This window comes from Klebsiella sp. HN106 (assembly GCF_051209435.1).
Lineage (GTDB): Bacteria > Pseudomonadota > Gammaproteobacteria > Enterobacterales > Enterobacteriaceae > Klebsiella > Klebsiella oxytoca.
This window is the reverse complement of sequence record NZ_JBLURD010000013.1, coordinates 110,561-162,553: the sequence shown is the minus strand read 5'-3', so window position 1 is coordinate 162,553 and position 51,993 is coordinate 110,561. Positions and strand designations below refer to the sequence as shown.

At 45.1% G+C, this 51,993-nt stretch carries 80 protein-coding genes (1 of these 80 running past the window's edge); 7 read left to right on the top strand and 73 right to left on the bottom strand.

What is annotated here, in order from left to right; genetic code table 11:
* The 10 genes from ACSIPU_RS24160 to ACSIPU_RS24115 form a co-directional block, all read right to left on the bottom strand.
* Positions 1-34 carry the beginning of a PH domain-containing protein gene (locus ACSIPU_RS24160; RefSeq protein WP_348851374.1) on the bottom strand. It extends 437 nt beyond the left edge of the window, so 34 of the gene's 471 nt are visible here — the first part of the coding sequence; its start codon is at positions 32-34; its stop codon lies off the left edge, out of view.
* On the bottom strand, positions 27-695 hold the full coding sequence (locus ACSIPU_RS24155; RefSeq protein ID WP_435322422.1) for a DUF2726 domain-containing protein: 669 nt from the start codon (positions 693-695) through the stop codon (positions 27-29). Before ACSIPU_RS24155 ends, ACSIPU_RS24160 begins: the two co-directional genes overlap by 8 nt.
* 137 nt (positions 696-832) lie before the next feature.
* Positions 833-1,189, bottom strand: a complete 357-nt coding sequence (locus ACSIPU_RS24150) for a hypothetical protein (protein ID WP_348851376.1) — start codon at positions 1,187-1,189, stop codon at positions 833-835.
* A gap of 23 nt (positions 1,190-1,212) precedes the next feature.
* Positions 1,213-1,545 carry a DUF1064 domain-containing protein gene (locus tag ACSIPU_RS24145; protein ID WP_348851519.1) on the bottom strand — a complete coding sequence of 111 codons (333 nt, stop codon included), beginning with the start codon at positions 1,543-1,545 and terminating at the stop codon, positions 1,213-1,215.
* Between the two features lie 466 nt (positions 1,546-2,011).
* The gene (gene rdgC / locus ACSIPU_RS24140; protein ID WP_348851377.1) at positions 2,012-2,974 is read right to left on the bottom strand and encodes a recombination-associated protein RdgC; all 963 of its coding nucleotides are present in this window, start codon (positions 2,972-2,974) and stop codon (positions 2,012-2,014) included.
* 15 nt (positions 2,975-2,989) lie between these two features.
* Positions 2,990-3,400: a hypothetical protein gene (locus ACSIPU_RS24135; RefSeq protein ID WP_435322421.1), complete on the bottom strand. Its 411-nt coding sequence runs from the start codon at positions 3,398-3,400 to the stop codon at positions 2,990-2,992.
* Between the two features lie 520 nt (positions 3,401-3,920).
* Positions 3,921-4,718 (bottom strand): DNA adenine methylase, encoded by a 798-nt coding sequence (locus tag ACSIPU_RS24130; protein WP_435322420.1) that lies wholly within the window; start codon positions 4,716-4,718, stop codon positions 3,921-3,923.
* A gap of 62 nt (positions 4,719-4,780) precedes the next feature.
* Positions 4,781-5,419 carry a hypothetical protein gene (locus ACSIPU_RS24125; RefSeq protein WP_435322419.1) on the bottom strand — a complete coding sequence of 213 codons (639 nt, stop codon included), beginning with the start codon at positions 5,417-5,419 and terminating at the stop codon, positions 4,781-4,783.
* 703 nt (positions 5,420-6,122) lie between these two features.
* Positions 6,123-8,189 carry an ATP-dependent DNA helicase DinG gene (gene dinG, locus ACSIPU_RS24120; protein WP_435322418.1) on the bottom strand — a complete coding sequence of 689 codons (2,067 nt, stop codon included), beginning with the start codon at positions 8,187-8,189 and terminating at the stop codon, positions 6,123-6,125.
* A 139-nt stretch (positions 8,190-8,328) separates the two neighbouring features.
* Positions 8,329-9,606, bottom strand: coding sequence for a DNA polymerase III subunit beta (locus ACSIPU_RS24115; protein ID WP_348851383.1), 1,278 nt, complete (start codon positions 9,604-9,606; stop codon positions 8,329-8,331).
* Between the two features lie 270 nt (positions 9,607-9,876).
* Between ACSIPU_RS24115 and ACSIPU_RS24110 the strand changes: the two genes are divergently transcribed.
* Both ACSIPU_RS24110 and ACSIPU_RS24105 read left to right on the top strand, forming a co-directional pair.
* Positions 9,877-10,329, top strand: coding sequence for a DUF1496 domain-containing protein (locus ACSIPU_RS24110; protein ID WP_348851384.1), 453 nt, complete (start codon positions 9,877-9,879; stop codon positions 10,327-10,329).
* A gap of 39 nt (positions 10,330-10,368) precedes the next feature.
* The gene (locus ACSIPU_RS24105; protein ID WP_348851385.1) at positions 10,369-10,677 is read left to right on the top strand and encodes a hypothetical protein; all 309 of its coding nucleotides are present in this window, start codon (positions 10,369-10,371) and stop codon (positions 10,675-10,677) included.
* Between the two features lie 159 nt (positions 10,678-10,836).
* On the opposite strand, the gene ACSIPU_RS24100 is transcribed toward ACSIPU_RS24105, so the two are convergent.
* The 8 genes from ACSIPU_RS24100 to ACSIPU_RS24065 all read right to left on the bottom strand — a co-directional run bounded on the left by ACSIPU_RS24100 (position 10,837) and on the right by ACSIPU_RS24065 (position 15,349).
* Positions 10,837-11,208 carry a hypothetical protein gene (locus tag ACSIPU_RS24100; RefSeq protein ID WP_435322417.1) on the bottom strand — a complete coding sequence of 124 codons (372 nt, stop codon included), beginning with the start codon at positions 11,206-11,208 and terminating at the stop codon, positions 10,837-10,839.
* The gene (locus ACSIPU_RS24095; protein ID WP_348851387.1) at positions 11,205-11,522 is read right to left on the bottom strand and encodes a hypothetical protein; all 318 of its coding nucleotides are present in this window, start codon (positions 11,520-11,522) and stop codon (positions 11,205-11,207) included. Before ACSIPU_RS24095 ends, ACSIPU_RS24100 begins: the two co-directional genes overlap by 4 nt.
* A gap of 41 nt (positions 11,523-11,563) precedes the next feature.
* The gene (locus ACSIPU_RS24090) at positions 11,564-12,580 is read right to left on the bottom strand and encodes a hypothetical protein (protein ID WP_435322416.1); all 1,017 of its coding nucleotides are present in this window, start codon (positions 12,578-12,580) and stop codon (positions 11,564-11,566) included.
* Between the two features lie 18 nt (positions 12,581-12,598).
* Positions 12,599-13,060, bottom strand: a complete 462-nt coding sequence (locus tag ACSIPU_RS24085) for a hypothetical protein (protein ID WP_435322415.1) — start codon at positions 13,058-13,060, stop codon at positions 12,599-12,601.
* Positions 13,061-13,095: 35 nt separating this feature from the next.
* A complete protein-coding gene (locus ACSIPU_RS24080; protein ID WP_435322413.1) occupies positions 13,096-13,587 on the bottom strand; it encodes a hypothetical protein in 492 nt (163 codons plus the stop codon).
* A 7-nt stretch (positions 13,588-13,594) separates the two neighbouring features.
* A complete protein-coding gene (locus tag ACSIPU_RS24075) occupies positions 13,595-14,251 on the bottom strand; it encodes a hypothetical protein (RefSeq protein WP_435322412.1) in 657 nt (218 codons plus the stop codon).
* Positions 14,236-14,748, bottom strand: coding sequence for a hypothetical protein (locus tag ACSIPU_RS24070; RefSeq protein WP_435322411.1), 513 nt, complete (start codon positions 14,746-14,748; stop codon positions 14,236-14,238). The genes ACSIPU_RS24075 and ACSIPU_RS24070 overlap by 16 nt, the downstream gene beginning before the upstream one ends.
* Positions 14,749-14,878: 130 nt before the next feature.
* Positions 14,879-15,349, bottom strand: coding sequence for a hypothetical protein (locus tag ACSIPU_RS24065; protein ID WP_435322410.1), 471 nt, complete (start codon positions 15,347-15,349; stop codon positions 14,879-14,881).
* 175 nt (positions 15,350-15,524) lie between these two features.
* On the opposite strand from ACSIPU_RS24065, the gene ACSIPU_RS24060 reads away from it, so the two are divergent.
* On the top strand, positions 15,525-15,845 hold the full coding sequence (locus ACSIPU_RS24060) for a hypothetical protein (protein ID WP_435322409.1): 321 nt from the start codon (positions 15,525-15,527) through the stop codon (positions 15,843-15,845).
* Positions 15,846-15,902: 57 nt separating this feature from the next.
* Here ACSIPU_RS24060 and ACSIPU_RS24055 read toward each other — a convergent pair whose 3' ends face one another.
* The 34 genes from ACSIPU_RS24055 to ACSIPU_RS23890 all read right to left on the bottom strand — a co-directional run bounded on the left by ACSIPU_RS24055 (position 15,903) and on the right by ACSIPU_RS23890 (position 35,252).
* Positions 15,903-16,403 carry a hypothetical protein gene (locus ACSIPU_RS24055; protein WP_435322408.1) on the bottom strand — a complete coding sequence of 167 codons (501 nt, stop codon included), beginning with the start codon at positions 16,401-16,403 and terminating at the stop codon, positions 15,903-15,905.
* Positions 16,403-16,972 (bottom strand): hypothetical protein, encoded by a 570-nt coding sequence (locus ACSIPU_RS24050; RefSeq protein ID WP_435322407.1) that lies wholly within the window; start codon positions 16,970-16,972, stop codon positions 16,403-16,405. Before ACSIPU_RS24050 ends, ACSIPU_RS24055 begins: the two co-directional genes overlap by 1 nt.
* 8 nt (positions 16,973-16,980) lie before the next feature.
* On the bottom strand, positions 16,981-17,613 hold the full coding sequence (locus ACSIPU_RS24045; protein ID WP_435322406.1) for a hypothetical protein: 633 nt from the start codon (positions 17,611-17,613) through the stop codon (positions 16,981-16,983).
* Between the two features lie 5 nt (positions 17,614-17,618).
* Positions 17,619-17,771 carry a hypothetical protein gene (locus ACSIPU_RS24040; protein ID WP_348851397.1) on the bottom strand — a complete coding sequence of 51 codons (153 nt, stop codon included), beginning with the start codon at positions 17,769-17,771 and terminating at the stop codon, positions 17,619-17,621.
* A gap of 117 nt (positions 17,772-17,888) precedes the next feature.
* Positions 17,889-18,236, bottom strand: coding sequence for a hypothetical protein (locus ACSIPU_RS24035; RefSeq protein WP_435322405.1), 348 nt, complete (start codon positions 18,234-18,236; stop codon positions 17,889-17,891).
* 98 nt (positions 18,237-18,334) lie between these two features.
* Positions 18,335-18,898 (bottom strand): single-stranded DNA-binding protein, encoded by a 564-nt coding sequence (locus ACSIPU_RS24030; protein WP_435322404.1) that lies wholly within the window; start codon positions 18,896-18,898, stop codon positions 18,335-18,337.
* A 163-nt stretch (positions 18,899-19,061) separates the two neighbouring features.
* Complete coding sequence (locus tag ACSIPU_RS24025; RefSeq protein WP_435322403.1) at positions 19,062-19,487, bottom strand: hypothetical protein; 426 nt, start codon at positions 19,485-19,487, stop codon at positions 19,062-19,064.
* 64 nt (positions 19,488-19,551) lie between these two features.
* Positions 19,552-20,106: a hypothetical protein gene (locus ACSIPU_RS24020; RefSeq protein ID WP_243211150.1), complete on the bottom strand. Its 555-nt coding sequence runs from the start codon at positions 20,104-20,106 to the stop codon at positions 19,552-19,554.
* Positions 20,103-20,402 (bottom strand): hypothetical protein, encoded by a 300-nt coding sequence (locus ACSIPU_RS24015; protein ID WP_435322402.1) that lies wholly within the window; start codon positions 20,400-20,402, stop codon positions 20,103-20,105. The genes ACSIPU_RS24020 and ACSIPU_RS24015 overlap by 4 nt, the downstream gene beginning before the upstream one ends.
* Before the next feature lie 121 nt (positions 20,403-20,523).
* On the bottom strand, positions 20,524-20,979 hold the full coding sequence (locus ACSIPU_RS24010) for a hypothetical protein (RefSeq protein ID WP_435322401.1): 456 nt from the start codon (positions 20,977-20,979) through the stop codon (positions 20,524-20,526).
* A 19-nt stretch (positions 20,980-20,998) separates the two neighbouring features.
* Entirely contained in the window at positions 20,999-21,277 is a 279-nt protein-coding gene (locus ACSIPU_RS24005; RefSeq protein ID WP_435322400.1) for a hypothetical protein, read from the bottom strand.
* Positions 21,278-21,550: 273 nt separating this feature from the next.
* A complete protein-coding gene (locus ACSIPU_RS24000; RefSeq protein ID WP_435322399.1) occupies positions 21,551-21,838 on the bottom strand; it encodes a hypothetical protein in 288 nt (95 codons plus the stop codon).
* 107 nt (positions 21,839-21,945) lie between these two features.
* Positions 21,946-22,869 (bottom strand): SPFH domain-containing protein, encoded by a 924-nt coding sequence (locus ACSIPU_RS23995; RefSeq protein ID WP_435322398.1) that lies wholly within the window; start codon positions 22,867-22,869, stop codon positions 21,946-21,948.
* A 17-nt stretch (positions 22,870-22,886) separates the two neighbouring features.
* Positions 22,887-23,345 (bottom strand): NfeD family protein, encoded by a 459-nt coding sequence (locus ACSIPU_RS23990; protein WP_348851406.1) that lies wholly within the window; start codon positions 23,343-23,345, stop codon positions 22,887-22,889.
* 327 nt (positions 23,346-23,672) lie between these two features.
* The gene (locus ACSIPU_RS23985) at positions 23,673-24,563 is read right to left on the bottom strand and encodes a hypothetical protein (protein WP_348851407.1); all 891 of its coding nucleotides are present in this window, start codon (positions 24,561-24,563) and stop codon (positions 23,673-23,675) included.
* A 20-nt stretch (positions 24,564-24,583) separates the two neighbouring features.
* Positions 24,584-25,990, bottom strand: a complete 1,407-nt coding sequence (locus tag ACSIPU_RS23980; RefSeq protein WP_435322396.1) for a hypothetical protein — start codon at positions 25,988-25,990, stop codon at positions 24,584-24,586.
* Between the two features lie 67 nt (positions 25,991-26,057).
* Positions 26,058-26,618, bottom strand: a complete 561-nt coding sequence (locus ACSIPU_RS23975) for a hypothetical protein (protein ID WP_348851409.1) — start codon at positions 26,616-26,618, stop codon at positions 26,058-26,060.
* 2 nt (positions 26,619-26,620) lie between these two features.
* On the bottom strand, positions 26,621-27,373 hold the full coding sequence (locus ACSIPU_RS23970; RefSeq protein ID WP_435322395.1) for a hypothetical protein: 753 nt from the start codon (positions 27,371-27,373) through the stop codon (positions 26,621-26,623).
* Positions 27,373-27,930 (bottom strand): hypothetical protein, encoded by a 558-nt coding sequence (locus ACSIPU_RS23965; protein WP_348851411.1) that lies wholly within the window; start codon positions 27,928-27,930, stop codon positions 27,373-27,375. Before ACSIPU_RS23965 ends, ACSIPU_RS23970 begins: the two co-directional genes overlap by 1 nt.
* 76 nt (positions 27,931-28,006) lie before the next feature.
* Complete coding sequence (locus tag ACSIPU_RS23960; RefSeq protein ID WP_348851412.1) at positions 28,007-28,978, bottom strand: hypothetical protein; 972 nt, start codon at positions 28,976-28,978, stop codon at positions 28,007-28,009.
* A 98-nt stretch (positions 28,979-29,076) separates the two neighbouring features.
* Complete coding sequence (locus ACSIPU_RS23955) at positions 29,077-29,271, bottom strand: hypothetical protein (protein WP_435322392.1); 195 nt, start codon at positions 29,269-29,271, stop codon at positions 29,077-29,079.
* Between the two features lie 16 nt (positions 29,272-29,287).
* A complete protein-coding gene (locus ACSIPU_RS23950) occupies positions 29,288-29,629 on the bottom strand; it encodes a hypothetical protein (RefSeq protein WP_348851414.1) in 342 nt (113 codons plus the stop codon).
* Between the two features lie 55 nt (positions 29,630-29,684).
* Positions 29,685-30,122, bottom strand: a complete 438-nt coding sequence (locus tag ACSIPU_RS23945) for a hypothetical protein (protein WP_348851415.1) — start codon at positions 30,120-30,122, stop codon at positions 29,685-29,687.
* A gap of 267 nt (positions 30,123-30,389) precedes the next feature.
* Complete coding sequence (locus ACSIPU_RS23940; RefSeq protein ID WP_348851416.1) at positions 30,390-30,779, bottom strand: hypothetical protein; 390 nt, start codon at positions 30,777-30,779, stop codon at positions 30,390-30,392.
* A 70-nt stretch (positions 30,780-30,849) separates the two neighbouring features.
* Positions 30,850-31,182 carry a PerC family transcriptional regulator gene (locus tag ACSIPU_RS23935; RefSeq protein ID WP_348851417.1) on the bottom strand — a complete coding sequence of 111 codons (333 nt, stop codon included), beginning with the start codon at positions 31,180-31,182 and terminating at the stop codon, positions 30,850-30,852.
* 45 nt (positions 31,183-31,227) lie between these two features.
* Positions 31,228-31,527, bottom strand: coding sequence for a hypothetical protein (locus ACSIPU_RS23930; protein WP_348851418.1), 300 nt, complete (start codon positions 31,525-31,527; stop codon positions 31,228-31,230).
* A 43-nt stretch (positions 31,528-31,570) separates the two neighbouring features.
* Positions 31,571-31,888 carry a hypothetical protein gene (locus ACSIPU_RS23925; protein WP_348851419.1) on the bottom strand — a complete coding sequence of 106 codons (318 nt, stop codon included), beginning with the start codon at positions 31,886-31,888 and terminating at the stop codon, positions 31,571-31,573.
* A 107-nt stretch (positions 31,889-31,995) separates the two neighbouring features.
* Complete coding sequence (locus ACSIPU_RS23920; RefSeq protein WP_348851420.1) at positions 31,996-32,184, bottom strand: hypothetical protein; 189 nt, start codon at positions 32,182-32,184, stop codon at positions 31,996-31,998.
* A 92-nt stretch (positions 32,185-32,276) separates the two neighbouring features.
* A complete protein-coding gene (locus ACSIPU_RS23915; RefSeq protein WP_435322389.1) occupies positions 32,277-32,537 on the bottom strand; it encodes a hypothetical protein in 261 nt (86 codons plus the stop codon).
* The gene (locus ACSIPU_RS23910; protein ID WP_435322387.1) at positions 32,534-32,860 is read right to left on the bottom strand and encodes a hypothetical protein; all 327 of its coding nucleotides are present in this window, start codon (positions 32,858-32,860) and stop codon (positions 32,534-32,536) included. Before ACSIPU_RS23910 ends, ACSIPU_RS23915 begins: the two co-directional genes overlap by 4 nt.
* A 158-nt stretch (positions 32,861-33,018) precedes the next feature.
* The gene (locus ACSIPU_RS23905; protein ID WP_348851422.1) at positions 33,019-33,255 is read right to left on the bottom strand and encodes a DinI-like family protein; all 237 of its coding nucleotides are present in this window, start codon (positions 33,253-33,255) and stop codon (positions 33,019-33,021) included.
* Between the two features lie 69 nt (positions 33,256-33,324).
* Complete coding sequence (locus tag ACSIPU_RS23900; RefSeq protein ID WP_435322385.1) at positions 33,325-34,212, bottom strand: DNA replication terminus site-binding protein; 888 nt, start codon at positions 34,210-34,212, stop codon at positions 33,325-33,327.
* A gap of 301 nt (positions 34,213-34,513) precedes the next feature.
* Positions 34,514-34,849 (bottom strand): hypothetical protein, encoded by a 336-nt coding sequence (locus tag ACSIPU_RS23895; protein ID WP_348851424.1) that lies wholly within the window; start codon positions 34,847-34,849, stop codon positions 34,514-34,516.
* A gap of 148 nt (positions 34,850-34,997) precedes the next feature.
* Entirely contained in the window at positions 34,998-35,252 is a 255-nt protein-coding gene (locus tag ACSIPU_RS23890; RefSeq protein ID WP_348851425.1) for a hypothetical protein, read from the bottom strand.
* 555 nt (positions 35,253-35,807) lie between these two features.
* On the opposite strand from ACSIPU_RS23890, the gene ACSIPU_RS23885 reads away from it, so the two are divergent.
* Together ACSIPU_RS23885 and ACSIPU_RS23880 are read left to right on the top strand one after the other, a co-directional pair.
* A complete protein-coding gene (locus tag ACSIPU_RS23885) occupies positions 35,808-36,368 on the top strand; it encodes a hypothetical protein (RefSeq protein ID WP_348851426.1) in 561 nt (186 codons plus the stop codon).
* A gap of 90 nt (positions 36,369-36,458) precedes the next feature.
* Positions 36,459-37,106 (top strand): hypothetical protein, encoded by a 648-nt coding sequence (locus ACSIPU_RS23880; protein WP_348851427.1) that lies wholly within the window; start codon positions 36,459-36,461, stop codon positions 37,104-37,106.
* 101 nt (positions 37,107-37,207) lie between these two features.
* Here ACSIPU_RS23880 and ACSIPU_RS23875 read toward each other — a convergent pair whose 3' ends face one another.
* From ACSIPU_RS23875 to ACSIPU_RS23830, 10 genes are all read right to left on the bottom strand, one after another.
* Positions 37,208-37,369 (bottom strand): hypothetical protein, encoded by a 162-nt coding sequence (locus ACSIPU_RS23875; protein WP_435322383.1) that lies wholly within the window; start codon positions 37,367-37,369, stop codon positions 37,208-37,210.
* A gap of 7 nt (positions 37,370-37,376) precedes the next feature.
* Positions 37,377-37,763: a hypothetical protein gene (locus tag ACSIPU_RS23870; protein ID WP_435322382.1), complete on the bottom strand. Its 387-nt coding sequence runs from the start codon at positions 37,761-37,763 to the stop codon at positions 37,377-37,379.
* Between the two features lie 122 nt (positions 37,764-37,885).
* Positions 37,886-38,605 (bottom strand): hypothetical protein, encoded by a 720-nt coding sequence (locus ACSIPU_RS23865; RefSeq protein WP_348851430.1) that lies wholly within the window; start codon positions 38,603-38,605, stop codon positions 37,886-37,888.
* Positions 38,606-38,619: 14 nt separating this feature from the next.
* Entirely contained in the window at positions 38,620-39,111 is a 492-nt protein-coding gene (locus tag ACSIPU_RS23860) for a hypothetical protein (protein ID WP_348851431.1), read from the bottom strand.
* Positions 39,112-40,014: 903 nt separating this feature from the next.
* On the bottom strand, positions 40,015-40,953 hold the full coding sequence (locus ACSIPU_RS23855) for a RepB family plasmid replication initiator protein (RefSeq protein WP_435322381.1): 939 nt from the start codon (positions 40,951-40,953) through the stop codon (positions 40,015-40,017).
* Between the two features lie 407 nt (positions 40,954-41,360).
* Positions 41,361-41,702, bottom strand: a complete 342-nt coding sequence (locus tag ACSIPU_RS23850) for a hypothetical protein (RefSeq protein WP_348851433.1) — start codon at positions 41,700-41,702, stop codon at positions 41,361-41,363.
* Between the two features lie 25 nt (positions 41,703-41,727).
* The gene (locus tag ACSIPU_RS23845; RefSeq protein WP_348851434.1) at positions 41,728-42,432 is read right to left on the bottom strand and encodes a hypothetical protein; all 705 of its coding nucleotides are present in this window, start codon (positions 42,430-42,432) and stop codon (positions 41,728-41,730) included.
* Positions 42,395-42,754: a hypothetical protein gene (locus ACSIPU_RS23840; RefSeq protein ID WP_348851435.1), complete on the bottom strand. Its 360-nt coding sequence runs from the start codon at positions 42,752-42,754 to the stop codon at positions 42,395-42,397. Before ACSIPU_RS23840 ends, ACSIPU_RS23845 begins: the two co-directional genes overlap by 38 nt.
* Positions 42,755-42,910: 156 nt before the next feature.
* The gene (locus ACSIPU_RS23835) at positions 42,911-43,174 is read right to left on the bottom strand and encodes a hypothetical protein (protein ID WP_348851436.1); all 264 of its coding nucleotides are present in this window, start codon (positions 43,172-43,174) and stop codon (positions 42,911-42,913) included.
* Positions 43,158-43,475, bottom strand: coding sequence for a hypothetical protein (locus ACSIPU_RS23830; RefSeq protein WP_435322380.1), 318 nt, complete (start codon positions 43,473-43,475; stop codon positions 43,158-43,160). Before ACSIPU_RS23830 ends, ACSIPU_RS23835 begins: the two co-directional genes overlap by 17 nt.
* Before the next feature lie 91 nt (positions 43,476-43,566).
* Here ACSIPU_RS23830 and ACSIPU_RS23825 point away from each other — a divergent pair, with 91 nt between their 5' ends.
* On the top strand, positions 43,567-44,304 hold the full coding sequence (locus ACSIPU_RS23825) for a DUF6710 family protein (RefSeq protein WP_348851438.1): 738 nt from the start codon (positions 43,567-43,569) through the stop codon (positions 44,302-44,304).
* A gap of 88 nt (positions 44,305-44,392) precedes the next feature.
* On the opposite strand, the gene ACSIPU_RS23820 is transcribed toward ACSIPU_RS23825, so the two are convergent.
* The 7 genes from ACSIPU_RS23820 to ACSIPU_RS23790 form a co-directional block, all read right to left on the bottom strand.
* Entirely contained in the window at positions 44,393-44,902 is a 510-nt protein-coding gene (locus ACSIPU_RS23820; protein WP_348851439.1) for a hypothetical protein, read from the bottom strand.
* 15 nt (positions 44,903-44,917) lie between these two features.
* Positions 44,918-45,568, bottom strand: a complete 651-nt coding sequence (locus ACSIPU_RS23815) for a hypothetical protein (protein ID WP_348851440.1) — start codon at positions 45,566-45,568, stop codon at positions 44,918-44,920.
* Positions 45,558-45,902, bottom strand: coding sequence for a hypothetical protein (locus ACSIPU_RS23810; protein WP_348851441.1), 345 nt, complete (start codon positions 45,900-45,902; stop codon positions 45,558-45,560). Before ACSIPU_RS23810 ends, ACSIPU_RS23815 begins: the two co-directional genes overlap by 11 nt.
* Before the next feature lie 269 nt (positions 45,903-46,171).
* Positions 46,172-47,155: a ParB family protein gene (locus ACSIPU_RS23805; RefSeq protein ID WP_348851442.1), complete on the bottom strand. Its 984-nt coding sequence runs from the start codon at positions 47,153-47,155 to the stop codon at positions 46,172-46,174.
* On the bottom strand, positions 47,152-48,357 hold the full coding sequence (locus tag ACSIPU_RS23800; RefSeq protein WP_435322378.1) for an AAA family ATPase: 1,206 nt from the start codon (positions 48,355-48,357) through the stop codon (positions 47,152-47,154). The genes ACSIPU_RS23805 and ACSIPU_RS23800 overlap by 4 nt, the downstream gene beginning before the upstream one ends.
* 240 nt (positions 48,358-48,597) lie before the next feature.
* Complete coding sequence (locus ACSIPU_RS23795) at positions 48,598-49,047, bottom strand: hypothetical protein (RefSeq protein ID WP_435322377.1); 450 nt, start codon at positions 49,045-49,047, stop codon at positions 48,598-48,600.
* Between the two features lie 9 nt (positions 49,048-49,056).
* Positions 49,057-49,377 carry a hypothetical protein gene (locus tag ACSIPU_RS23790; protein WP_348851445.1) on the bottom strand — a complete coding sequence of 107 codons (321 nt, stop codon included), beginning with the start codon at positions 49,375-49,377 and terminating at the stop codon, positions 49,057-49,059.
* 182 nt (positions 49,378-49,559) lie between these two features.
* Between ACSIPU_RS23790 and tolA the strand changes: the two genes are divergently transcribed.
* Complete coding sequence (gene tolA / locus ACSIPU_RS23785; RefSeq protein WP_348851446.1) at positions 49,560-49,919, top strand: cell envelope integrity protein TolA; 360 nt, start codon at positions 49,560-49,562, stop codon at positions 49,917-49,919.
* On the opposite strand, the gene ACSIPU_RS23780 is transcribed toward tolA, so the two are convergent.
* From ACSIPU_RS23780 to ACSIPU_RS23765, 4 genes are all read right to left on the bottom strand, one after another.
* The gene (locus ACSIPU_RS23780; RefSeq protein ID WP_435322376.1) at positions 49,909-50,646 is read right to left on the bottom strand and encodes a plasmid SOS inhibition protein A; all 738 of its coding nucleotides are present in this window, start codon (positions 50,644-50,646) and stop codon (positions 49,909-49,911) included. The genes tolA and ACSIPU_RS23780 overlap by 11 nt on opposite strands.
* The gene (locus ACSIPU_RS23775; protein ID WP_435322375.1) at positions 50,646-51,122 is read right to left on the bottom strand and encodes a hypothetical protein; all 477 of its coding nucleotides are present in this window, start codon (positions 51,120-51,122) and stop codon (positions 50,646-50,648) included. The genes ACSIPU_RS23780 and ACSIPU_RS23775 overlap by 1 nt, the downstream gene beginning before the upstream one ends.
* Positions 51,115-51,390, bottom strand: coding sequence for a hypothetical protein (locus ACSIPU_RS23770; protein ID WP_435322374.1), 276 nt, complete (start codon positions 51,388-51,390; stop codon positions 51,115-51,117). The genes ACSIPU_RS23775 and ACSIPU_RS23770 overlap by 8 nt, the downstream gene beginning before the upstream one ends.
* A gap of 83 nt (positions 51,391-51,473) precedes the next feature.
* Entirely contained in the window at positions 51,474-51,908 is a 435-nt protein-coding gene (locus ACSIPU_RS23765; protein ID WP_435322373.1) for a hypothetical protein, read from the bottom strand.
* Between the last annotated feature and the right edge of the window lie 85 nt (positions 51,909-51,993).

The following is a 51,993-nucleotide window of genomic DNA, read 5'->3' as shown; positions in this document are numbered from 1 at the left end:
AAGGTCGGATCACGGCAATAGTTTGCTCAGTCATTTCGGGCCTCTTCAAATTTTTCATACAGAAGGTTTGATAGTTCATCATCACTGATGTCGCTGGTCTCTGTGTATCGGAACAATGGGATGTTCATTTTATTCAGCAGTTCAGCTATGAATGGCCCAGAAGAGAGTGCATTCAAGGTGTTTTCTGCCATAACGACACCGCGAATTGCACCGGTATCCAGATCAGTAACGACGAAATCAAAACGTGCATTTTTAAAATTACCGTTCAGAACTTTCGCCCGCTCTGGCTCTGCTTCGATAATACTTTTTTTTGGCCGGATGATGTCTGTAATGCGGATTTTTGGTGAGATACGGAAGTCGCCTGACAGAAGGTGTTCAAGCCGTTCGTAAATCGCATTCTGCTTATGGTTAATCAGGAATTTGTCAGCCACATACCCATCATAAGGATTAGATGTCGGCTCTACGGTTGAGGTATCTCCAGCCTCCTCTTCATCTTCGCTGAAAAGGTCATGAACAGAACCTATTTTCGTTGGAGGGGCTGGCAGCTTGTTCGTTTTGCCCGGACTGGCTTGCGCTGCACCGGAGATACCGATAGCTTTCTCCTTTTCTCGTTTTTTACCCTCATAAACAAAGAAAGCCGACAGTAGAATCACCCCGATCACTAAAATGCTGAATGCTATGAGTTTTAATGACATACCTACCCCATTGGTATTGCTGTGAATTGTTCATAATGCTTATTTAGCCAGAAAGACAGGGAACACGTCGAACAACCTGTCTTCCCGGTATCACTAAGCTGTGCCCCGAGACACAACCCCTTAATGTACAAATCTCATTACTGCCCGGCAATATCGTGCCGTATCAGGTAGTCCCCCAGACAACGCACTGCATTTACCGTAAGATCTCGTTGAATAGCTGGTAGCCGAGTGTTATCAATTTCGCTTTGGCGTGCTTCACGAACCTTTGCCAGAAAAATATACATTTCTTCCGGTAACGAAATAGCCTTTTTAGTCATAAGCGGGTAATCTCCCCGAGCTACCCATCCAGCCCATGCACCTTGTTTTCTCAGCTCATAAGCTTCATAACCCGGATCACCCTCTTCTGGTGGAGTCCAGTCAGCATTACCCGACATTTTCTTTTCTTGTGAGTTAAACCATTTCAGGAAAAATGAGTTAATTACAGCATCAAGCATGTGCCACCTTTTTTTCATAAAATTCATTTTGAGTACCACGGGGAGAAGTCCTCATACTCCCAGTCTGGGCCATTTTTTTCTTTACCGGCTTTAACACCGAGAAACCTGAAAGGGTACATTGACGCGGCTGTTTTAGTTTTTATTCGGGCATCCTCTTCCCAGTACCCCTTAACTTCATGCATTTCTAATTGTCCACCCGCGAGCATCACTACAAAATCTGCTGTGTAGAATGTTTTATCCGCTAATCGAAGCTTAACTCCTTCAAACTTGTACCAGAGAACTTCCCCGGCGTGTTTTCGTAATTCAAGATGTTCAGCATAACGCGATTCAGTCTTGTTCATTTCGCCGTCTTTCATGCGCCCCAGTCCCTGAGTGCGCTGCTTTGGCGTCAGATCTTGCTGAACATCTGGCAGTTCAGGTTGAGAAAATGCTTTTTGTTCCGGCTTGGTCGTGGGAGTGACGTTCTTACCAGCAGCACCATTGCCCGGCACGTTTATACCGGTTCGCTTTGCATATTCCTCAGCTTCTTCTGGTGTCCATCTAAGCATCAAAGTGGCCCCCACCAATAACATCGCCACACACTTAATCATATGGCATATGGTTAAGATTCCAAAAGCAACCTTCGGGTGGCGGTCGCCCACCGTGTCCCGGACATAGGGAGTTCGGGCATCCCGATAATCTGAAAAAACAGAACAGGCAGAATAAAGGTTTTAATTTTATTCTTGCCCTGTGCGGCATCGGTGAAATGACATCAGTTCAGATGCCGCCTGTATTAAAAGGGTACGGCTTTGCCCCCGGCTCTTTCGCATCGAAATAGGCAAATTACCCCGTAACGCCCCGCTCTTCTCCATTGCTTTCTGCGTCATCGACTTTCCGCTCAGCTTCACCGCCGAGACCTGTAATCAGGGTGTTGATCACCGACATCAGTTCGCCGGTATAAAGCACGAAATCAGCATCGAATCGTTGAGCAAAATCTTCACGATCGATATCGTCATTCTGCTCTTTCAGTGTTTCAGAAAAGCGGACTCGGCCAATGGTGAAGTCATCTTTGAGCACAAAGCTGATACGCTCCTGCCAGTCCAGAGCAACCTTCACGACAACCTTACCGGCTTCGATATGGTTTGCGATCTCATCACAAATCAGATCCTGATTACGGGCTGTTACCGTACCGCCGTCTTCGAGAATTGCTTTCAGAGTGGCGTCAGTACCTAACGTCAACCCGGCAGGAAGGTTCCCGGAACGCACCCACTCTGTCACCGTCAGCTCAATAGGCTTTTCCATCGTCAACGGCACAAGTGGCAAAGATCCAATGGTTTTACGCAGCAGCGCAGTAACGTCTTCGGCACGGCGAGCGCTGGCCGCATCAACGATAATTAGCCCAGCTTGTGTATCGGCCCAGATAAAGGTTCGCGTAGTTTTAGGCAGGGTGACCGGCAGCAGGGTTTGAAGGATTTCGTCTTTCAAAGACGCCACTTCTGTACGCTTGAGTTTACGTTTCTGCTCTGTTTCCAGTTTTGTTACTTTCTCATCCAGCTTTTCTTTAATGAGTGATGAAGGGATATTTTTCTTTTCGCTTTTAACGCAAAGCAGAATAATGCCGGACGTCTGATGGGTAAGGCTTTCGAACTCATCACCCATAGGGGAGATCCAGCCGCTTTTTGCCATATCCTGCGAGCCACAGGGCGTAAATTTAAAATGCGCCGCTTGCTCTTCCAGTTTGGAGAAATCTATATCCCGAGACATACGAAAGACGATCAGGTTTTTAACGGAAAAAGGTGTTTGCATAATGAATCCCTATGGTTACGGTTGAGTTACTGCGCTTTGTTCGCGAACGAGGTACGAAATACGTTCCTTTATCGCTATTGTGGCCCAGTAAGGTAAATTTTTCTCATTGCAATAATCCGCGTACATTTTCATTGCGGTATCTTTTCTGACTAAGTATTCCGAAGCGACCTGCTGGCAGAACTCTTCTGTTTCTTCATTTTTTAAGGGAGGAACAGGAAAAAGTGTTTTATTCATAGCATCCCCTCGGGTAAGTTCTTCAACGGTAATTTGATAGCCCCTTGCCTTCAAGCGTCTTACCAATGTATTTTTCACCAATACCGAAACTTCCAGCTCAGACAAAACAATAGGGCTATTCTCGCTATACCGGGCATCTATACGCCACATGACAAAAGACATAGTTGCAAAGTCGTTACTGTCGAATACCATCGGCATTATTCCTGTCGCTGTACCGTATTTTATAAATTGGGATCATTTTACCGTACCCGGCAAGGAAGCCGAAGTTACACGACACACCCACACTGATTCGTGTATCTGATGAAATTTTCATGCTCCATTGCTAACCACTCAGACAGATTCTCCCACGCTGCATTTCTTTGTTTTTTGGTGATGGCATATTTCTCGTTGCTATATGCCAAAAGTAATTTTCGAATTAGAATACGTAAATTGGTTCTTAATGACTGTTCATTGCAGGTTTTATCAATTTTGATACATTCCAACTCTTTTTTTATTTCGTCTATACGTTGAGAAAGATATTTACGATAACGAAAGCGTGTAAATAAACTGAGTTGATTGAAGGAATGCAGTGCGCTCTCCAGCGATTCCTTCCGTATACTGAGATTATGCGTGACATTGCTGTGACTCACTATCAGAGAGTTAATGGCAGAGATAAGGATGGCGATATCCTCGCTTGTCGATTTCACTACCCGGTCGCCTGCAATAGAGTGCTTTACGCCGGGCGATGGATCAGTAACTCTTTTGCTTTCTTCTCATCACCTGCGGCGACACCTACGCTACGAAAAGCAATCAATGTTTTTTGCTGAAAAGCAGAATACATATCACGCATACAAGGCTCGTCATGAGACGAGGCCACGACGCTGACCCCTTTCTCGTACAGTTCCTCAAGCCGGGCCACCAGCACACGCTGATGCGCCATATCAAAGCCGCTACTATGGTACTGCGTGAACCGGCTTTTCTTAATATAGGGCGGATCGCAGTACACCACATCACCCGGTTCGGCCAGTGCGAGTGTTTCCTGAAAACTCGCGCAAAGCAAAGTTGCTTTTTGCAACTTCTCGCTTAAACGGTGGATCTCTTTCTCTGGGAAAAAAGGCTTTTTATAATGTCCATAGGGCACGTTGAACTCACCCTTCCCTTTGTTATAGCGGCACAATCCCCGATAGCCGTGTCGGTTAAGGAAGAGGAACAGTGCGGCCTGAGTGGGATGATCGCTGGTGCGTTGGTTGAACACGTCGCGTAGGCGGTAATATTCATCGTGAGAGTTGCAACAGGAGAATAAATCCCGACTCAGTGCAATAAGGCGATCAGGCTGCTCACGTACCATCCTGTAAAGGTCTATCAAATCCTGATTAATATCAGCGACTACATAACTGTCATATGACGTGTCCAATGTCACAGCGCATGAGCCTGCGAATGGCTCAATCAGGCGCTTACCTTCTGGCATCACTTTGCCTATTTCGACCATCAGCGTGCTCTTTCCACCAATCCATTTTAAAACCGTGCTCATTTATCCCCCCGGATAATTCTAGGGGATGCTGGCGCGTCTCCCCTGTTATAATTGGTTATTGACTACTTTGTGCCAGCCTCAAGCACTTTACGTTCTTCAACCAGATTGCGGTTTTTATCCAGCGCCAGCCACGAAGAAAACTTATCCGGGTAACGGATAGCCAATTTAACAATGTTCGTGCTTAAATACTTACTGTGCGGCACGCCGGATGCGTCCGGGAAAATTCCATTTGCATACCAATTCAGATCACCAATTTCTTCGGATAGATTAACCATATCAAGAGGATTTCCCTCAATCTGGTTAGTTATGGCTTCGACAATTTCGGAACCTTCGGTAGCGATACCGAGCACTACATGTAAAATACGTGGGTCAACCGCAGCCAGTTGCTGAGGGCCGACATCAGTGAAATAGCCCTTGCGATCTTGAAACATTTCAAGCTGTTCAATATTGGTTAAATTACCATTCTCTGCATCTGTACGTAGATCGTGCAGGCTATCAAGAGCACTTTCGATATCATCTTTAAGCGCATTGAGATCGATATCCTTTCCGTAGAAAATTCGCTTCTTCATCTTGTCCAAAACTTCACCAACAGCGATCATAACCTTCATCGCTGAGTACAAGGCTGGCGCACTGACTCCTTTAACGGATTCTACAACAGACTCAGTACGTAGTGCTTCTTTTGCATATTCATTTAGTTCCACAGTAATACCTCTGAGTAAAAATGTTATTCATGATCCACCATTGAACCGACAAACACCGGGAGATAATCCCCAAAGGGGAAGGTCTCACCATCCTCTGGGAAATCAATATGTACATCATGCTCTGCCCTTGTCCTGAGTAAACAGGTACGTTCAACGTAAGCATCAGGTTTGCGGTTTAAAACTGCATCAACAAAGTCAGTTAGGGCAAGTAATTCACCGTTCTCACCAATTCAATAAACGCTTCGGCTGCAATACTACTAGTCGCAGGTGTTGATATCTGACCGACCTTTCTAATTGCATCGCGCGCTTTTCTTACATTGGGTATCTTTTGCATTTTAGCTTTTCACCGTTATCAATTTACGCTCGCCATCAATAGCGCCTTAATTAATTAACTCTAATCTAGCTAAATCACTTTTTACGCTGGGGCTACTAATTGCTTACATCAAAAAAATTCATTACTTTCGAATCTTTTTTCATGTTCTTTCTCTGTTACTTTAAATAGAAAACATGCAGATATGTAAAAGGTTTATTATCAATTATAATCTACCATCATCCATCTCATGGTCGAATAGAAAAACAGATTTTTTTCGTCATGAATAACATATTCCTTATGAAGATTTTATTACGAAATAATCCATATAAAGTTTGTCACTTTCAATTTTCCCCCAGCTTATAGCGTAACCCTTCCGTTGAACCGCTCGTGTTATCGGATGACGCGGCGGAAAGGGGGCAGGGAATCGAGAATTCCCTTTCCATACCGTTTAGTCACAAGCCGGTTGTCGAGTATTGTTACCGCGCCAGTATCGCTTTCTGTGCGGATCAGACGGCCTACAGACTGAATCAGTTTAATGCAGGCATCCGGCACAGAGATTTCCTCAAACGTGTTGCGGCCTACAGAATCCATCCACTCAGCAAGAGTCAGGCTAACCGGGTCGGTAGGAACCATGAATGGCAGCTTAGTTATAATTACGTTGTCGCAGTAGTCCCCCGGCAAGTCTACCCCTTCTGAGAAACTTGCCATTCCAAAGATCACGCTCGGTTCCCCCCGATCAATTCGCAGTTTATGGCGAGCCACAATTTCACTTTTAGGTAGTGTCGTCTGCATCAGGATGAGGTCTTTTATTTCATCAGGCATCATCGCAAACACATCTGTCATCTGACGTTTAGAGGCAAACAGTACAAGACAACCTTTCAGACGTCCCACCAGCTTTGGCAGCATTGCACTGACCTCGTGAGTGTGGCCGTCAACATCCTTCGGTGAAAACCGCATTTTAGGAATGAACAACACACCATTCTCTTCATAGTTAAACGGTGATTGTGCCAGCAGCGTTGGTGTTTCAGGAGGAAGGCCAGCCTGATCGAGATACGCATCAAACTTACCCAGCGTTCGAATTGTTGCAGAGGTAATAATCGCAGAATGCACAACCTTCCAGACATCTTTCATCAGCATATCGCCCGCGTGTACTGGACTGCTGTTGATAATAATTTCGTTTTTCTTGTCACGATTAACATCAACCCAGCGGGCAAATGGAATGCCGTTTTTATCCCGATGGTTCACGTTCACAAAGTCGCTCCATGCAGTAACAAGGCTATCCAGTCGATTCTCTAACTCGCCCACTATCATTTTATGTTCACCCATCTCTGGCGCACTTTTAGACTGATCATCAATGATTTTTGTCATCTTGCTATTAGTGCTTTTCATATCGTTGAGGATCTTACCTACGCTCTTGGCATAGTTAATAACTTCCTTTGGCGTTTCACCAAATGGGAAAATGCAGGTTTCGCGGTTGTCGTATTCGGCCTTGAAAGGCAGCGTTCGCAGCAAAAAGTCTTTTGTTTCCACCAGTTCTTTTTTCAGCTTGCCAGACTGCGAATGAAGGCTTGTCGCGAGACGCTCCATTTCTTCGTCATAGTTGTCCACAAGAGGGATGACCATATCGAAAATCTCATCAACCCACTTCTGCGTAGCGTCGATTGAGCAGGTCGATGAAAAGTGACTGATAGCCTTGCTTGTCAGGTGGTGACCTTCATCAAAAACATAAATGCTCTGTTTCGGCTCTGGGAGAACAACTCCCCCTCCCAGAGAAAGGTCAGATAAAACGATATCGTGATTAGCGATAACAACATCGACATCCTCTAATTCTTTGCGAGCTATGAAGAACGGGCAGGATTTGTAGTAAGGGCAACGATGAGATGCACACTGCCCGCCTACGGCGTTTACCTTGTGCCAAACATCATCGCGGACTTCTACCGGATAAGTGTCACGATCCCCATTCCAAAGGTCGTTATCAAATTCGTCTCTCAGTGTTTTGATACTCTCGTTTTCTTGACCGAACAGATTCATTTCTTTGTCTGACTCACGGTTAGCGCGGAGTTTGCAGAAATAACGGCCTCGTCCTTTAGCCATAGAGAACGTAAAGTCTAATCCCGCGCTGGCACGAATATCGGGCAGGTCTTTATAAACAACCTGTTCCTGTAACGCGACGGTAGCAGTTGAGAGAATTAGCGTTTTGCCTTTAGCTTTAGCTAGCGGGATCAGCGGGATTGAATAACCCAACGTTTTACCCGTGCCGGTGCCAGCCTCTATCACGCAAACAGCAGGGGCGTCAGTTCGCTCCCCATTACTGTCTACCTGAATGCCATTCACAAGCCCATAGCAGAGATTCATCATGCGTTTCTGGCCTGCACGGGCGGTTACGCCCTTCTTATCGAGAAAGGACTGATAGGCTTGCGCGATGATGTCGCTGGTGGTCGGATTTGGCTTGCTCATTTCTCATCGCTCAGTAAGTTGATATGTTTTAATTTTATCACTGTTGGCATAAGGGCCGAAGTAATCGACCCAGTTGGAAAGAATGTATTTTTTCGAAACAGGACATGGAATGCCTTAATTCGAGGGCCGGGTTACGGCATTACAAACGAAGTGGCATGATCACATCAAGGGTGTCACCGTATTTGAAATAAATACCCGACGTCGAGTCTTTAATTTTTATTTCCACCTCGGCATTTTCGGCATCGTAGGTGAGCATCCCGTTAATAGCATCGAGTAAGTAGTGACCATTGATCCCTATCAGACACTCTTCCTGATCACCATCTACGAGAGTAGCAGAAACAATTTCCTCACAATCAACTGAGTTATTTTCTGGAGATGAGATAACAATTTCATTAGAGCGGAAAGATAAATTACATTTCCCCGGTGACTCTCTGGATACAGAACCTGACGTGAGCAGGTTTACGGCGCGAGACATGGACTCACGAAGTTCAAGTAAGTTCGCGGTAAAAGTTTTACTGACTTGCTTAACACCTCTGGTAATCTGCGCCCAGCGAGGGTACTTGCCCTGAACAAGATTGCAAACCATTCGGATTGTATCGAAATGAAAAATCACGTTGTGGCTACAGAATTCCATTCTGACATCGCCTTTTTGCCCTTTCAGTATCTTCTGCATAATAGGGCAAATCCCAATAGGGAGAATAACGCCAACATCTTGCCCTTTCATATCTACCGATGAAACTGGAGCATTCAGCCCTTCTTCCGGCTTGTCCTTTATGAGAATAGCGTTCTTCGTGGTCGCCATGCGATGACCGTCTGTAGCTACCATGAAGAGCGAGTTATCAAGGATGTTGAGGTAAATCCCGTTCATGTAATAACGAACGTCGTTACGTGCCGCACAGTGAAGAATGCGCTGTACATTTTGATACAGCATTTCCTGCGGGAATGACATGTTGAACTCAGGCTTTAACAGCTCCTCTTCAATCACGGGGATATCCCCGACGAAGACAGGTAGCTTGTAGGTGCTTTTACTGGCTTTGACGATCAGTTTGCTTTCTTCGCTGTCATAGCGGAAACGGATGTTATCGACACTTTTCATGCTGCGCATCAGATTAGATAGCTGTAATGCAGGTATGGAGGCTTTCATATCGCCACAGGCGAGAACTACCTTTCCACGAGAAAGAACCTGAGCCGTATCGATATCAACGGCCAGTACGGATAACTCATCACCTAATAATGTAAGGGTAATCATCTCAAGAGCCTGAAAGATGTTCCCCCCCTTCTTAACTATCATGCAAGCCGGGTCGATGATTGCAGACATATCGGCACTGGAGATATCAAAGCCTGGCATATCTTTGATGGTCAGTTTCTTCTTTTTCGCTGGAGAAACCGTTTCTTTATCTTCGGTAACAGTAGTCATGTAGCCCCCATGTAATTAAATTAACCACAATGTGATAATATCATTCGGAGATAGGGGGTCGAAGAGTAAACGGACAGTATGTTTTTAGATAACCGTGAAGGTGTCACAAACTTGTTTTGTGACGCGTGAGGGGTTGGCCGCAGGCAATCTGTTTTGGGATTTCTTTACCGAATGGCTTCGGGTCAAACTCTAAGTCGTTATACTGAGATTGCTATGAAGATGAGCGGCCACGACAGGTGCTCTTTACGATCAATCAATGGAAGGTGTTAAATGAAAAAAGCGCTTATAGGTTTGCTGGTGATATGTGCGATTCCTGCTTTTGCTTTTTCAGCAGAACAAAAAAGCAATACTGACTCGGCACAACAATCACTCACCTCCTCGGTGAACAAACAAAATGTGTCTGCTGATCCTGCCGTAAATGAGGAATCCACTACTGATAAACTTAATAAAATGGTTGGTGGGGATAGCATTGATTCTTCATCTAACCATAGTTCGCAAGTCAGCGCAGCGCAAAAAAAACAAATGAACCAAAATGCACGCCCACAAAATTTTTATCCTATCCCTCCGCGCCCGGATACAACAGAGTCGCCGACCTGCCTGTACGACAATTCTCGTTTTAGTGAAGGAGCAGTTGTGCCGGTTGATAAATCGCGTGCCATCCAGTGCGACAATAAAAAAGACAGCCAAGGCCGTGCTGTTGCGATCTGGAAACTAATTAAATAGAAAAGATGAGACAGGGATGTTTCCTACGAGGATATTGAAATGAACATAAAATACTGTATTGCAGGTGTAGCACTTTTAATCGTATGTGGATTATCACATGCATCAATTTCTACTGATAAGGGTTTGAGTGATAAGGAATTTCGCTATGCAATTGCGATATCTATCGCTCAAGGGTACTTAGCCATTATGTTAGATAGCCCCGATGCGGAAGTTCGTCAGAGGGCTGGCGATTATTCAAAATATATTGATTGCCTGAGCAAGCACCAAAAACCAGAGATTTCAGGTATTTCAATATTTAAAGCGGAAAACTGTTATCTTCCGCCTGATCCATCACGCTCAGAAAAATAATAACCTTTCCGAGTGTAAAACAGTATCTATTTACCTTTGACGAAACTGCATACATGAATATTTGGGTTTTCTTTCAAGAGTCATAGTACTCCCCCGGTAATAGCATTAAGCCAGTCGGCGAAGAATTCAGCCATATCGATATGCTCATGAACGCTCATATTACCTCAGTACATCAGTGAGTTTGTGCATACCCAGCCGCTTCATCAGAGTCATTGCCTTGCCAACACATGAATGATTCGGTGAGTGTCTGTTAAGAGCGTAAACCAGCATTTTCATCATCATACGCACATTCTCGGCTTCATATTCCGCATCCTTACCTTCAGGCCGAGGGACATCCTCAACACTGACAGAAGGGTATTCGCCATTGTTAAGATATGCAATAAGATCACCAGACAGCATATCCGGGTGCTCTTCCGCCAACTTACCCAGTTTAGCCCAGCGTTCCACCAGAATTGTTTCTGGTATGCCCTCACTTCTGGCCTTATCAGTGACTGTTGTAGCAAAATCTTTTTTCAGGGTCATAGTGATCATTGTTCTTCTCCATCTCCGTCAAGCATCACCGTACCGCACTGCTCGGAATATTTCATGAATTTGAAAACCTTATCTTTCTTTGCGTCAATGTTATTGCGATTGGGTATGTAGGTGCCGGGATTTTTTTCGTTCAGCAACTCTATCGCTCCGTAAAGATCGTCCAGCTCCAGCGCAAGTCTTTGGGCATTGGTTAACGTCTGTCCGGGCTGGATCTCATCAAGGCCGAAGCGTATAGCTTTACTCGCCCTGACTGCGATCTCGTTACATTCTTCACTTAGTATATCGAGCAAATATTGTGTTTCTGTCATCGCCATAATGTGTACCTCTCAAAACCGGGCTAGCCCGGCAGGCTGGGTTATGATTGTTGGTTAATGGGCCAACTGTGGTAGATCGCGAAGGCGATATAGTTCATCGCATCTATGGGATTATTTTTGCTGATATGCCTGTTCAGGCCAGAGATACAAGTGCTTTTCCAGTTATCGGCCAGCCAGTCATTCTCGTGACCAGCGCCGCGCTGGCTTTCAGCCTGACTCATATGAACCAACATCTGCCCGGCCACATGGACGACGAGATCGATACTTTCCTTAGACAACCTGCTTTTCGGTAGTGGCAAAATGCGTGCCGCATATAATGGTTCAGGAAGATGAGTACCGGCTTTTAGTTCCCGACTGAGTTGCTCAAAATTCCAAATCAGGCTGCTGGTATGACTTAGCACATCCTGAGCCACAAATGGGTCATCAATATTCTGGATTCCAAGTACACGGGCAGTGCTTTTTGTCAGATGCTCCACCAAGCCTAACCGTTCGACCTGTTTTTTAAGTGCCGCATTTTCCTTACGTTCCTGATCCAACCGAATTTCTGCATCATCAGCACGACGTACAGCTTCGTCATGCTGCGAAGGAAATGATTTTTTTGCATGGTTGTGGGCCATGTCATGCACTTCCAGTGCGGCGACACGTTCGTCTCGGGCTAACAACTTATTATTCAAATCGTTGACTTCTTCGGTCAGCCGTTCGTTTGTGGCACGTTCTGAATTAACCTGCTCGTGTAACTGGGCGACCTCTTCGACATTGGCTTTTTCATTTCCAATGTTTCGGCGATAAAATGATACCTGCTGGCGTAATGAGCGGTTGAGGTTGATCACTGCATTAAACTGTTTGAGAAGGCCCGCATAGTCTTCGGCAGGCTTGTACGACTCACCTGTTTCATGTTCATCAGAAAGAAAATGAGCAGCCTCCACCAGCAGGGCGAGTGCGTCAGGTCGAATTCTTCTCAACTTGTCGGAGCCGAGCGAAGACAGAATGTCTTTCAGCAGGAAATTACCGTTTAACTCACCAGCTAATTTTTTGACTTCATCAAAAATGTTTTTCATAAATCACCATTTAATAAGTTACGAAAGAAAGGGGTTTCTGAAAAAACGAATAAATATGAGCGCCGTCAAGTAAAAAACAACGGTACTTAAGTAGTAACCTGTTATCTTCCCGGTCAGTATAGATGCCTTTTTGTCTGCGCTGACAACACCGTATTTATGACAGATAACTTCAACTGATCTCTGTTCCATCGTGTCCAACGCAACGGATATTTCTGCTGGTGGATTATCAGCAATAGCTGGTAGTATTGGCTCATCGATACAGACACGATATGTGTCCTTACCCGCATTGTAATCTACAGTTTTAATATATCCAGTGATCAGGTTACCTGCCCCTCCAGCCGAGTAAGCTAAGAGAAAAAAGAAGAAAAAGAATGTAACGCACGGTACAAACACAAACGCCTTAAAGGCGAATGCCGTTAGTAAAGAAAAACGACTAATAAATTTTCTAAATATTGAGTCATCATAAATATTGAAATTCATTTTTATGCCTCTTTTATCATGAATAAATTGTACTCTCACGCATTGTCTTTTCCTTTTTCTATAAGCATCTCGCGCATCTCACCTTCTTTTGAACGACTGTAAATCATATCCTTTATCGCTTCCCTTTCCATTTTCACCCAAGCCCTTATACAAACATAATCATCATCATGTCTTTCTTTGAGCGATCTGGCGAGGTAAGTATTATGTTTTTTTGCAAGATATTCCGATAGCGGAGATGCATACGCATATACACTGGTATAAATTCTTTCATCGGTAGACTTTAGTTTCTTTCTTAATTTTGGTCGAACGATAATCCCAAAGACAAAAGCGGCAATAACCGCACCGTTGATATTTGAAGGAAATGGTGCAAACCAATAGTTTAGCCCGCCAACCACGACGAACAATATAAAACAGATGTTATTACTGTAAACTTGATCATACTGAATGCCAGCTTGTCTTGCATCACACAGACGCTTGATGTAGAGCAGTTTGTCTAATTTTGTTTCAAGAGTATTGGAATCAATCATTTTTACCTCATAAAAGATCGTCTGTAGCTTTATGCCAGAAACGGTTCCCAATCATGTTGTTTCTGATGAAAGTTACCGCATCCAAAAAACTATTAAAGCATGTGGGATTTTTCCTTCCATACGTGAAAAGGGTTACGCAAATAAGTCCATTTGATATCAACTGTCTTATCTGCAAATCAAAGCTCTCTGGTGCGCTGTGCGAGACTATCACTGCCCTTTCCCCATCAGTGACAGCATATAGATGAGGAAAGACAGTTTCGAGTGACGATGAGATTTTCTGGAGTTGATCGTCTGTCGTTTCGCCTCTAATTGCGACCCCCAGTGCTTTCTGTTGGTTTTTTTCAAAAAAACCAGCCGTAAACAGCCCAAGACTTTTAATCTCTTCCTCAGCGCGCTCAGCGAGTATCTGACTGTTTTTCTCGGGCCGCTCCAGTATGAAACTCCATTCAGGTTCGCCATCGCCCCAGCGTTGAAGAAGAAGCTTGTCGCGATTTGTTTTTATTTTGTAAATTGCTTCCTCAAGCTGTGCTTCCTTCTCCAGTAACTGATTTAGATCACTGCGTACACGCTGAAGTGCCGCTTGTTTTGCAGCGATTGCTCCATTGGCAATGAGGATTCTGGTTTCCCTAAACCCTTCTGGCTTCTCACCTACTTCTGAGTCCATTTTTTGCCGGTCTTTTCAATAGCCTCAATGACCTCAGAACGGTAAGAAGAGATATAGCCTGCAACCTGCGCGGTATAAACCTTGTTTGGCATCTCTACAGGGGTTTCATGCAGAATGATAAGATTGTCCAGAATACCCAGCAGGACTTGAATTTTCTCAGCGCCAAATATGGTGTCCGCACGGTCATACAAATGAATTATTTCCTCGCCACGCTGGTGGGGGGCATCCGCCTGCATTTCACAAATACTATCTGCTAGATCCCGCATATCACCGATGATTTTTTTATCTGCTTCATCAATAGCACTGACCATTAGTGACGCACGGGCGAGATTTTCATGACAGCGCTTCCATGCCTGCCATTCCCAGTGTAGATGAGAAAGAATAGAACCACTGTCGATGTTGTAGCTTTCGCCTTCACGACGCTCCTGTACGATCCACAAAGGAACCTTATAGCGTTCCATAGCATCCTTTTCAAAAATCTCGCGAATATCAATCATCGTGTTCCCCTGCCTTTTTTGATTATGGTATTAAAAATTCTCTCACATTTTTTTTGGGGCCGAATAGATGAAGTGGAATTACATGCAAAAAAAAACCGCGCATATAGCGCGGCTCTTAAAGCTTGGTTAATCAGCCCAAAGGCTGTCCGTTATTGAATGTTTGTGTCAGAACGTGCTGGCTTCGGTCGATCCAGTCCTGAGAGTTGGTACAGTCAACATTTGCCTCAACTACTTGCCGGGCAGACGTATAGAGGGGGCTGTTATACCCACCGCGTGTGGACAATACCATCCGCACACCGTTCAGATACGCGTAGACCGGATCACCTGCTATTGCCGTGTCAACGCTGGCATTCCTGTCGGAGCAATACTGCTGGCGCATTTTAGAAACATCTTCGGCCACCTTCACGCAATCAGGACAACCCTGCTTATAAGCTCGGAGGGTCTCAGGCGTCTCTCCTGCAATACGTGGATACTGTACTTTAGAGAGATTGTCAGTTTTGGTTGTAGGATTAAAAACAGTAGCCAGAGACCCGAAACTGACGCTCAGGGCAAGCAACCCTCCTGCAATCATCCCGGAGCGGAGAAACGTTGATTTATTCATGAACCCACCTTTTCATGTCGAGTGTATGTGCTTTGTTAGGTCTGCATTTGCTATCAGCATTCTACAATGTTTGGCTCTTGAGCCGAAACTTGCAAAATCCCCACCGTTACTTATGCGTGACACAGTATACATCTGAATGTATTCTATTCATATGCTATATGAATAAGAGGATGATATGACTGAACAAGAAATAAAGCATCGCATGTCAGCCATACAAAAGAGCATTCTTATTTCCCTGTATCTTTTGGAGAAAAAGCTTGGCAGCCCCATTGAGGTCAGAAAGCTGCGGCAAATATTGAATAAAGAACGTCGTGAACGAGGCGTGCCAGACTTGCAGGCGAGCAATTTCGCAGTTTCATGCAAAGTTTTAAACCAGCGTGGCTACCTGCATAAGTTCAGAGATAAAAAAACACTCTACGTCGCGTACAAACTGACAGAGAAAGGGAGCAGTGAAGGTGAAATGGAATACATTGAAATGTTAAAAAATATTGACTAAAGCTCCGTCGAAAAGAAGAACGTAACTCTATAAAAGCCGGGTATCCCCGGCTTATTTTTATCGCTTTTCTTTTTTCATCGTCATTTTGTTGAAGAAGAAAAGATTAACCGGCATTGGTCTCTTTAAAGTTCTGTAGAGCGCTATGATGTCCGTATCGTCATCAACATAGTGACCAGCTTTATGGTATAATCCCTGCATATATTCTTCATTCACACCTTCCTTGTGGCAGGACTCCATGTATGTTGCTAAGAGGAGTTTTGCATTGGCATATGAGCATGAAATTAAATCCACAACGTCCGGGTTTGCAGAGGCGAAACAAAGATCGCCCTGCATGTGTTTCAAAAGGTGCCGTTGCTCCTGAATGAGGCGGGCCTGATTTAGAACGGTGTTGGGGATCAAATCCTGATAGATAAAAGCAACAGCCTTCTGATGATCAATGAGAGAAACTTTCATTCGCCGGTACTCCCGCATCATACTGGTGCATTTACGTCGGTAATGAAGAAAACCAGACAACAGGACAACGACTACAGCAAGATAAACCCAAAACATTTTTTCCATTACACGCCCACCATGCGGCTTAATTTGATGTCGCTGGTCTTGTCGGATTCCAGCACGTTAAATCCTATGACCACCAGCTCAGGATTGCTTTTCCAGCTATCCAACCCATACAATGACACCCAGAGACTTTCCCATGCTTTAACGGCCATTTCTTTGGAAAAGAATATACCAATTCCCTCCCGGTTGATTTCATCAAGCGTCAGGTTCTGAACCCGCTTCCGGCAAATCTTGTTAACACCCAGTGTGTAGCGTGAAGCCCAACGTGGCATATGGATTGATGGACGACTGCGCCACCAATATTCTGGCGGTTTGCTGGCGGGTTTGTCTGAATTGACGGCATAGCGAACTTCTTTCAAACTACTCCAGTTGGCATCTTGGCAGTCAACCCCATTAGGGCCACTAAATGGATGCCAGTTGCCTTTCTCATAAAAGTTTTCCCGAACCCAGATGGTGTCACCTGTGTTTTGAATCCCTTTTATCGTTGGGCCGGGAATTCGGCAGGTTTGTGTCTTATCACCGGATATAATACCTATCATCATATTCGGCGTGAAAATAAGCGGAGTAGACATAATCCCCCTCAATTTCCCAAATCTTTCATCGTCTGTTCTTTAAGCTTTCTGATAGTGGTCAACACACCGACATACATTGCTGAGTCTTCATTGCGGCCATCCATCTTCGCTATCGTATAAAGCCTTTGAAACTCCATTGTAACGGTATCGATGCCACTAAGGAAAAGCTCATTACGAATACGGGCTGTCGATTGAGCACCACTGATCACTGATTCTAATGCCACAAGTACATCTTTTGCAGCACGTAGTGTATTTGGCTCTGCGCCCAATAGTTCTTTTTTATTAACATACTTAAGGAAGAGACGCAGGATCTGATTGGTGGCATTAAGTAGGCTCCAGAGATAAAGATTATCATTCTCTAGCGAGCTATTTTCTGATATAGAACGCGATACGCTGTTCTTAACTTTTTCGTGATAATCACTTTCCCAAGTGGTTGCGGCGATGCCCATCCACTCATCCTTTTTCTGGCGAGTAGTCGCAAAATCAGGAAATGCGTTTAGCAGAGGTAAGGCATGATCCCAAGGAATTACTTCCCCATTAACCATCACACCATCAGACTGAGTGCTAAGTTGTTTTAAGGACAAGAGTATTGTCCTCATTTGTTCCGATTCAATCAGTAAATCTAAATCTGGTTGAGCCATCTATCTTACTCCGTCAGATCGTCTGGATGAGTGAACACTGGCGCACGACCATGACGAAGAAAGTAAAGTGTATCGTTATGTTCCCGACGTAAAACGGTTTGTTTTTCTTTTTTCATGCCAATTAAATCCCGGAAGAAACGAATAACTTTTTTGCTCATGTAGTACCCCATTAACATTGTCTTTTTTTCCATTTTTGCATGTTCAATTCAAGGAGTCGTAGTATACAACTAACCCATAACATGGACAGGATAACACTTTTCCTCTACAGCCCGAAACTATGGCATTAAACCACAATTTCTTGCTATATCAAGAACATCGCCATTTCTGATGACTTTGCCGATATTATTAATTTCTCCCACGCTGGCAGCGGCACAGTCACTTCTCACGATCATCATCGTCACAATTTTCTCAGGAGCGATTGCCTGAAGGTCAACTTTTGAATTTGGTGTTTGCAGTGAGAACACATAGAACGCAGCTACCGCACCGAGCATGATAAAAAATGCGCTTCTGAACAACGCTGATATAACCATAAACCCGATAAAAGCCACCCCACCGTACAGAATTGCATCCTTCCAGCTCCCGTTATTAGCGAGAGTATCTAATGCTGTTTGTAGTTCAATCATGGTTGAAACCTGTCTTTCAGATGATGAGACATTTTATTAAACCCCAAAAAAACGGCCTTTGAAAGGCCGCTTTTGGTGTTTCCCGGATAAAATGAATTTTATGAAATTGCCATAATTGTATGTTTTGCATACGAATTTCCGATCCCACCAAAGGGAATATCATCATCAAAATCCATTGGTTCTCCAGCACCCGGATGGCCCTGATTTTGTGTTTGTTGCTGAGGTGGTTTATTACCACTTTGAGGCTGTTGTGGTTGCCCCCATCCATTGTTGTTGCTTGGAGCACCAGCATTGGATTGCGAACCTCCACCTTGACGGCCACCCAGCATTTGCATCGTGCCACCTACGTTCACGATCACTTCTGTCGTGTATTTTTCTACACCGGCCTGATCAGTCCATTTACGGGTTTGCAGGGCACCTTCTATATAAACCTGAGAGCCTTTATGCAGATATTCGCCCGCAACTTCTGCTAGTTTGCCAAACAGCACAACGCGATGCCATTCAGTTTTTTCTTTCGTTTCACCGGTTGTTTTATCGCGCCAGCTCTCAGATGTTGCCAGTGTGATGTTCGCCACAGCACCGCCGTTAGGCATATAACGCACTTCTGGGTCTTGTCCCAGATTACCGACTAAAATGACTTTGTTGACGCCTCTTGAAGCCATGATATGTACCTCTTCGCTTGTGAAAGTGTTGTTGCTTCGTTATGTGAATTTTACCATTACCATCTTAAAGCCGAAGTATTTTTCGCAAAACAAAATCATCGCATTCATGTAAAAAAAGGCCGCATTGACTGAATGCGGCCCCAACATAAACCCTGTTTTGAAATCATTCTGCATTGAGAAAACACTTACCTTCCTGCTCCATGCGTAACTTTTCTTTATTCGATATTACGACACTTTTTTCAGTAAGATTTTTATTAAGCGATAAACACTGATCGTTCGCATCTTTAGCATTCAGATAAGCTCCTAAAGTAACGGCTTCTTCTTCCCCGTCGATAATCAACCAGAATGGCAATGATTTTGGTAGGTACTGCGGAGTGTATTTAATCTTATTACATTTAATAGCGATAAAATTCCGCTCAATCCATTCTAACCGTCTTTGCATTTCTTTGTATTTTACAGATAACGTCTTATGATCCAAGTCATACGATTTACAACGCAATTTATTTTTTATGTCCTGAAGTCGCGCTCGGATGTTGATAATTTCTTTTTTTGCCAGTTCGTGATCCGCTAATAGAATTGAATGCAACATACATACCCCCGCTCTATGTTTGCATATGAGTGAGCATCCACCCCCGTGAATGCCCTATGTGAGTTTATTTTTTTCCTGCTGCCTTCCTGTTTCTTTCTTTTGTCAGATAACTTTTTGCCAGACGCAAAGACTTTTCTACATTCCCCTTCTCACGTACCAGCTCGGTAATGTGTTCTTCATTCAGGGTAAGTGATTTTTTATGCTCTGCTATTTCCACGTCATACCATTTAACATCATCCTGCAAATCACTAATTGCAGCTTTAATAGCAAGAAGCTTGGTCGTGCAAATTCCGGGTGGTAAATCAGAACCGAGCAAAAAAGTCGTCTGGCACATGGAGGGGATATACGATGCCCATCCTTCTGTCTTGGGTGGTTTTTTGCCATAGCGCGTCGCTGGTGGCTTAGTTGTATCGACCCATGTAATACCATCAATTTTCTTTGTGATATTGACAAACTTCGGGGAATTCGGGGTTGAATTCCTGCGTCGCTGAATAGAGCGAACAACCTCTTCATATATCCTGCCGGTTACTTTTCCCGTGTCTTCACAGGTATCAAACAAAGCACTGTAGAGGACGGTGCCCACGCTTAATGATGCCGGGCATTTCTGTCGGGCGCTCATTCTCCCTCCGGCATAGCTTTCTCAACCATTTCAGCCAGTGCCTGTTTAATGTGGAGTGGGCAGGAACTGTAGTTCTTGAAGTTAACGTTCTCATGCACCAGCTCATCGTATTCGCCGCTTGTATCGCGGTAGTACACTTTACGTTGACCCAGACCGCCATCGAGATTTTCATCCAGCCAGCGAATAACATTTTCAGCATCATTCGTAACCGAAGCTCCCTTGTCCCGATCGACAAGGATGATGAACTCTTCGTTTTTAACAGGAATGCTAAACGTGCTTTTTATTGCTACGGTCATGGGAACACCTCTATGTTGGTTTTTCATTTTAATCTACCATCGTAAGCCATTAAGCCGAATAGCAGACAAAGAAAAACCCGGATTGCCGGGTTTTTCAGGATATCTGAGACATCACCTGATCTTATTCTGCTGGCTCTTTTTCGCCTTTTCGATCCAAAATGGCTTGCAACTGTGTTGTCAGAATTTCAGCCAAGCCTTCGGCCTCTTCCTCACCGGGCAGTCCTACCACCAGCACTGCTCGTGTTCCGTCAGACTCGACGGCGTAAACGCAGTACGAATAGTCGTCTTTCTTTTCTTTAGGTACTTCACTGTGATCGCAGATAAGTGCATCACTTGAATCTACAGGCCCATAGCTTATCGAGGCATATGCGGCATCACAACCGAGCGGTAACGAGGTCATGGCGTGCAGCCTCAGTGGCTGTATATCATACTCAGAACAATATTTTGCTATCTCATGGGCATCCGGCAATTCTCTCAACAAATCCTTCGCAATAATGTCATCTGAATGCATCCGCCACATTGTGGAGATTGCCCACATGGCACCGAGGTAATACTCTTTATCTTTATTTTCCATCATCAATCCTTATGCCAGATCACTACTGGCGACTCTTTTTAAACTCATCACTACTGTATTTTTTGAAATATTCAGTGAAACCTTTATCACTTTCAATTGTGGCCTGCTCAGCCGCATTGTTTGCCCGACGCATATCCCGGTCAGAAATTTGCTGACTCAGCTTCATGTATCGCTCGACGTTCTCCGCTGTCGGTTCACGCACCACGTCGCTATATGCCTGCTGATAACGTTCATCAAGGCTCAGGCCAAGAGAGCACGACGCCAGCAACAGGAACACCGGCACGACTATCATCTTCTTCATCCGCATTCCTTTTGGGTTCGTTTCATTTTCATGGCGATTAAATAGTCATGAAAATTACAAGTCACTTTCAGTCCCTGTCTTCTGCGTCTGCACACAACTGGCAGTGGCAACGCTCAGGCGCTTCACGCTGCTTGAATGCAGTCAGATTGTGCAGTCGGATCGGTCTGATTCGCTTGAATAAAGTATGACCGCAGGAGAGCCTCAATATCCAGATCCTGCCCCCACGCTCGCCGTCGCATATGTCTATATGTTCGACTTCTTTCCAGCACTTTTTCATCCCTGATTTTCGCCCCTGTCCTGTTTCTGCCAGCGCAAGTAGTCAATGCAGGTTTTTAGGAAAATAAGAAGCCCAAAACCGCCAATACCTAAGCCCACATAGGGGTAGAAGAACAACAGGAAAATACCCGCAGCAACGAATCCGAATGAACCATTCATAGCCTGATAATGTGTGTACGGTGCGGTCGCTCCCGAATACAATCCGCCATTAGCAACAACTCCACCAAAACCAAAAATACTCCAGATAAACACTGCCCCGGCTGTAACCCACTCCCAGTGATCCATAATTCGCTCCTGAAAAAATAAGTAATCATGAAAAACGCGAATGACTGTCTTTCAGCATTACTCACTGAATGGGGGCTAGTAGCCCCCAACAGCGTCACCATACGGGCTTATTTGGCAACTTCACTACCGGCACCCAGTGCAACACCGGAACCGATTAAGCCGCTCATAGCTTTACTCAGATCAGCAGGCATCGCGATTACCTTCGCGTTATCACTTTCGCCCAGCGCACTCAGGGCTTCAATGTAGCGAGTGGTTAACTGGAACTGCATTGCTTTTTCCCCGCCTTCACCCGCCATAGATTCGGCAAGCAAAGTGTTTGCGTCTTTGATACCTTCCGCTTCGGATACTCGGGCCTTTGCGTGCAGAATAGCGGCTTCCTGATCAGCCTGAGCACGGAGAATAGTAGACTCTTTCACCCCCTGAGCTTCGAGGATAGCGGCCTGTTTGTTACCGGTAGCCAGCGTTTCAATAGCCTTACGTTTACGTTCTGCTGCTGCCTGCTCTTCCATTGACTCCTGCATGGACTCAGACGGGTTGATGTCTTGAATCTCAATAGAACGCAGGCTCAATCCCCAGTCGGTCATTTGGTCAGCCATTGACTTCAACAGGGTAGCTTTAATCTCATCACGCTGTGACAGGCTTTCGTCCAAATCCAACTTACCGATTGCCGCACGAAGGGATGTCATCGCCAGATTAACGGTCGCAATCTGGTAGTTTTCGACGCCGTATGCCGCTTTTTGTGCGTCAACGACTTTCACGTAACAAATAGCATTTACCGACAGCACCGCGTTATCTTTCGAGATAACTTCCTGTGATGGGATTTTCATGATCTGGTCTTTTGTAGACAGGCGGTATGCAACACTGTCCACAAATGGGATCACGATGTTCAGGCCCGCTTCGAGCTGGCTGTGATAGCGACCAAGGCGTTCAACCAGCCATTGTTGTCCTTGCGGTACAATTCGCACGCACTTGAACAACGTTAAAAGCACAACAGCCAGAATGATAACAATGGCAATTAATCCGATTGGCATATTTTAGAACCTTCCTTTCAGGAATGAGACGATTTGGAGATAACCACGCGCAAAACATCGTGGTTCACTTTTTCTTTGACAACGACCCGGCTGTCTGGCGCGATCTCATCATCAGAGACGCATTTCCACTCAGTCCGGCCTTCAACCGGTTTCTGAAGGATCAGGAGTCCTTGCTTTTCGCTGGCGCTGCCTCGGGAGAGAATGCCGATTTGTCCGATAACCGTGTCCTGAATGGATGTATTCGAGTTATTGCGTTTGCTGATACGCACCCAGAGGTAGGCACTGATGATCATGGATACGATCCAGATGCCGATTTGCGACCCCAAATGCATATCACTGATCAGGAAAGAGAGAACAGCCGTAACCGCTGCGGCAATAGCCATCCATAAGCCGAAAAACGTTGAGGTGAACAATTCAATTAGCAGGAATATCGCCCCAACGATAATCCAACTCCACCAAACTACATTTCCATCCATAAACTCCCCTATTACCTCAGATATTATTGAAAGACCCATAAATGCAGTAGATCGTCCCCAAGAGGGCAATCCCTCCTAACATCACCATTACTGCAAGAAACCCACCACGTCGAACGGTGTACTTCACGTTGTCAGCTTTATGCATAAGAACGATCATTCCGCTCACCCCAAGAAGGATAAACGTCAAAATGAAACATAAAGCGCCGAAAAATGGATAGAACACGGCTGTTCACCCCACCAGTTTATGAAAAAGAATCTACCCCCTCCTAAAAGTCACCTTTTTAACTTTCTTGATGATCTCATACTGATACAGAGGGCCGAAGGTTTTTAGTCCTGAATAATGGATTTTGTTTTACCCTCCACCCATTTCCATCGGTGTGCGTTTCCCTGAGCGTATTCATCTTTTCCATACCGGAGACGTTGCAGACTCATGTTTATTCCGGTCATTGCACTGCTTTTGTTGCACCAGTGATGGCCCCCATTTTCAGTGAGATAGGAAACGACTTCGCTGGTGGTGTGTGCGTTACCTTCCCGCATTAAGTTTTCAACCCGTAGCATGGTTCGCTTCCAGTCGGTCATATACCGTCCTGTATCGCCCGGAGTGCCAGCTACGGCCATACGAGTATCAACATTCAGTTGTTCCCGCAGAACACGTCCAAGACGGCGGGAACCGGGTATTAACCGAGCTTCACACATGACTCGCAGCGAATATGAAGGTTCTCGCATTTCCTGCTGATCAACTGGGCCTAATATATACCCTTCTCTTTTCTCAACCTCGATTAAGCCGATACCGGCTTTTTTTAAGAGTTCCATTCCAAACTGACTGCGCCTACCACCATTGCTGCATTTAACAGCGATGCTGATCATATGTGGCAACCCGGCTTTCGGATTATGATGACTGCTGAGCCAGTCAAACGCCTGTTCCATCACCGGCAGGCCAAAAGATTTTTTGCACTCAATAACATGCACCCAATGAGATTTGTTCGCGATCAGATCAGGACGTTTCGAGCGATGCTTGAGAGCGACTTCCGGGTAGGTTTCCCAGCCATAGGTCTTTAGCCATAGATCAACGCAGGCTGCAATCTCCGCCTCAGTCATGTCTGGTGAGCATGGGTCGGCAAATTCTGGCTGTGAGTCCATGCGGCAGACAAAACTACCTTCATAGCCGTCAAGGTATCGACGCAGCGAAAACGGCGTCTCTTGATAGGTTTTGCGCATATACCCCCCGGTTAACGCAATTAATGTTTTGTCGTTTTTGATTCGTTCAGTTTGTCATCACTGATGCCGTAATCTGGAAATGACTGAGTAGCAGAGATACTCACTGCATTATGCTTGCGAAACATTCTGAATGTCTCCTCAAGCGAAATGGGATGAGCACTGGTTGTGATTTTTCCGCCATAATCATTGAGCAGCGAAATATAAGAAAATGCCTTTTTACAGTCCCACATTACCCTGTGAATTTTTCTGGTGATGCTTGCGTATGTTTTAGCTTTCTCGACTGCCTCGTATGCAGTTAATCCAAGGGTATAAAAATACGCAGCGATCATCCCGATGTTTGCCTTGTCAGAGATCTGTAGTTCTTCGGGAACTCCATTCATGCTGTGAAGACCCAGAATGTAAAACAGAAACTCTTCATCCCTGTAAACATCGCTCCTATCAAAAGATCTCATGTATCGAACATCATTCATATAATCATGATAGGCATCGTACAGCGCCGAGTCCTCAAGTGGGGCTAACTCAGGGAAGTTATGGCGTATGACGTTGACAGTCTGCTGGTCTTCGTCATTAAGATTCCAACCTTCCGGTGTGTGCCAGTTAGATATATCGAAAATGGAGAATAACGCAAACCATGACTCTTCATTACTGAAAAAAGCATTCACTGTAGTCTCTGCTTTTTCGCTGTTAAAGAACCATGCAGCAGAATATCGGATAAGGTTTTGATAATGTACGCGCTTGATCAACGGAAAGCCGTCCTGATACGAATCTTCGGAATGAAGCGACGATGCCGGTACGTCTACAGGTTTACTGTTAAACGGGAAGAAGCCCTGTGTCTCGCGAAAGGAAAAATCAAATTCAGTATTATATCCTTTGTCCTGCTGGAACACCTGCCCGGCGAACGAATAGAGATATGATGTCACTACTGAATGAGATAGACCATCCTCAGATGGTGCTGGCTGCATGACAGTATGAACATCACCGGTTTTATTCAGTGCATCATATGGCGTGGGGATGCTTTTACCCATCAGTAAATCCGCGAGAACGAGATGTGCATTCTCCTGTGAAGAAAGCGTTATCGGGATAAACGAATTGAATGCATTCTGCCAAATGATATACACCCCATCGACTAGCCGAATCTCATAGCATTTCGGCACAATTTCCCATGAAGTTACAGCTTCAATTGCAGAAACGTATGCTTCGGGCATAGCATCCAGAGCGGCCCTACGCACAGTGTTCTGACGCTCAACGGGATCAGAGGGCAATACGAGTGCTTCGAGAAGAGAAACCAGTTTGGCAAAAACAAAGACGCGTTCACCCTCCACTTTGTATTGAGCATCAGGTACAAAATCCATTTTACGTAGTTCAGCAACGATTGGTGGAGTAGCCACAAATGAGTGAAATTCATCTAATATAAGTGTTTTACGCATAATTCCTCTTTGCTGTGTTGTCTTCTTGGTTGCATAGTTTGACAGAATGCGTCCAAAAATCCTTTTGTTATGACTTAATGCGGTCGTTCCAGTCGTCGATCAGGCGCTCGATGGTTGCACGTGGAGCTGGCGCTATCCACTCACAGCAGGTAAACCAGAACTGGTTGAAGCGGTATGGTAACGAGGTTGAGTACCGATCTCCGGTTTCCAAATCAACTTTTCTTCCACTGAGTATCGGCTTGTTCTTACAAAAAGGGCAAGACGACGTGCTCTCGACGAATTTCTGAATAATTGGAAATGAATCTTGGGGTAGCATTTCAGGATCACCCGGTTCACTGAGTGCCCACTCAGTGCCTTCCGGTATCGTAATAAACTCATCGTCAACAAAATATTCAAAAGTCGGGAAGAGGATGTTTTTCATTCCATGCCTTCGCCAACGCAGAAAGGCAAGGAATTCAATTTTTTGTTCCGGGAAGTGTTCCATTGGAACTCTGAAACGATACACACCGGGAACATTGGGTAGACCGTCTCCCTGCGGCGTGGTTGCAAACCACGCTGTATGTTTCCCTACATCCTGATTTGCGATAGATAATACCGCAGCGCTTTTATCTGAAAAGGCACGACGCATAATCATTTCCTCAAAGTTAGCTTCACCTGCGCTATCTGATCGATAACTGTTGCTGGTGGAGTACCATTCTCAACTCTGACGATCACGAGAAAGACGCTATTCCAGACAGTAAGCAGCGGTGCAATCAGCACAGGCAAATGAGTCAGTGGCGACATAAGCAAAAGCATAATGCAGAGTAAAGCAAAGACAAACACCTGCATTATCCAGACTGGCAGGTTTATCATCAGTCGGTTGAATACGCCTTTTGTGATGTTCGCTTGTTGCCTGAACTGCGCAAGCAAGATAACTGAAAGGCTCAACCAGTAGAATCCGGGCCATAGAGAGACTATCGCGCTATTTGTAATCATATCGCTTAGTGCAATAAAAACCTCCGCAGTGACAAGGCTTCTCTGTGGCCCGTTAGAAATCACATCCAATATAACGGTTAACATCCCGTTACCCAGATAGTTCCACAACGATATAATCGTGATAAAACTGAAAGCAATGACTTTCAAAATCTGGTGCTGGGCTTCGCGCATTTTAAATGACCAGCTCACAGCCGAAACAACAAAAAGGAAATATGAGCCAAAAATAGTTAGCGAAGCCGTTGGTCTTAACTCCCCTTTTACACCAGAAAGAGTAAGCCAACATGTAACAAAAGCGAACACAGAGAGCACTGATACACATAATGTGTTTTTCGAAAGTATGGGGTAACGGAACGACTGAGCAATGCATTCCTTCGTCTCTGAAAACTTGAGTATCCACCCTTTCATCATTAGCCATGTCCTTTGATAAAGTTACGATTACGAACCCTTTTCTTTACTTGATCATAACGTTCCCCCAGCAAGCGCGTTCTGTCAATGCCATCGCTGGTACGACTACATAACCAGTAGATGTCATATACCTCTGCATAGTTAAGCTCACCAGTTCGACCCAGTGCGCGGATAATGTTGTCGATAACATCATCCGGCGCTCCGTGGGTGAAAAGTCGTAAAAGGCTCTCATCATCAAACCGATCATCAATGCATTCAATTTTGCTTTGTAAGCCGAACGATAGAATACTTAATACTGTCGTCAGCAGAATAAATATGAAACCAAAACCAGCAGTTCCTGCGATCCCGGACAGCGAGCCATCACGAATGAATAAATAGAGTGATATAATAAATGCAGAAACACTAACTAAGCACAGCAGCACCAACGCCCATTTAAATAATGTGAATCGATGGTACTTTTTCATGCTAATCTTCCCTGATTCACTTTCTTTTTTTATAAAAGAAATAAGTGATTCGTGATACTCGGAGCCGACCTGTAGGCCAGCTTTATTGTTAAACATAACACCGCTCCATTCTCTGTCCGTTAACAGTAGAATACCATGCCATTTTACAGACCGAAGCGCTAACGCCTCACCTTTAAGGTTTCATTTCTTTCAGGATGAAGGTATTGGGCCAGCTCATCGTTTTCAACATCCAGTGTGGATTTTGCACGCGCTCTCTTGCTTCTCCATAATCGTACTCATCATGTGATACGGCGATAACAACTGTATCGCGAGTGATCCAGCGATAGTATGACGAATAGCCAAGAACTTCTTTTATAGTATCTTGAATGTAAGTCAGGCGCTCAGACCGTTCATCCCGACTACCTTTATCAATACTAATAACAAGAGCAGGATCAGATTGTTCACGCATCCACTCCATCAGAATATTTTCGTTAAAGTATTCAGAGTTCTGAGTGAATACGGAACCGCTATAAGCAATTCTGGCCACAACGGAAGGTTGCATTTTTTCCGCTATCCCAGATGGAGCGAAACCGTAATAAATTTGCCGTTGATCCAGCATACCCACGGTTACAGGAATGTCCGGTCTTCTGGAAATAGCGAATCCATGACTGGATATATGCCATCCTTCTTCACCATTTGCGGGATGAATCCACATTGGGATGCATCTATCTTTGCTGACTAAGGTGGCATGTTTCGTTGCATCACTCTTTAGAGGGTACAATATTTTATTAAAGGAACGTTTAATCGGTTCCGATATAGAGTTGGAACCATCAGCAATTTCATCACTTTCATCTTCAAGGAAAAACACCTGCTCTTTTTTTTGTTCATCTATCGCAAGGATCACTTCCGGTAAGTCAACCTGATTGGCAGTTTCATCATCACTGTCACCAGTGATGCTTTCTTCACTTTCTTCTTTAGTTGATAAATATGAAAAACATAATGAAAACCCCAACAAAGCAGATTGAGTTAATTCAGATATATAAAAACCGTTACTGTCTTTATCCAATTTAAACCCGCGTGAAGATAAATCAGACTCGAACCTTTCGTTTAAAACATGAGCAATATCGGTTTTTCCAAAATCCACATTGAAATTTTTGTCACTCACAAAAACCACCATATATTTTCAGCAAAAAAGAGTCCATCACGTTAAGACTGTAACATCGTTGTTAACGTAATGCTGAAAGCAAACATTTGCAGGACGTTTCACCGTTGAAACCGGTCAAAAGGCTTGATGGATGCTGCGCAAAAATGTTTTTCAGAGAGAGCGTGTTTCAATGCCCCATGAGTGAAGCCACCCCCCTGAAAACGCATGTACTCATTATAAAAACGACGAGCGTTGCGTCTGGCACGAGCAAGTCGATTTTTCAGGCATTGCTTCTCGCTTTCAAAATGCGCCATAGCCCCTCCTGCTGTGTCAGATCACGACGATTCGGTTGTTGAATACCGCAAACATGTTGTTACGGATTTCTTTCAGTTTTTGGTAATTGGCATCTCGGCGAGCTTGATAATGGAAAGCTGACACACCATCATCATCCTGAATCGGGTAGAGAACGCATGTAGGGTAGGTGTCACCTGCTCCTTCGCCTGTCATTATCTGTGCTTGACTGCATGTATCCATTGAGCGATCAAAGCGGTATCCAATTCCTTTAAGAATTGCAGTCAATTTTTTTATAGTGACTTGTGACATACCGGCTTTTAAACTGCGTTCAATCTCGCGTTGCACAGCCTCGACTTGAACCTTATTATTAGTTTTCATGTCAATGAACCCCATAAACCAATTAAAAAAGTACGGAGCCGAAACCCCATGAAAATCATGCAGCTTTGTAATCTTTTAAACCCGGAAATGAATAACGATCATCAAACTCAAGAGTGTCAATTTGCTCACAGAGTGAGACATAAAATGATTTGACGTCATCAGGGGTAACCTGCCCATCAATACGAAAATATTGTTCAGGATGGCTGGTAGTCAGTTTCCGTTTATCTTTATCGTAGCCAGAGTAGTGATGAACTTCGATATTCAAATCCACGCCTTTCTCCGGGGCCGTCTTTTTAATGTTAAGGACAACCTCGCCAGAAATGACTATGCGATCATCCTTATCATCGCTGTCGAGCCACAATGTAATTTTAACCCGGTGGCGTGAAGAGCGATTGGTTTTACCCCAGCTAGTCACATCACTACGAACCTGTCCAATTGATGGTTTGCGGTTGGAAATTTTTAGGTAGGTAGTGATATCTGAAAAGTTTTTCATCCTGTGCTCCGTATGGCGAGTAGTGGTAACACAAACATCATCACACAGCGATAAAGGGGGTCGAATAGCAGAAAGTAAAAAAAAGTGGGATTCTTTATATTTTTCTGTGTCGTGCTTTTTCACATCTGTTCTTGCGGTTTTTTAACTGGGTAGCTATTAATACCACTGAAATAACATCATATAGGAGTACATCATGCTGAAAGATTAGATAGGGTTCTTCCCCCACTTATGGTGAGTCAGAGAGTAAAGAAACTCAATCATCATCGATCAAAACATAACCATCGCGCACACGGCTGAGTTTCCAGAGTAATCCACAGCATCTTTTTTCATGGTTGGCTGTCGGTTCTCATCACGATCAAAATTATACATTTTTACGTTAAGTCCGTTTGGTGTTCCAATCGCTGACACATAGAAGATGAAATGAATTCGCCTGACCGGGATGCTCATATATCTGCTGAGTATAATGCGAGAAAGGACATCGCGACTTTTGTCATGATCAATAAACTCAAAGCGGTCTTCAATCATGATGAAGAGATGATTTCCTGCTCCCGGCTCACCCGGCATAGGCATGACTTTTACGCGATAATAAATTGCCTCACAAGACCAGTCACGATGTGGCAGGGATACGACTGCGACATCTTTAACAATCTCTTTCATGACACCCCCTGATGCATTTATTCAATTTTACTTAAACATATACCATATGATTAATTCGGTACAGTACTTGTTAATCCCATTCTATATACCAGTAGGATACCGGCCCAAGATTACTCTCCCGGTAAATCGCATCTATTCGCTGCCTTACAAAACTGAGGTCAGCATAAAGGTTCGATTCAACCATTCTGGCGCGATGCCGCTCATTTGACTCACTGATGCAATACTCACGCCTCTGGACATAAAATTCACAGAGATCAGCGTCATTACATGCATCTATCACCTCTCCCCAGCGAGAGGCGGCTCTCAGCCATAAACCATTACTTTCAAGCCGTTCTGCCAAATCGTCTTTTGCTGCTGAGAACATTTCTTCTCTGCGCTTTCCCCTCATTCCCGATCTTGCCATTCAACATCCTCCCCCGGAGCTGGTTAGCAATACGTTATAAGCCTGCTATTTTTTAAGAAAGGATGAAAGCCATGAAGCAACTTTCTTATTCCCGCTCTGCTGAATGAGGTTTTGAAGCGCCTTCTTACCTGCATCAATCTCCCCCAATCGTTCTACATCACTTCCTTTCAAAATCTCTATTCGCACGCCACTGGCTGCATGACATAGAACTGTTCGGTTAACCGTTAATGTTTTATGTAAAACAAAGCCGAATTGTTGTCCATCAATCCTTTCATTAAAACGGGCGATAACCTTTACGTCTCTTGGCAGACCCGCAGCATCAATGATTGTTACTGTTTCAGACATAATCCACCCATTTATGTTAACCACATCACCCGGAGGCAATGAATCACTTCTCGCGAAAAAGTATGTAATAGCAATTAGATACTTTAAGTCCTTTTCCTTTTTTACCGCATAGCACTTCCCTGCCATCTTTTGCTATGTTTAGCGTAAGATCATAAAGACGACGATCTGGCGTATCAGAAAGGATAAACGTTTTACCGTTGAATTTTACCACACTCAAGGACATAGGACGCGGCACACCGAACTTTCCCAATTCATTGTATTGCTTTACGTTCAGTGGTGTACCAGATTCTTTTTTAATATCAGCCTTAGCTCCTGAGCAAAAGATCACAAATGTCACAAAAAAGAATTTTAGAAATCTCATAAACCCTCCGTTTTAATCTCTTCAATTTCTTGTGTATCTTTCACCTTAAGTAAAACGCATTTTGATTTGTTGTATATAATGAAAGAATGTACTTTCTCGCTCAGAGTTTAACTTATGGCTCTGTCCAAAGTGCTCTTTGCCTGACTCAACGCCTGCAACACGTCTTCCAGCGCCGCACACTCTTTCTCGTTGCCGCAGAGATCAATAGCTGCACTTACTCGTTCGCCAAATACGGCAAGTTCTTCTGCGAGTATGGATGAGATACCTTTTCCGGTTTGCTGCATGGTTACATTCATACGCTTATTCTCCGTATTGATGAAAAATTGTTTGAAAACTCCATTTTATCCCCTAACAAGTGGGGGCCGAAGTTAATAGTCGCTCAAAATTTTCATTCGGAATAATTCCGTCCAGTCTTTTCAGCCACTCGTTCTTTGATGTAACGAAATGGATCACCTAACCTCGCACCTTCTTTTGTGACGGCATAACGGTAGTTACCGTTATGGATGATCAGATTCTTCTCTGCTAGAGAATTAAGGATCTGACGTGTCGTACTGAAATTGTTCCAGACAATACCGCATCCCGGCCAAAATTTACCGGCGTTCTTCACCATAGCAGTGAGTATGATTTGTTGGCGTGACCCGAGTTTCATGGCAATGCTCCCTGCACTCTGTGTTTCATAGATTCACGACGTGCTAAAATGCGTTCATGGGCTTCTTTGCGTTCATCGACACACAATGTAAGTGAGAGCCTCAGTATGTGATGATTATGGCGCTCCGTTTCATTGAGGAAGTCAATCGCTGTAAATCCGACAGGAATGGAATTGTTCTGCTGAAAACATTCTGCCAAACGATGTTGAGCAGTGTTAGATAACGCTTCCAGTTCAGCGCAGGTTCTCATAACACCTTTAGCTTCAAACGAAGCAATGGCTTCACACTCATCTGGTTGGTAGTCATATGTTCTATGCGGTGTCATTCCCTTCCTCTCGTTTTGTTAACCTTTCCAACAAGACTGACATACCAAACATAGGGGTCGAATAGCTCATCCAGATTTTTTGTGCAAAAAAGCTTCTGGTTCTGACAACATGAGGCAAAAAAAAACCGGACATAACGTCCGGTTCTGCGTAATGAGGACTATGAAGGCAACCAATTATCACTCATCCATATGTCTTCCAGTCGCTGCAATATTGCTTTCTTTTCCTCATCATCCACACCCGTTATGGAGACTTCAGCACTACTGCCTTTCCCTACTCTCACCACACCACGTTCATAATTTGACAGGATCTCTTTCTCGATTTCAGTTCTCAGTGCTTGTTGAATTTTAGCAGACACCTTCTTACTTGCATCGAATCGAACATCTATACGTAACATATAACCCCCCGGTTATTACTGTACATATACACAGTAGTTAACCAAGCGGCAAATGTCCAGTAAAAATCATTATTCTGTAATCACTTCAATGGTTTCGCCGTGAAAATGACCTATCACCTCAGTCTTAACCCTGTCATTGCGCGGCTTACGTTTGGCACGTTCTAAAGCATCAAAATGACCCAGCATTTTTATCTCTGGTCGTTCGTTCTGAATAATAATGTATGGCATTGGAGCAGTTACTGTTTTCAGCGTACCAGAGGAATTCAGTTCGTCACCGAAAGTAATGTTCGCAACCGGCTGTACTTTGAGGCGACGTCGAATGCGAAGCTTCTCCTCGGGTACAGAAGTTACTTTTTGTATCAACTGACTCATCGGGATTTTCTGGCTTTCGTCTTCCCTACCGTCCTTGCCCATTCGAATGAGTAAGTCAATTTTGTCAGGTGCGAGCAAAGACTCTTTTTCCTGCCAGCAGAATCTGACCGCAGAAATACGTTCATCGTGCCACCAGCGGATCTGGCGATACAAATGCAGTGTCAACACGCCCGAACACTGATTATGCAGCGCCTCAAACCTTGCCGTGCGCGTCTGAAAGTTGCTAATGATGTGGTTTTCGATACTGGCTTTGAGTGTATTAATCATTTCCAGCAGACGAACTAACTCCGCAGTGAATGCATTGTCATCGGACGGAAACCAGAGTACCCCGGCAGCGCGACGTGCCGCCTTCTGAGAAAACTCGTCTTTAATATGCAGGTCAAGCCACGTATCAACAGCCTTGGTCATTGCGTCTCGACCGTATAACTGAACAGGCTTGATTTCTTTAACAGGCACATTCTCTGCACCGCGCAAAACCGGGGTGATTTCGGAGACACGAGCAAACAACGGCGAGCTACCTCTGATCAACTTTTTCAGCGTCAACAGCTCGTCGATAAGCTGATCAAATGCCTTTTTCAAATCCATGACGGATACCCCTGTTAGTTTATACAGTATGTATTTTAACCAACAAGGGTGTTTGTAGCAATAAAACTGTTTTACGAAATCTGGCACTGCTATTTTTTCACAAATAAAATCCTATTCATTTTTGTCAGGCGTTTACCCCAGCAAAGGGGGATGTTTCAATGCTTGTATTTCTTACGGCCCGAAGTTTCTTTGCTAATCCCAAAGGAGGTGATACACCGAAGAACGGAGACTGCCTTCTCAAGCACTCCCGATACCCACCGGTCGCAGGGGAAACAGTATTTCATCAGAAATCTTATTTGCGCTAAGGGAGTTTTCGAAACGCTTCGTATTCTTTGAAGAGGCACACTAATATCCCGCCAAGCAAAAAACCTGAGTAGTGATTCAGGTAGATGTCCTGTAACAGATATCCGGCGAACATCATGCCAGCCAGTAGCAGAAAGGTGGCAAGTAAAATAAATAAGTGGCCCCCATTTAACCTGAATATTGCCCAGATGAACAACGCGCCTACCGCGATCCCGATAAGGGATTGCTTATCGACTCCTCCTTTAATCAGGCCATGAACCGAGACAAACAGGATAAGTAAAAAACCGATAAGCTTCTCTCTTTCTAATCTTAAAAAATATTTTATAAACGCCATTCACATTTTTCTCTGTTCGTTGGCATACCCCATGCCGTAATTACCGTGAGGGTTTTGGCATATTGCCAATAATATCGATGAGCGTGACATGATTTGGTTGCCAGTGCCTCTATCGATTTCGTTACCCAAACAAATGGGGTGCGCCTTTTTATTCACTCACCGGTAAAGCCTGATAAATTTCCCAGCCAAACTTTTCGGTGATCCATGAGTCAACTTTTACCCAGTTGTATCCGTCGAAAGCTTTAGGTTTTTTACCCACTGAGCACCCTGTCATATAGTCATCGCCGATAACGTAAATTGACTGTCGGTTGCGCGTACTTTGATAACGCGTTTCTGTTACGTCCGGCAGGTTCCATCCGAGATGTTCCGCAATGGCAGAAGCGGCTGTTAAACGACGAACCATGTTAATCACCTTTTAGTTTTGATGAGGACATGCTTGATTTTACCACCAAGCAATTACGGGTCAAAACCCGGCTGTGGGAATATCAGCAACTTTCCCCACTAACAGCGGCATCAATAAAAACAGATTAGACCAACATGCAATGTAGCGATTCAATACTACCTCGCTGAGAAACCTACCTTATCTTTTGACCTTTTGTATCGCTGAAATCCCGATGAACGTCGGCCATCTTTTATTTTTTCTTTTTTTCTCTCATTCTTCTCTTATTTTTTCTCGGGGCGCTCACCAGAGAGACTATGCGGATTCGAAGGGATCACCTCTTCTCTCTTTTCTATTCTTGCATACCGGCTCAGGGGATCAGGTGGAATTCCGGCCCCCTCTCACAAAGAGGCACGGCGTAAAAGTGGAACTCCCTGCCCCGGAGCGCAGCGGAGGGGCTTATACCCCTCTATTGCATGTTGGTCTAATATAGCTGGTTTTTGACCCGCCGTAACCCTTCGGCCCACCCATTACCCGTGCGATAATCAGTGAATATCAACCCGTAAAGGTGCCTTTATCGTGACTGGATACGTTATTCCCGATACGCAAATCAACGTCGAAGATGTTATTAATTCCCTGCCCGACTGCTGGAAAAACAACCCCCGCATAATGAATCCGTTTCGGGCAAAACTAAATAATGAGTCGGTATCTATGCTCGTCGATATCAGCGATACGTCCATTTCATTTATGGTATTTATCAGCGATAAATACTTTCACCGGAGTGAAAGTATTGAGTTACCTAAACACACTTTTTCTCTCTACAGTGCCAGCGAAGTTATCAGAAAACTGACACCGCTCGTGGACGAATGGAATAAATCCGCCAATAAAAAAGAAGATAAAATCGTTGCAGCGAAAGATGTTTTTATGGGCATTATCTCGACGGCTAAAACATCCGGCATTGCTGTGATCCCGTCAAAGAGTGTTAACAGTTTTCATTTTAAAAACGGAAGCGATAAACATTACGGCGAAATCGCAGAATGCATCGAGGGGGATTACCGACTGGTACTGAACAAACTCAGCGATGAAGAAGTAAAAAGCATTATCGCGCTAATCACCGGGAATAAATTAAATCCGATTTAATATGTTTTCAGCTATTCGGCCCCCTCTCCTGTCATGGAATAATTTCATTATCTGACACACTGAGTCATCACAACAACCGGAGCCTGAATAATGACCCTTCTCTGTAATGATGTTTATATCTATCCCACCGCGAAAGTTTCCACCCGGCACGTAATGGATCAGGATTTTCTTTACGGTATCGCCAGCAATAAAAATGCGGATTACGTTTTTCGTGGTGCGAAGAACAGCGTTATCGTAAACCTCCGTAGTATTGGTACAGCATGGGAAAATATTCAGGAAACGTTGCGTGCCGATGGCTGGGATTCTGATTGTCTTCCGGGCCTTCTTAGGCTTTTTCAGGTGTTCGTTGAACAGAATGTTCCCTGCATCGAATTCCATGAAGATCATCCAAAAGTACGCTGGGCTGACTGGTTTACCCCTGACACTTTCATTCATATCAAACCCCTCGCCTATGACAATAATCTCTTTTCGTATAACGAGCTGCCGCAGGAACAACAGGAGCAGGCCCGTAAATTACAAAAACTCATCACTTCTGAAACGTTGGATAAGAAAATATTCTGCGTCGTCGGAATTGGTCGCGTTGTGAATACCGAAGACGTGCAAGCGTTTGACCTATTTGAACCGGAGGAAATCAATAAAGATTATGACGGTCTGATTGAAACCAGCACAGGGGAAAAACTTGTGGTGAAAGTGAACAAAGAGAGCAACACCGCTGACGTGGGTATTGTTATGAACTGATATCTGCCCGGCTGTAATTACGTTTGCAGTAAAGCAGGGGAAGCGGCCAGCGAAAGTTAAACAGGTAACACGGAAAAAGAAAGGGCCAACCGGCCCCTTCTTTACTCTGGCTGCTTAAACGTCATCCTAAAACTCGTGTTAGCGATCACCGCCTTTCCGAGCCTTTCTTTATCTTCATCAGACCAGTCCTTCATCACTTCTTCAAGCGGCGTTGACTTCACAGTGATCACTACATCATTCCGGTGTTTGTTTTCGTTAACCATTGTAACCTCACTTATTTTCATTTCGATATAATCCTGATAAAAAGCTGGAGTCATTGCCACCCTTAGTCTCTTTCGGCATCAGCGGACGCAAAAATAAAGCAGAGAGCAGGATAATGCTGAGACGACTCACCATCTTTACGTAACTCATTATTGACGATGATTCCGTATTTTCCACAGGTGAAACTAACCGAGTTGGGAAAGTAACATACAAAAGTGTATATAGCAGGATCACAAGACCTATAGCCCAGATGGTGTTGATTTTCTTAACACCAAAAGGTGAAACGAAAGTGTTCCACAAGATCCTCAAAACGAATGCAGAGTATGCAAATACAATAACAGAAATCGCCAGATCTGATACCGGAGTAAGCGGTTGGTTAAGGATATCCAGATTCATAACTTACCTTGAAAATATGTTTTACTGATAACGTTGAGGCAGATACAAACTCGTTTTGTACTGCCGAGAGGTTGACCGAGACGCATTGCGTCGCTGGTAAGCGTGCCTCAAACTCTCTTGATTTATGCGAACAATTTCCTGTACCTGTTGACGGAAAAATAACGAGAAGAAACCAGATGCAGCAGGGCAGACCGAATATGATCAAAAGTAAGGTGTACTGTTTCTTCTTCACCCGACACATGAATTAGTAAATCCGTTCTTCCCGACTCTGGATCAATAACGAGCAACTCATATGTGATGTAAACAGCCTCCCCTTCTCTGTCGGTGAAAGTGATGGAGGTGTTAGGCGTAACGCACACATGGCCGTTTTCCATTTTTGTCATATAGGGTAAAAGTGCGGTAATCCCTTTCAGCATGAGCGGTAACGTATCTTTAGCTGGTGGATATCGCAGCCCTATCTCAACAGTTTTTTCTTCCCCCTGTTTTCTTCGGCTAAGATAATGTTCGCGAATAAAAGCCGTCAAAATTCCTTCACAAAAGCCGGGATAAGGAGGATTGAACAGCATCGAAAGGTCTGGGCTGCATCCGGGAAGGAACCATATATCGCCTTCTGGGTCGATCAGACCACCCCATTGAGCCACTAGTTCACGTTCATACTGAGTCTGGCGCCGCTTATTTACCTCTGCCCTCGCTATCAATTGAGCACGAAGAGGCAGAGCGTCTCTTTCATAGTTGTCACCCAACCGGATGATCAGTTTGCGTTTAATGTCTTCATTGGCCGAAAGCGCTTCGGTGAGGTTCTTCAACTTACGGTCAATGGACTGGGTATTGTTCGTGTTCACTGCTTTGCCCCTTATTAATTGCTGGCCGTTCTACTGATCGCAACCGACTGCCGCAAAATAGCCAGCACATCGCTTACAGCAATTTGCCACGCCATAGCCTGACGGCGAATAATGAACACGCCTAATTCTATGCGCTGCTCATGACTCAGAAGATGTTGCAACGTTTCACCGGCCTCAGACATGATCAGCATGACACCCTGAGCACCATTGTTATGCACAGTCAGCCCTTTGTTTTTCTTCTGACCGTGGTAATTGATCGTTGTGCTTTTTCTCAGGCCAAACAGCAGTTCGCAAAACGCAGTCAGTTCATACTTCGAAAGCTGTAAGTACATCTTGCTACCCCACTGAACCTCGTTCCCAATGATTTTTGCTACCTCAACGTTAACCGTCAGCTCGTCCGACTTATCTCTTTTACTGTACTGAACATTCAACGCTGTTCTTTTGCTTTCATCCTTCTGCCTGTCGCCATAAAACTTGATCGCTTCTTCAAATTGACTTTGAGACATGGACTTACCTCAAGGAAAACACTGCAAAAAACTTTTGCTCATTAAATCACAAAACGCCCACCTGCCGAAATTGATGTGCTGAGGCGGGAAAGAAAGCAAGCTGATGTGCTGAGGTGGGATAATCACGAAAATTTGCAATGCACGGTCGGTCAGTAAACGGCGATGTGCTGTAGTGGGAAAATGACCACAAAACGCACCTGTTTTTATGATCACTACTCTAAAAGTGATGTGCTGGAGCGGGATAAGATGGCTAACCATGTGCTGTAGCGGGGAAAATAAGAACTGCTCAGTAAAACTAAATGCAATTGATGTGCTGTAGTGGGAAGACTGATGTGCTGGGAGGGGAAACTTGATGTGCTGTAGAGGGAACGCCGGGGCTTCTATTGATTAAATAACGGACAACCTCATGTGCCTGAGCGGGTAAATGGGGCCAATTGATGTGCTGTAGTGGGAAAACACCAATAAAAGGGGACGCTTTTGAGGGGTAAAAAATTCAAAACACCCTAATTTAGCTCAAATAATAAGCTACTTAACCAAAAAAAAATAAAATCCGCCAATTTTCCCCGCTATAGCACATCAGATTTTCAGGTTTCCCACTTCAACACATGCTCTTCCCGCAATAACACATTGAGGTAGCCTTCTCGCTATAGCACATGACAAGACGGGTTTCCCGCTATAGCACATGACAAGACGGGTTTCCCGCTATAGCACATGACAAGACGGGTTTCCCGCTTCAGCACATGACAAGACGGATTTCCCGCTACAGCACATGACAAGACGGGTTTCCCGCTTCAGCACATGACAAGACGGATTTCCCGCTACAGCACATGACAAGGCAAATTTCCCACTTCAGCACATGACAAGACGGATTTCCCGCTACAGCACACTGAATATGAGTACCGACTACTCACCGTCAGCATCGGCTCCGGCACCAGCACCGGCACCGGCACCCGCACCGGCACCCGCATCCGGGCGAAGGGTGGGGTTTCTGCTGAATATTTTAACGATAAACTCTTTGGAGTTCTTATCCCTGTAGAGATCATAGTCCAGATAACCGATTTTCCGCAGGTCTTCCAACGCATTACGGATCGTTCTGTTCTGTTCTCCTTTTGAGCTAGGCATAAGCAACCGTGCTCGCAAGCGTTCAAAGCTTAAAGGGAGGGGATTAGCAGGCAGTGCTGCTATGTAAGTGTAAATAGCCTGAGCGGCCTCTTTGCGGGGTAATGCAGATAAAGGTTTCTTACGTAAAAGCGTAAGATTATCATCGCTGTATAGTTCCCATAGCCTTTCGTCAGCTTCCAGAACTACAGTGTTAGTATCGACATCAAACTCACTGGTCTTCAATAGGCCAGTCACAGACACTTTCGTGCTGCCGGGCTTTGAAAATTTGATGGTTTTCCCACGTATTCGCGCAAGAGAGTCCGCCATTTCCTTACGGAGCCTTGAGTCAAACCGCTTGTTCGGATACTGGCAATATCGGGCAAAGTCTGTGAATTTAATGACTATTTTATTCCCTGTCAGGGCATCTTCACTGCGGCTAAACGCATGTATAATGCCCATCCAGATTTTGAAATCTGTAGACAGATTTAGCCTCGGCCCGGTTATTTCCACTTGGCTGTACCCTTCGCGGGAAGCGTACTCTAGTTTGGAAAGGGCATCACTTGCATCTATAGGTGCGGCTTCCGTACCTTTTTTCTTTGTCGGTACGAATACCCCCATTTTCATCAGCACAGCAGGCTGGACAGATGAATGCGTTGTCACTGTTAATTTCCTGTGTGTTTCATTTTCTGGATCTGGAATGGCATCTTTGAATAACTTGATGACTTTATTGTCTTTTTCCATTTTATATGCGACCACATTCGCTATGTTGATAAAAATGATGTGCTTCCCACCACAGCACATCGGTTTTCCCACTATAGCACATCAATTCCCCGCTACAACACATCAACTTCCCGCTACAGCACATCATTTTCCCGCTACAGCACATCACGACCCCCGCTCAGCCCAGTCACAGCAAGGGCTGGAGCGATCAGGGATCTGTTTGGATCTGTTTGGGATCTGATAAGGATCTTATTATTGGATCTAGCCGGGGGATATGTGGATAACTCTATGGTGGGTAAACAGTTTTGTATGTTGCTCGCAGCCTTTAAATCTTACCTTTCTTTTCTACTGACGCGCTACGCTTGTCCAACCGCTCACAGGGAATGAAAGAAACCCCCATTCATTCCCTGTGAGCGGTTCCTGCTCTGTTATCGGCGATGAATGTTGCCACTTTTGGTATCGACTGAACCCGATACTGGCCCACAAGCAACGTTCCCGTTTTTGGTAGTGATATCGCCTGTAACGTTCTGAGCACTAACGTTCCCGTTCTTCGTACTTATCGAACCGGCATTACCATTAATTGTCACATCGCCGCTCTCAGTTTCCAGTACGCCAATATCACCGTTGATAGTCACATGGATCGGCTGCATGATTTCACCAACATTAATCTGCTGCCCATCGGCATACATTACGCCACCAGCAATGCGGATGTTATTTCCATATACTTCGATTTGTTTACCACCAAAACTAATGCTTACTTTTGAAACCATAAACACTCCTCCAGATAGAGTTGAATTAGAAAAAATGTCCAACCCATTTCAGTAGAGAGGGGAAAACAGGGAAAGACATAAACCACAGCGCTGCGCACATAGACAAAAACGAAACAAAATAAGATATTTTTGTCCAGTAGGTGAAGACCACCAGTGCTCTGCGTCCTCTTCCCGTGAAAACATGCCTGAGCAGAGTTACCAGTGTAGCAATGGTAAGAAAAGCAACTTCCGGCAGGGAGAACATGGTTAAGCCGAGAAGCAACATGTCGGCCTTTGTGTCATAGAACAACATCTTAGCCTGTTTAGGATCAACATCGATCAGCGTTCCGTATGTAGGTCTATCAAGAATTGAGGCTTCTGTATCGCTCTGTATGAGGTTTTTAAGTCCCTCCCTACCCATTACAGCCAAATCGCTTGTGATGTACTCTATGAGGCGCATATGCGCCTTATCTTCGGTTCCGGGAACATTTACCATCAATGCAGTAATATCTGGCTTCTCACGGTTTCGGATCACCGTCACCCAGTTGGTATTGTATGGGGCTATGTTTGAGGCCATCAGGTAAACGCGCAGGTCATCACTGCGCGTAATGGCCTGACTCCCTAATACTGATACCACAATCATCACTACCAAAGTGCCCCAATATCCGCAGAATAACCATTTCGATATGCGTCGCGACATAACATTTCCCTTGTCAATATACTCGCCGTTTTTGTCTGCTTCTCTTCTCATGCTTTAACTTCATATGCTTTAGTTCGCGAGGTTTAGACACTTGTGAACATGGCTTTCTTGAGATGCAAGTGATCAGTTCCTTTTCCACCAATACGAAAATAAACCATTTGGTGAAAAAATACGTTTTATCTCCATGATTTTTCTCGTATGTTTCAACAAACCGCAAAAAAGATTTCAAGTCGTTATCGTATTGTGCTGTATTACTATCAAGCTGTTCAGCCTTTGATAACTCGTAAATGAGTCCGTTATTTCCCATGTATCCACGTTCCGCCCAGCGAAGCATTGCGTGGTGTGTCACATTGATTTCTGTCGGATTAAACATACTCCCTCCGCCCCAGTCTAAAGTCCCATAAACGGGATATGCCTGAAAACAGGCTATCACCGACAAACAGGGGGTCGAATAGGTAGTGGGTAAAAAACAAATGATTTCGGGCGATAAAAAACCCGCGTTTGCGGGCTTCTTGAGACGTTGCGTAATTTACTGTTCGAGCTTCTCTTCCAGTTCTTCTTTAATGTCATCAACAGTGCAAACAAACGTGTCCCAGCAAACGCCGTGGTTCGCGTCATGGCAAGAGATTGCCCGAGACAAAGCCTGCACTGCAAGCTTATCGTCAATCTTCTCATTGCGTTGGAGCGCCATAGCTTCTTTGACATCATCTGCGTCCCAGATGATTGCACCAATTGGCTCATCGGGGTTTCTGCACATCAGGCGCTCGATAACTTCGTTAACCGTTCCGTACATTGTAACTCCTTAATTTCAGGTTATGGGCGACGACGGCGTTTGTACTGGCTCGGTTCGGGTGCTGAAGGCTTGGGCACTGGTTTTTTACCGTCTTAGGTTTTGCGTTCATCTGGGCTGTTACATCACCACTTGCTGATTTGTGTAGTGTGATCTCGGTTTCCTCCCCTGCTTCATCGACGTTTAAAATTGCAAAACCATTCATTTCTAGCATTACTATCAGACGGGAATGCCCGCCTGCTACTGTGATGCCAATGGCCGTAAGCGCATCGTTGATTTTCTGGTTAAGATTGTTGCTGGACATTGGCACTTCCTTAACGTTGTTTTGTTGATGATTTTAGTATCGCACAGCAGACAGGGAGACCAAACAGGCATCACTGGTTTAATCAGAGCGAATGATGAAGAATTTTCTGAGAAAGATTTTCCGCACAGTTCATAGCGTTCCAGAAGAAAGCAAACCGACAAAACTGCCTCAGCACCCTCGATTTCAAAGTGGGGTAAGTTCCATTCCGGGAAACGCAAAATGGTACGCAGAAGAAGGAAAGTTACGTTTTGACAAGGTAATGTCGCTGGCGAAAAGCGTGGATAACCCCGGCAGGGAAACCTTGATCAGAGCGCTTATCCGGCCTATTCAAGCTGATTACCTTCTCGCGGTTGCAACTGAGGGACAGGATGCGCGAGAATTTCTTGATGAACGATTCTTTTTCTTTTCAGATTTCATTCACTACTTCGATGTCAGCATGGCTCAAAGTAAGGGGGATTTTTCCAGTGACTACACCGTATTTCTGGCAAAAGACATTATTCTTCCTTGCCCGTGGAGTGAAAACCGGTACAAGAATGCACTGAGCATCGGCACGCACGCAGGTAATCCGTGGGTCAGTGATGATAACCACAAAATTGATGTTTGGCTTCCGTGGAAGATAGGCTTTGTAGGTGGTGGAAACCACTCATTAATGCCGGGGATACTCTGGGGGGAAGGTGAATTAAAAGCCTACAGGGTCACGGATGCCTCCTCTGTATTTGATCTCGTATCTACAGATGGGCTTCACTGGTATGCGGGTGATAAAGTCATAGAGGCAGTAAAAGATTACAGAGTCGCGGCCATTTATGAGATTGGCCGGTTGATCCTGTAGAGACAAAAAGCCCCGCGAATTCAGGGCTTGCATGTCATTTAGGCAGCAGAATGAAGGCTTTTGGAAAGATAAAAGCGTTTTTGTTGTGTTATTTTTTTACAACTGTTCCACAGCATGGACAGGCTTTATCACTACACCCTCGCATGAAGATGGCAAACAAAATCCGCCTCAACTTTTTCCAGATGAGCAGGCGTGAGAAAGAAAGGCCAGCGGCAAAACAACTTCCATAGCCAATTGCGGGATTTGTCAGGGCGGTATAGTAGTCAGTGCCGATCATACCTTCAACATCTGGCTCAGATATCAGGAAGGTAGTCAGTGACAGATACTGGTAACGAAGCAGGTGTGCAATGAACGTTCCGAATATGAACACCAGAACGGTCGTCGTTAACTGGATGATCACAAATCGGTTGAAACCGTAGCGCAGCTCCATGAATACAGCGAACGCGAGGGAAAAAGAAAAGGCAAGTTCAAGAGGAACTGGCTTTTGCAGTGGTGCGAGATAGGCCGTCAACTCATGATAAAAAAGGATGACGCCCAGCATATTTAAAGCCACCAGCCCAAAGTCACGCCAAGACTTTTGAAATGAAAATGCATTCACTTACATACGTTCCGGTTAGTTACTAATTGAATTGATGATAATTTCCGGCTCATGATCGAGTGGAATCATATGACCAAAGCCATTCAGCAGCACCACGCGCCCTGCCATAACAGTTGCATGAGTACGCCACCCTTCCCCGCCATTCTCGCCCCACCGTGCAATACCCGCAGTATCCATTTCTTCTTCGCTGGCGAAGAATGTCACGCCGGGAAGCTTTTCAGGGGAGAGTGTTACCGTTGAATCAGCCAGAACACAAATCCCGTTTTGCGTCATGAAATACATGCTACGTTCAGCCTTATGTTCACTGTTGATAACTACACCAGAAGGCAAAAGCGTAGATGTCTTGAGCGTAACACACGCCAGCGAGCTAACTTTCTGACAGCCTGCGATTAAAAGTATTTTGGCATCTGTAGCGGCATACATCCCCAGTAATGATGACAATACATTAGCTTGTTCGGGAAGTTCTACGGTGATAATGCTTCTGTCTTCGAACGCCTCAACCTCAACGGGAGTGTTAAGCATAATCTCCTTCAAGATAACGCTACCCGGTGACTCTGGGTCTATCCATGAGGCTTGGACACTCGATTCGGTAAGCGCAGCTACCCAGTCAGCGGGGGCTTTTCCATTAAACGTAAAGGTGACAGATGTGGTAATTTTAGATGACATACATGTTTCCCGTTTTATCTGAACGCAATGCCCGGAGCAATTCACGCGACTGGGCTATCCGTTCGTTAAGGGTAATATTGGCTGCTTTGCATGTTTTAAACTTAGTAGCAGGGATGGTTATTATCGCTTTTAACTTGTCATCGCTGAAAGTATTGATATCGGCAATTTCAAACAATGTTGCCGCAAGGTTCCTGCGAAATACTGGCAGTGACTGGCGCTTATTTGAGAGATCACGAAGAGCGAACTCAAGGGACGAAAGCAGAAGGGAAACCACCCTGCATTTGGGGAGCGCCAGAAGGTCAAGATTGTCTGAGTTTGATTTGCGGTTAGCCACGGATTATCCCTCTCGTTTAATTGTTGAGGAGATTATCTCATGCGGAAAGATTCACCCGAAATTCCCCCTTCCCCCTTCCCCCTTCCCTCGACGCTCCGTGAAATTTGCGGGATTTCGCCCCGAAATTCAAGGTGAATATTAATTTAAAACATATAGTTACGTGTGCCTTATCAAGTGGGGGAGTGTTTTGTCAGAAACAAAAAAGCCCTGTAAAACAGGGCTTGATTTGTCAACGTATCGGGGATGCTACCATGCGTCGCAAAGCCTCACTACTCATATTGATTAATGATAGCCCGAATAGCCTCGTCAATTTTTTCCTGCGCCTCTTTGCTGATTCGACTGAACTCGTAGATAACTTTTCGTTCTTTACTGTTCGTTTTTTTCCGTGCATATGCGCGGCTGTCATCGTATTTTTTCAGCGACTCAACAACAGGTTTGTTTGCCGCAGGCTTAACCGTCAGTGTTGCGATAGATTTGTCGAAAAGCTTAATGACCTCATTCTTATAGTCGTCAGGTAACAGATTCGTTTCTGATCGCAGAATTTCGGCCTCTTTTCCCACATCGGCCACCAGCGCATCAAGTTCCAGTTTTTTCTTTTCAGCCACTTCAGCCACGGTGAGCAACTTTTTGTAATCGGGGTACGTCAGTTCTGACTGAACCGGGAACACAGAAAGCAGCATTTCAGGTACTGATGCGGCCTGAATTGCACGCGTGACTTTCGTCGGTGAAATGCGTTCCTGTTCAGCTATTTCCTTCTGACTTAGGCCACTGTCACGCAATGCCATCAGACGCATCCCGACTTCACGGATGTTGTGTTCTTTGGCTGTCTGAATATCGGCAGCGAGTTGGCGGGCATCGTCCGCGCTAATATCGCTTTTGGTGAACATAACTCGCAGGCCAACACCGCAAATGAGTGCGGCAGCACGACGACGTGAACCATCAAGGATCTCAACGCGCTCCCCGACCTGACGACCGATCACCGGAAAAAACTGCTGCAATGGCAGTGTGCGGGTGATGTCTGCCAGTGATTCTGCGCTGAGCGCCTTCTGATCTCGTCCGTTGATACTCTGGTCAACATAGGTGCGGCTTTCGACGAATTCAGCAGGGATCACTTCAACGTGAAATGTAACTTTATGGCCCGAGGCAAGAGTGAAACGCTGGCTACTCTCAGCCGACGTTACTGTGGGTTTGCCGGAAAGAGGTGATTCAGCAAAAGTCCGGCCCAGAACAGCACGTTCTTTTTTCTGTATCATGCCGCACCTCTCAACAATTCAATACGGTCAAACACCGCACGGGAAAAATCCTCTGCGGCAACACGCGCTGTTCTCAGTGCTTCTGGGCTACCGGCATAAGATTGTGGGTTGGCACTAATAGCTGTATCAAATGACTCCCCACAACGCTCAAACCCTTCCAGACGAGGAAGAACAGCATCGAGCATATCGCCACCGAAAACGTCTTTGGCGAAACTGTGCGTCTGTTTATGGTCTGATTTATTGATGATTTTCGACATAAACCCGACATTAGCAATGATGTTGCTTTGCAGCCCCGAATCTTCAATAAGCTGAACCAGCTCAGGTAAACGCGTCAGATACTTGAGCGTGGAGTGGAAGTCCACTTGCGGAGGTGGAACCGGTGTCATCAGCATGTCACTAGCGGCGATGGAATTGATAAGGAATGGGTCAAGATGAGGCCCGGTATCAACAAAGATGAAGTCGTAATCGTTACTGATTTTGTCAATGATATTCTCGCGCAGAACGTTGTTCTCGTTCATCCCCGGCAAGTGCTGATCACATAACTGTGTCCAGCGGGAGGCAATGAACGCATCCTCGATAGAGGCGGGAATAATATCGACACCCGGAACGATGGAAGGCTTCACGAAATCTTCCAGAATCTCTTTACGGGTAAGGTCTTTGTTCAACATGGCCTGTGCGCTGGAGTTATTTACGAGGCCAATACTGTGATGGTGATTGAGGAACATCGTAGACGAAGCCTGCGGATCAAGGTCAATCACCAGAATGCGCAGGTCTTCATGCAGTAAGGACGGATGCGCACGCATACCGTGGGCCATCGTAACGGTAGAAACCGTTTTGGATACACCCCCTTTCAGATTGACAACGAAGATTACGAAAGCCTTTCCGCGTTTTTCTCGGTAGGTTTTGATACCACGATGCTTGTAGATATCAATGATGTTCTGAATGGTCATAGCGTACTGGGTAGAGGTGCCACCCTGACGCTTACCAAACTGATATCCGGCAGCTTCCATTTCCTCAACAGCGGCATCAACGGCCCGCTTACTCAGGTGCGGTAGTTTTGATACTGCTGACTTGGAATAGGTTTTGTAAAACTCGGTTTGCTCAAATTCTTCACGCTTCGACTGGATCTGCTCTGTCAGCCAGTTGAGCATAATATTTGCGCGATGTCCGGTTTCAAGTAGTCGGTCAAAATTATCTGACATAAATACACCCCTTGTTATCGTTTTTTGGAACTATACCAGAATTTCTAGTACAAGGTAGTGATTTCGATAACAGTTATTCAAAGTGTATTTAGACATCATCACAGTGTTCTTTGACTGTCATTTGAATGTCGTTTGAAAGCATTTCGGCTACATGAATATTCGACAAAAACAAAAAAGCAACCCACAGGTTGCTGATTCTTATGTTTTTTAATTGCACAATTACGTTAATTGTTTTGTTTTTTATATCAACACTCTGGCAAGGATAAAATCGACGTTTGCGCCCTGCTCTCTTGCCATGATCATTGCTATATAACGTAAGCAGCCATCAAGGACGGCCAGCCGTAAATCACCGCCAACAAAAATGGGTCTGACGGTTACAGGTCTAACAGCAAGTGGATTGACGATATACGACCTCACGAGATTTAAGTCGTATTCTTCGCTGATGACACGCAAGTTCGGATAATCCGGCAGGATGTATAGCAGCTCCACAGGCATAGCCTGTGCACCGTCCTCGCGTTCTATACTCGGCAAAGGCTCAAGGCCGTAACTGGCGCGTGACGAGTTAATCAAGCCCACCAGCCCGGACAGCGTATAGAAAGGTGCGTCCGGTTGTTTAAGGATGTCCTGCAACCATCCATCTTTAAAGGCTGCGCGACTTCCTTCAAGAATTGCGTTTATATGGATCGACATGCAAGTACCTCAATAGAATGCTTTCTGGGTGAATAAATAATAATGACCGGCAACATCAAACATGCAAAGGTTTTCCTCAATCCAACGTTCAACCTCGTGCCGTGATGCACGCTGGTATTTACGTACAACCTGTAATCCATTGACTACGCGCCGGATGTGATACGGATCGTTAATCAGCGCATTAATATTGCTGGCCGGACGATTTGTTTTCAGCCGGGCTATCGATTTTTTATACTGCTCCTCTTCAAAAGCCACTACCCGCGAGCGTGCAACGACTTTTGCCTCTGGAGACAAATCTTGATAATGAAGTAATGAACTAGAAATAGTCATAGCCACCCCTTAAATGAATCGTTCAAAAAAAATGTTCTTGCAACTACTGCGGGGTTAAAACAACCCACACCGCTGTGACCATCTCGCCGAAACGAAACATGTTTGTATTTTACCAGAGGTGAAGGATTACCGAAGGAAACGAGTTGATATAGACTTACTTCATTGCACACAGAAAAGAGGCCATGATGAGAGTAAAAAACCTGTATCTTCTGCTTGTCCTTTCAGGCACAGCCTTTGCTGATGAATTGCCGGTCAGAGCGGCAAATGCCGTGCCTGAGCGCCAGATTAATAATTATGTATCGGCAATCATGAGGGCCATACAAAGTGAGTTTTACGAAGCGAGTAAGTACAAAGGAAAAGAATGCGATCTGAACCTGAAAATAGGCAGGGATGGAAACGTACTGGACGCAACCGTTGAACGGGGAGACAAGGAACTTTGCCAGAGGGCGCTAAACGCGGTTAGCTATGCCAAACTGCCTAAACCACCTTCTGATGAGGTATGGAACCGGGTTAAAAAAGTAACGCTGGCATTCAAACCATAATCTTGCAGTGTGGCAGCGCCAGCGGCAAGGCAGCACGACAGAGGTCAATCTCCTGAGACGAAGACGTTTCGAGCACGTAGTCCAGCTCGTTGAGAAACTCATACATGCTGTCACACCAGCGCCAGTCAGTACGAACAGTGGCTATCCAAAATGCTGACCACCAGCGTGTAAGCATAGCTCTGATCTCCCACTCGGTAATCCCCGCGCCTTCCATCTCATCACGCCAGACTTGTAGCCATGACTTATGGTTTCCCGGCAGACAAAACTGCAACGCTATCCAAGCATTGCATTTTGCATTTTCAGCGGCCAGCATTTTCTCTCGTTTTTTCTGTTCTTCCCGACGCTCACTACGTGCAAGGCTAATCTGCTCCCGGTGATCGCGGCGCTGAATCTGCCTGCCTGACGATGCCGGGAAGATGGTAATCAGCACGGACTTAGACAGCGGGAGTATCCATTGCTCCCCACGGCTCTCAATCATAATGTCGATAGCCTTAATGTAGTCTGTTTTGGTAGAGCCGCCCCGAACGGAGGGATCGTAAGCAGAGTCCACCAGCCGGATATCACGGGAAGAAATAATGCTTTGCCCGGATAGCTCACGAAAGAATGCTTTCGCATACGGAAATTCAGGCAGTGAACGTCCGGCACTCATGCGGGCTTCAACTTTTGCGATGGCAGCCATTGCGCACTGCTGGCGCATATCCAGTGGTACAAGAGCGGTACAGGCCATTAACTTATATCCGACTGACGAGAACCCGCAGAGGCGGTTGCAAGGTTCCCATGACCGGAACGCGAAAGAAGTGGCAGGAACGCAACATCGAATTCAATGCCAATGCGAATGTTCACCGACACTTCCACAGAGACAGATTTTGTGACAAAACGGCCAGCGCAAAGATATCCCAATTCCTGACGGAACACCTTTGTGCTGTTATGAGAGTTCTGCTGACCATCAATGTACCAGCCAAGATCGGCTGGCACGTAGAGGTTCAGTCCATCCCACTCTGAAATAAAACAGCGCCCTTTTATCCCGTAGGTATTAACCGGGTCATAGAAGAACGGAAAGACTTTCTGAACGTATGTGTCTGTGCGCGGGTCTATGAATGCGAGAAACAGGCCGAATGGAGCCGTTTTGAGAAGCTCGCTTGCTTCAAAGCGTGGCAGAGTTTCGCTCTTCTGCGGATAAAATAGTTTGATGTTATTACACATTGGCTGAGCCTCCCGTTTCTGCGGGCTGTCGGGTACGCTTAGGCGTGCTTTCGAGTTGATTCAGATCAGCGTCATAAATAACGCATTCACCGCTTGCCGACTCATGGCGACCGATGAGGCTATATCCGAAATCCTGCAAATCCTTGTAATGGTGCGCCGCAATGTTGTGGGAATAGTTAACACCCCAGTCTTTACCATTACGGTCTTCAAAACGCTTGGCGCGATAGTGTTTTTTTAGGAACTGATAATGCTCTTCTGGAGTAACCATGATGCCCCCCGGCGATGTGTTAAGTAAGAAGATTATCCCATAGAGGGAAAGGGGGCCGAATAGCTGGAGGGCAGGGGAAGGCTTTAAAAAACGAGGCTCTCCAATTCTGACACGGTGCGAACAGGTTCAATCGCCAGTTGCAACGAATTATCGTTGTAACCATACCAAGGAGTTGCTGTTGGTGTTACGTAGTAGTCAGGTTTTCCCTCAAACCAAACGATATGCTCAATAATGCCGGTGGCGCAATAAATATGGTAGGTTCCGAAGCAGTGGACGCGATCGCCAATTTTAAATTTTGTTTCCGTGCCGACTGGGGGGCGTTGAGCCAACTGCAAACGGTCTGCTGTATACCAGTAATCGCCGTTATACATTGGATCATCTGAAGACGTCACTTTGTAGTAAATTGTCCCGTCCCTTACTTCTAATGCAGTGACGGCTTTCAACCCTTCACAGCGGCCCCGGCACCCTTCTGTCCGGTAACAGAATACTAAACTTCCGACTTCAATTTGATTGTTCATGGTGCCTCTTTACCCCCGGATTTTACTCCGGCATTGCGTCAATTCACTTGATTATCTCATAACGAAATGAAGTGCCGAATAGTTA

Excerpts from the sequence above, each read along its gene's own strand:
- ACSIPU_RS24060 (WP_435322409.1), top strand. The coding sequence starts at position 15,525 with ATGACTGAACAAGAAATAAAGCATCGCATGTCAGCCATACAAAAGAGC.
- ACSIPU_RS23985 (WP_348851407.1), bottom strand. The coding sequence starts at position 24,563 with ATGCGCAAAACCTATCAAGAGACGCCGTTTTCGCTGCGTCGATACCTT.
- ACSIPU_RS23835 (WP_348851436.1), bottom strand. The coding sequence starts at position 43,174 with ATGTACGGAACGGTTAACGAAGTTATCGAGCGCCTGATGTGCAGAAAC.
- ACSIPU_RS23905 (WP_348851422.1), bottom strand. The coding sequence starts at position 33,255 with ATGTTACGTATAGATGTTCGATTCGATGCAAGTAAGAAGGTGTCTGCT.
- ACSIPU_RS23800 (WP_435322378.1), bottom strand. The coding sequence starts at position 48,357 with ATGTCAGATAATTTTGACCGACTACTTGAAACCGGACATCGCGCAAAT.
- ACSIPU_RS24055 (WP_435322408.1), bottom strand. The coding sequence starts at position 16,403 with ATGGAAAAAATGTTTTGGGTTTATCTTGCTGTAGTCGTTGTCCTGTTG.
- ACSIPU_RS24000 (WP_435322399.1), bottom strand. The coding sequence starts at position 21,838 with ATGGATCACTGGGAGTGGGTTACAGCCGGGGCAGTGTTTATCTGGAGT.
- ACSIPU_RS23990 (WP_348851406.1), bottom strand. The coding sequence starts at position 23,345 with ATGGATGGAAATGTAGTTTGGTGGAGTTGGATTATCGTTGGGGCGATA.
- ACSIPU_RS23895 (WP_348851424.1), bottom strand. The coding sequence starts at position 34,849 with ATGGCGTTTATAAAATATTTTTTAAGATTAGAAAGAGAGAAGCTTATC.
- ACSIPU_RS23875 (WP_435322383.1), bottom strand. The coding sequence starts at position 37,369 with ATGGTTAACGAAAACAAACACCGGAATGATGTAGTGATCACTGTGAAG.
- ACSIPU_RS23975 (WP_348851409.1), bottom strand. The coding sequence starts at position 26,618 with ATGCGTCGTGCCTTTTCAGATAAAAGCGCTGCGGTATTATCTATCGCA.
- ACSIPU_RS23775 (WP_435322375.1), bottom strand. The coding sequence starts at position 51,122 with ATGTGTAATAACATCAAACTATTTTATCCGCAGAAGAGCGAAACTCTG.
- ACSIPU_RS24145 (WP_348851519.1), bottom strand. The coding sequence starts at position 1,545 with ATGAAAGACGGCGAAATGAACAAGACTGAATCGCGTTATGCTGAACAT.
- ACSIPU_RS23830 (WP_435322380.1), bottom strand. The coding sequence starts at position 43,475 with ATGTCCAGCAACAATCTTAACCAGAAAATCAACGATGCGCTTACGGCC.
- ACSIPU_RS24075 (WP_435322412.1), bottom strand. The coding sequence starts at position 14,251 with ATGGACTCAGAAGTAGGTGAGAAGCCAGAAGGGTTTAGGGAAACCAGA.
- ACSIPU_RS24105 (WP_348851385.1), top strand. The coding sequence starts at position 10,369 with ATGAACATAAAATACTGTATTGCAGGTGTAGCACTTTTAATCGTATGT.
- ACSIPU_RS24050 (WP_435322407.1), bottom strand. The coding sequence starts at position 16,972 with ATGTCTACTCCGCTTATTTTCACGCCGAATATGATGATAGGTATTATA.
- ACSIPU_RS23955 (WP_435322392.1), bottom strand. The coding sequence starts at position 29,271 with ATGGCGCATTTTGAAAGCGAGAAGCAATGCCTGAAAAATCGACTTGCT.
- ACSIPU_RS23805 (WP_348851442.1), bottom strand. The coding sequence starts at position 47,155 with ATGATACAGAAAAAAGAACGTGCTGTTCTGGGCCGGACTTTTGCTGAA.
- ACSIPU_RS24150 (WP_348851376.1), bottom strand. The coding sequence starts at position 1,189 with ATGCTTGATGCTGTAATTAACTCATTTTTCCTGAAATGGTTTAACTCA.
- ACSIPU_RS24090 (WP_435322416.1), bottom strand. The coding sequence starts at position 12,580 with ATGAAAAACATTTTTGATGAAGTCAAAAAATTAGCTGGTGAGTTAAAC.
- ACSIPU_RS24080 (WP_435322413.1), bottom strand. The coding sequence starts at position 13,587 with ATGATTGATTCCAATACTCTTGAAACAAAATTAGACAAACTGCTCTAC.
- ACSIPU_RS23900 (WP_435322385.1), bottom strand. The coding sequence starts at position 34,212 with ATGGATTTGAAAAAGGCATTTGATCAGCTTATCGACGAGCTGTTGACG.
- tolA (WP_348851446.1), top strand. The coding sequence starts at position 49,560 with ATGATGAGAGTAAAAAACCTGTATCTTCTGCTTGTCCTTTCAGGCACA.
- rdgC (WP_348851377.1), bottom strand. The coding sequence starts at position 2,974 with ATGCAAACACCTTTTTCCGTTAAAAACCTGATCGTCTTTCGTATGTCT.
- ACSIPU_RS24130 (WP_435322420.1), bottom strand. The coding sequence starts at position 4,718 with ATGAGCACGGTTTTAAAATGGATTGGTGGAAAGAGCACGCTGATGGTC.
- ACSIPU_RS23825 (WP_348851438.1), top strand. The coding sequence starts at position 43,567 with ATGATGAAGAATTTTCTGAGAAAGATTTTCCGCACAGTTCATAGCGTT.
- ACSIPU_RS23790 (WP_348851445.1), bottom strand. The coding sequence starts at position 49,377 with ATGACTATTTCTAGTTCATTACTTCATTATCAAGATTTGTCTCCAGAG.
- ACSIPU_RS24065 (WP_435322410.1), bottom strand. The coding sequence starts at position 15,349 with ATGAATAAATCAACGTTTCTCCGCTCCGGGATGATTGCAGGAGGGTTG.
- ACSIPU_RS24045 (WP_435322406.1), bottom strand. The coding sequence starts at position 17,613 with ATGGCTCAACCAGATTTAGATTTACTGATTGAATCGGAACAAATGAGG.
- ACSIPU_RS23940 (WP_348851416.1), bottom strand. The coding sequence starts at position 30,779 with ATGAAAGAGATTGTTAAAGATGTCGCAGTCGTATCCCTGCCACATCGT.
- ACSIPU_RS23995 (WP_435322398.1), bottom strand. The coding sequence starts at position 22,869 with ATGCCAATCGGATTAATTGCCATTGTTATCATTCTGGCTGTTGTGCTT.
- ACSIPU_RS24070 (WP_435322411.1), bottom strand. The coding sequence starts at position 14,748 with ATGATTGATATTCGCGAGATTTTTGAAAAGGATGCTATGGAACGCTAT.
- ACSIPU_RS23915 (WP_435322389.1), bottom strand. The coding sequence starts at position 32,537 with ATGAAACTCGGGTCACGCCAACAAATCATACTCACTGCTATGGTGAAG.
- ACSIPU_RS23910 (WP_435322387.1), bottom strand. The coding sequence starts at position 32,860 with ATGACACCGCATAGAACATATGACTACCAACCAGATGAGTGTGAAGCC.
- ACSIPU_RS23965 (WP_348851411.1), bottom strand. The coding sequence starts at position 27,930 with ATGTTTAACAATAAAGCTGGCCTACAGGTCGGCTCCGAGTATCACGAA.
- ACSIPU_RS24025 (WP_435322403.1), bottom strand. The coding sequence starts at position 19,487 with ATGTTGCATTCAATTCTATTAGCGGATCACGAACTGGCAAAAAAAGAA.
- ACSIPU_RS23855 (WP_435322381.1), bottom strand. The coding sequence starts at position 40,953 with ATGGAAAAAGACAATAAAGTCATCAAGTTATTCAAAGATGCCATTCCA.
- ACSIPU_RS23930 (WP_348851418.1), bottom strand. The coding sequence starts at position 31,527 with ATGTCTGAAACAGTAACAATCATTGATGCTGCGGGTCTGCCAAGAGAC.
- ACSIPU_RS23850 (WP_348851433.1), bottom strand. The coding sequence starts at position 41,702 with ATGGTTTCAAAAGTAAGCATTAGTTTTGGTGGTAAACAAATCGAAGTA.
- ACSIPU_RS23950 (WP_348851414.1), bottom strand. The coding sequence starts at position 29,629 with ATGAAAACTAATAATAAGGTTCAAGTCGAGGCTGTGCAACGCGAGATT.
- ACSIPU_RS24135 (WP_435322421.1), bottom strand. The coding sequence starts at position 3,400 with ATGGTATTCGACAGTAACGACTTTGCAACTATGTCTTTTGTCATGTGG.
- ACSIPU_RS24115 (WP_348851383.1), bottom strand. The coding sequence starts at position 9,606 with ATGACTACTGTTACCGAAGATAAAGAAACGGTTTCTCCAGCGAAAAAG.
- ACSIPU_RS24020 (WP_243211150.1), bottom strand. The coding sequence starts at position 20,106 with ATGAGCGCCCGACAGAAATGCCCGGCATCATTAAGCGTGGGCACCGTC.
- ACSIPU_RS24155 (WP_435322422.1), bottom strand. The coding sequence starts at position 695 with ATGTCATTAAAACTCATAGCATTCAGCATTTTAGTGATCGGGGTGATT.
- ACSIPU_RS24110 (WP_348851384.1), top strand. The coding sequence starts at position 9,877 with ATGAAAAAAGCGCTTATAGGTTTGCTGGTGATATGTGCGATTCCTGCT.
- ACSIPU_RS23870 (WP_435322382.1), bottom strand. The coding sequence starts at position 37,763 with ATGAATCTGGATATCCTTAACCAACCGCTTACTCCGGTATCAGATCTG.
- ACSIPU_RS24035 (WP_435322405.1), bottom strand. The coding sequence starts at position 18,236 with ATGATTGAACTACAAACAGCATTAGATACTCTCGCTAATAACGGGAGC.
- ACSIPU_RS23925 (WP_348851419.1), bottom strand. The coding sequence starts at position 31,888 with ATGAGATTTCTAAAATTCTTTTTTGTGACATTTGTGATCTTTTGCTCA.
- ACSIPU_RS23920 (WP_348851420.1), bottom strand. The coding sequence starts at position 32,184 with ATGAATGTAACCATGCAGCAAACCGGAAAAGGTATCTCATCCATACTC.
- ACSIPU_RS23780 (WP_435322376.1), bottom strand. The coding sequence starts at position 50,646 with ATGGCCTGTACCGCTCTTGTACCACTGGATATGCGCCAGCAGTGCGCA.
- ACSIPU_RS23860 (WP_348851431.1), bottom strand. The coding sequence starts at position 39,111 with ATGTCTCAAAGTCAATTTGAAGAAGCGATCAAGTTTTATGGCGACAGG.
- ACSIPU_RS23945 (WP_348851415.1), bottom strand. The coding sequence starts at position 30,122 with ATGAAAAACTTTTCAGATATCACTACCTACCTAAAAATTTCCAACCGC.
- ACSIPU_RS23880 (WP_348851427.1), top strand. The coding sequence starts at position 36,459 with ATGACCCTTCTCTGTAATGATGTTTATATCTATCCCACCGCGAAAGTT.
- ACSIPU_RS23845 (WP_348851434.1), bottom strand. The coding sequence starts at position 42,432 with ATGAGAAGAGAAGCAGACAAAAACGGCGAGTATATTGACAAGGGAAAT.
- ACSIPU_RS23840 (WP_348851435.1), bottom strand. The coding sequence starts at position 42,754 with ATGTTTAATCCGACAGAAATCAATGTGACACACCACGCAATGCTTCGC.
- ACSIPU_RS24085 (WP_435322415.1), bottom strand. The coding sequence starts at position 13,060 with ATGAATTTCAATATTTATGATGACTCAATATTTAGAAAATTTATTAGT.
- ACSIPU_RS23980 (WP_435322396.1), bottom strand. The coding sequence starts at position 25,990 with ATGCGTAAAACACTTATATTAGATGAATTTCACTCATTTGTGGCTACT.
- ACSIPU_RS24010 (WP_435322401.1), bottom strand. The coding sequence starts at position 20,979 with ATGATGGAAAATAAAGATAAAGAGTATTACCTCGGTGCCATGTGGGCA.
- ACSIPU_RS23815 (WP_348851440.1), bottom strand. The coding sequence starts at position 45,568 with ATGTCATCTAAAATTACCACATCTGTCACCTTTACGTTTAATGGAAAA.
- ACSIPU_RS23890 (WP_348851425.1), bottom strand. The coding sequence starts at position 35,252 with ATGGTTCGTCGTTTAACAGCCGCTTCTGCCATTGCGGAACATCTCGGA.
- ACSIPU_RS24040 (WP_348851397.1), bottom strand. The coding sequence starts at position 17,771 with ATGAGCAAAAAAGTTATTCGTTTCTTCCGGGATTTAATTGGCATGAAA.
- ACSIPU_RS24095 (WP_348851387.1), bottom strand. The coding sequence starts at position 11,522 with ATGGCGATGACAGAAACACAATATTTGCTCGATATACTAAGTGAAGAA.
- ACSIPU_RS23935 (WP_348851417.1), bottom strand. The coding sequence starts at position 31,182 with ATGGCAAGATCGGGAATGAGGGGAAAGCGCAGAGAAGAAATGTTCTCA.
- ACSIPU_RS23770 (WP_435322374.1), bottom strand. The coding sequence starts at position 51,390 with ATGGTTACTCCAGAAGAGCATTATCAGTTCCTAAAAAAACACTATCGC.
- ACSIPU_RS24030 (WP_435322404.1), bottom strand. The coding sequence starts at position 18,898 with ATGGCTTCAAGAGGCGTCAACAAAGTCATTTTAGTCGGTAATCTGGGA.
- ACSIPU_RS24015 (WP_435322402.1), bottom strand. The coding sequence starts at position 20,402 with ATGACCGTAGCAATAAAAAGCACGTTTAGCATTCCTGTTAAAAACGAA.
- dinG (WP_435322418.1), bottom strand. The coding sequence starts at position 8,189 with ATGAGCAAGCCAAATCCGACCACCAGCGACATCATCGCGCAAGCCTAT.
- ACSIPU_RS23795 (WP_435322377.1), bottom strand. The coding sequence starts at position 49,047 with ATGTCGATCCATATAAACGCAATTCTTGAAGGAAGTCGCGCAGCCTTT.
- ACSIPU_RS24100 (WP_435322417.1), bottom strand. The coding sequence starts at position 11,208 with ATGATCACTATGACCCTGAAAAAAGATTTTGCTACAACAGTCACTGAT.
- ACSIPU_RS23970 (WP_435322395.1), bottom strand. The coding sequence starts at position 27,373 with ATGATGAAAGGGTGGATACTCAAGTTTTCAGAGACGAAGGAATGCATT.
- ACSIPU_RS24005 (WP_435322400.1), bottom strand. The coding sequence starts at position 21,277 with ATGAAGAAGATGATAGTCGTGCCGGTGTTCCTGTTGCTGGCGTCGTGC.
- ACSIPU_RS23765 (WP_435322373.1), bottom strand. The coding sequence starts at position 51,908 with ATGAACAATCAAATTGAAGTCGGAAGTTTAGTATTCTGTTACCGGACA.